Annotated in this window: 57 protein-coding genes (2 of these 57 only partly in view); 35 read left to right on the top strand and 22 right to left on the bottom strand. The window is 46.8% G+C overall.

Annotated elements, in window-relative coordinates:
• On the bottom strand, nt 1-344 hold the beginning of the coding sequence (locus MARGE09_RS16940; RefSeq protein ID WP_236983944.1) for a TRAP transporter large permease subunit. The gene continues 1,552 nt to the left of window position 1, outside the view; only the first 344 of its 1,896 coding nucleotides appear in the window; it begins with the start codon at nt 342-344; its stop codon lies beyond the left edge, outside the window.
• Nucleotides 341-1,399: a TRAP transporter substrate-binding protein gene (locus MARGE09_RS16935; protein ID WP_236983942.1), complete on the bottom strand. Its 1,059-nt coding sequence runs from the start codon at nt 1,397-1,399 to the stop codon at nt 341-343. The genes MARGE09_RS16940 and MARGE09_RS16935 overlap by 4 nt, the downstream gene beginning before the upstream one ends.
• A 148-nt stretch (nt 1,400-1,547) precedes the next feature.
• Between MARGE09_RS16935 and MARGE09_RS16930 the strand changes: the two genes are divergently transcribed.
• The 3 genes from MARGE09_RS16930 (at nt 1,548) to MARGE09_RS16920 (ending at nt 5,821) form a co-directional block, all read left to right on the top strand.
• Entirely contained in the window at nt 1,548-2,156 is a 609-nt protein-coding gene (locus tag MARGE09_RS16930) for an HAD family hydrolase (RefSeq protein WP_236983940.1), read from the top strand.
• A 334-nt stretch (nt 2,157-2,490) separates the two neighbouring features.
• On the top strand, nt 2,491-4,725 hold the full coding sequence (locus tag MARGE09_RS16925) for a cellulase N-terminal Ig-like domain-containing protein (protein WP_236983938.1): 2,235 nt from the start codon (nt 2,491-2,493) through the stop codon (nt 4,723-4,725).
• Between the two features lie 376 nt (nt 4,726-5,101).
• A complete protein-coding gene (locus tag MARGE09_RS16920) occupies nt 5,102-5,821 on the top strand; it encodes an outer membrane beta-barrel protein (protein WP_236983937.1) in 720 nt (239 codons plus the stop codon).
• Between the two features lie 59 nt (nt 5,822-5,880).
• Here MARGE09_RS16920 and MARGE09_RS16915 read toward each other — a convergent pair whose 3' ends face one another.
• Complete coding sequence (locus MARGE09_RS16915; protein WP_236983935.1) at nt 5,881-7,395, bottom strand: putative glycoside hydrolase; 1,515 nt, start codon at nt 7,393-7,395, stop codon at nt 5,881-5,883.
• A 376-nt stretch (nt 7,396-7,771) separates the two neighbouring features.
• Entirely contained in the window at nt 7,772-8,680 is a 909-nt protein-coding gene (locus MARGE09_RS16910; RefSeq protein ID WP_236983933.1) for a TraB/GumN family protein, read from the bottom strand.
• 132 nt (nt 8,681-8,812) lie between these two features.
• Between MARGE09_RS16910 and queE the strand changes: the two genes are divergently transcribed.
• The 7 genes from queE to MARGE09_RS16875 all read left to right on the top strand — a co-directional run bounded on the left by queE (nt 8,813) and on the right by MARGE09_RS16875 (nt 14,494).
• On the top strand, nt 8,813-9,463 hold the full coding sequence (queE, locus tag MARGE09_RS16905; protein ID WP_236983931.1) for a 7-carboxy-7-deazaguanine synthase QueE: 651 nt from the start codon (nt 8,813-8,815) through the stop codon (nt 9,461-9,463).
• 61 nt (nt 9,464-9,524) lie between these two features.
• Nucleotides 9,525-10,211 carry a 7-cyano-7-deazaguanine synthase QueC gene (queC, locus tag MARGE09_RS16900; RefSeq protein WP_236983929.1) on the top strand — a complete coding sequence of 229 codons (687 nt, stop codon included), beginning with the start codon at nt 9,525-9,527 and terminating at the stop codon, nt 10,209-10,211.
• A 214-nt stretch (nt 10,212-10,425) separates the two neighbouring features.
• Complete coding sequence (gene nfuA / locus MARGE09_RS16895) at nt 10,426-11,013, top strand: Fe-S biogenesis protein NfuA (protein ID WP_236987400.1); 588 nt, start codon at nt 10,426-10,428, stop codon at nt 11,011-11,013.
• 111 nt (nt 11,014-11,124) lie between these two features.
• Nucleotides 11,125-12,159: a FecCD family ABC transporter permease gene (locus tag MARGE09_RS16890; RefSeq protein WP_236983927.1), complete on the top strand. Its 1,035-nt coding sequence runs from the start codon at nt 11,125-11,127 to the stop codon at nt 12,157-12,159.
• On the top strand, nt 12,159-12,941 hold the full coding sequence (locus tag MARGE09_RS16885) for a heme ABC transporter ATP-binding protein (RefSeq protein WP_236983926.1): 783 nt from the start codon (nt 12,159-12,161) through the stop codon (nt 12,939-12,941). Before MARGE09_RS16890 ends, MARGE09_RS16885 begins: the two co-directional genes overlap by 1 nt.
• Before the next feature lie 63 nt (nt 12,942-13,004).
• Entirely contained in the window at nt 13,005-13,535 is a 531-nt protein-coding gene (gene cobU / locus MARGE09_RS16880) for a bifunctional adenosylcobinamide kinase/adenosylcobinamide-phosphate guanylyltransferase (RefSeq protein WP_236983924.1), read from the top strand.
• Nucleotides 13,535-14,494: a cobalamin-binding protein gene (locus MARGE09_RS16875; protein WP_236983922.1), complete on the top strand. Its 960-nt coding sequence runs from the start codon at nt 13,535-13,537 to the stop codon at nt 14,492-14,494. The genes cobU and MARGE09_RS16875 overlap by 1 nt, the downstream gene beginning before the upstream one ends.
• Nucleotides 14,495-14,514: 20 nt before the next feature.
• Here MARGE09_RS16875 and MARGE09_RS16870 read toward each other — a convergent pair whose 3' ends face one another.
• The 7 genes from MARGE09_RS16870 to MARGE09_RS16840 form a co-directional block, all read right to left on the bottom strand.
• Entirely contained in the window at nt 14,515-14,973 is a 459-nt protein-coding gene (locus MARGE09_RS16870; protein ID WP_236983920.1) for a hypothetical protein, read from the bottom strand.
• A 334-nt stretch (nt 14,974-15,307) separates the two neighbouring features.
• The gene (locus MARGE09_RS16865) at nt 15,308-16,378 is read right to left on the bottom strand and encodes a 3-deoxy-7-phosphoheptulonate synthase (protein WP_236983918.1); all 1,071 of its coding nucleotides are present in this window, start codon (nt 16,376-16,378) and stop codon (nt 15,308-15,310) included.
• Between the two features lie 422 nt (nt 16,379-16,800).
• Nucleotides 16,801-19,083: a HAMP domain-containing protein gene (locus MARGE09_RS16860; protein WP_236983916.1), complete on the bottom strand. Its 2,283-nt coding sequence runs from the start codon at nt 19,081-19,083 to the stop codon at nt 16,801-16,803.
• A 100-nt stretch (nt 19,084-19,183) separates the two neighbouring features.
• Nucleotides 19,184-20,707 carry an apolipoprotein N-acyltransferase gene (gene lnt / locus MARGE09_RS16855; RefSeq protein WP_236983914.1) on the bottom strand — a complete coding sequence of 508 codons (1,524 nt, stop codon included), beginning with the start codon at nt 20,705-20,707 and terminating at the stop codon, nt 19,184-19,186.
• Nucleotides 20,708-20,720: 13 nt separating this feature from the next.
• Nucleotides 20,721-21,578 (bottom strand): HlyC/CorC family transporter, encoded by an 858-nt coding sequence (locus tag MARGE09_RS16850; RefSeq protein ID WP_236983912.1) that lies wholly within the window; start codon nt 21,576-21,578, stop codon nt 20,721-20,723.
• Between the two features lie 61 nt (nt 21,579-21,639).
• The gene (gene ybeY / locus MARGE09_RS16845; RefSeq protein ID WP_236983910.1) at nt 21,640-22,125 is read right to left on the bottom strand and encodes an rRNA maturation RNase YbeY; all 486 of its coding nucleotides are present in this window, start codon (nt 22,123-22,125) and stop codon (nt 21,640-21,642) included.
• Nucleotides 22,115-23,236: a PhoH family protein gene (locus tag MARGE09_RS16840; RefSeq protein WP_236983903.1), complete on the bottom strand. Its 1,122-nt coding sequence runs from the start codon at nt 23,234-23,236 to the stop codon at nt 22,115-22,117. The genes ybeY and MARGE09_RS16840 overlap by 11 nt, the downstream gene beginning before the upstream one ends.
• A gap of 373 nt (nt 23,237-23,609) precedes the next feature.
• On the opposite strand from MARGE09_RS16840, the gene trmH reads away from it, so the two are divergent.
• The 4 genes from trmH (at nt 23,610) to MARGE09_RS16820 (ending at nt 27,036) form a co-directional block, all read left to right on the top strand.
• Nucleotides 23,610-24,317 (top strand): tRNA (guanosine(18)-2'-O)-methyltransferase TrmH, encoded by a 708-nt coding sequence (gene trmH / locus MARGE09_RS16835; RefSeq protein ID WP_236983901.1) that lies wholly within the window; start codon nt 23,610-23,612, stop codon nt 24,315-24,317.
• Nucleotides 24,314-25,015: a pseudouridine synthase gene (locus MARGE09_RS16830; protein ID WP_236983899.1), complete on the top strand. Its 702-nt coding sequence runs from the start codon at nt 24,314-24,316 to the stop codon at nt 25,013-25,015. The genes trmH and MARGE09_RS16830 overlap by 4 nt, the downstream gene beginning before the upstream one ends.
• A 74-nt stretch (nt 25,016-25,089) precedes the next feature.
• Entirely contained in the window at nt 25,090-26,583 is a 1,494-nt protein-coding gene (locus tag MARGE09_RS16825; protein ID WP_236983897.1) for an alpha/beta fold hydrolase, read from the top strand.
• Nucleotides 26,584-26,667: 84 nt separating this feature from the next.
• Nucleotides 26,668-27,036 (top strand): rhodanese-like domain-containing protein, encoded by a 369-nt coding sequence (locus tag MARGE09_RS16820; RefSeq protein WP_236983895.1) that lies wholly within the window; start codon nt 26,668-26,670, stop codon nt 27,034-27,036.
• A 63-nt stretch (nt 27,037-27,099) separates the two neighbouring features.
• On the opposite strand, the gene MARGE09_RS16815 is transcribed toward MARGE09_RS16820, so the two are convergent.
• Both MARGE09_RS16815 and MARGE09_RS16810 read right to left on the bottom strand, forming a co-directional pair.
• Nucleotides 27,100-27,765, bottom strand: a complete 666-nt coding sequence (locus tag MARGE09_RS16815; protein ID WP_236983893.1) for a ChrR family anti-sigma-E factor — start codon at nt 27,763-27,765, stop codon at nt 27,100-27,102.
• Entirely contained in the window at nt 27,762-28,379 is a 618-nt protein-coding gene (locus tag MARGE09_RS16810; protein ID WP_236983891.1) for a sigma-70 family RNA polymerase sigma factor, read from the bottom strand. The genes MARGE09_RS16815 and MARGE09_RS16810 overlap by 4 nt, the downstream gene beginning before the upstream one ends.
• 237 nt (nt 28,380-28,616) lie before the next feature.
• Here MARGE09_RS16810 and MARGE09_RS16805 point away from each other — a divergent pair, with 237 nt between their 5' ends.
• Genes MARGE09_RS16805 through MARGE09_RS16775 form a run of 7 tightly spaced genes read left to right on the top strand, consistent with a single transcriptional unit; the run spans nt 28,617 to nt 34,559 of the window.
• Nucleotides 28,617-29,132 (top strand): nuclear transport factor 2 family protein, encoded by a 516-nt coding sequence (locus MARGE09_RS16805; protein ID WP_236983889.1) that lies wholly within the window; start codon nt 28,617-28,619, stop codon nt 29,130-29,132.
• A complete protein-coding gene (locus MARGE09_RS16800; RefSeq protein WP_236983887.1) occupies nt 29,132-29,929 on the top strand; it encodes an SDR family NAD(P)-dependent oxidoreductase in 798 nt (265 codons plus the stop codon). The genes MARGE09_RS16805 and MARGE09_RS16800 overlap by 1 nt, the downstream gene beginning before the upstream one ends.
• Before the next feature lie 11 nt (nt 29,930-29,940).
• Complete coding sequence (locus MARGE09_RS16795) at nt 29,941-31,191, top strand: NAD(P)/FAD-dependent oxidoreductase (protein ID WP_236983881.1); 1,251 nt, start codon at nt 29,941-29,943, stop codon at nt 31,189-31,191.
• Nucleotides 31,188-31,997, top strand: a complete 810-nt coding sequence (locus MARGE09_RS16790; protein WP_236983871.1) for a DUF1365 domain-containing protein — start codon at nt 31,188-31,190, stop codon at nt 31,995-31,997. Before MARGE09_RS16795 ends, MARGE09_RS16790 begins: the two co-directional genes overlap by 4 nt.
• Before the next feature lie 20 nt (nt 31,998-32,017).
• Nucleotides 32,018-33,283, top strand: coding sequence for an SAM-dependent methyltransferase (locus MARGE09_RS16785; protein ID WP_236983869.1), 1,266 nt, complete (start codon nt 32,018-32,020; stop codon nt 33,281-33,283).
• Between the two features lie 2 nt (nt 33,284-33,285).
• On the top strand, nt 33,286-33,840 hold the full coding sequence (locus tag MARGE09_RS16780) for a DUF2878 domain-containing protein (protein WP_236983867.1): 555 nt from the start codon (nt 33,286-33,288) through the stop codon (nt 33,838-33,840).
• Nucleotides 33,834-34,559, top strand: a complete 726-nt coding sequence (locus tag MARGE09_RS16775; RefSeq protein ID WP_236983865.1) for a hypothetical protein — start codon at nt 33,834-33,836, stop codon at nt 34,557-34,559. Before MARGE09_RS16780 ends, MARGE09_RS16775 begins: the two co-directional genes overlap by 7 nt.
• 58 nt (nt 34,560-34,617) lie before the next feature.
• On the opposite strand, the gene MARGE09_RS16770 is transcribed toward MARGE09_RS16775, so the two are convergent.
• The gene (locus MARGE09_RS16770) at nt 34,618-35,178 is read right to left on the bottom strand and encodes a hypothetical protein (RefSeq protein WP_236983863.1); all 561 of its coding nucleotides are present in this window, start codon (nt 35,176-35,178) and stop codon (nt 34,618-34,620) included.
• Nucleotides 35,179-35,275: 97 nt separating this feature from the next.
• On the opposite strand from MARGE09_RS16770, the gene MARGE09_RS16765 reads away from it, so the two are divergent.
• Nucleotides 35,276-35,974 (top strand): class I SAM-dependent methyltransferase, encoded by a 699-nt coding sequence (locus MARGE09_RS16765; protein ID WP_236983861.1) that lies wholly within the window; start codon nt 35,276-35,278, stop codon nt 35,972-35,974.
• Between the two features lie 32 nt (nt 35,975-36,006).
• On the opposite strand, the gene MARGE09_RS16760 is transcribed toward MARGE09_RS16765, so the two are convergent.
• Together MARGE09_RS16760 and mobA are read right to left on the bottom strand one after the other, a co-directional pair.
• Complete coding sequence (locus MARGE09_RS16760; protein ID WP_236983859.1) at nt 36,007-36,900, bottom strand: RICIN domain-containing protein; 894 nt, start codon at nt 36,898-36,900, stop codon at nt 36,007-36,009.
• 198 nt (nt 36,901-37,098) lie between these two features.
• The gene (gene mobA / locus MARGE09_RS16755; protein WP_236983857.1) at nt 37,099-37,752 is read right to left on the bottom strand and encodes a molybdenum cofactor guanylyltransferase; all 654 of its coding nucleotides are present in this window, start codon (nt 37,750-37,752) and stop codon (nt 37,099-37,101) included.
• A gap of 99 nt (nt 37,753-37,851) precedes the next feature.
• On the opposite strand from mobA, the gene pdxH reads away from it, so the two are divergent.
• The 5 genes from pdxH (at nt 37,852) to MARGE09_RS16730 (ending at nt 45,000) form a co-directional block, all read left to right on the top strand.
• A complete protein-coding gene (gene pdxH / locus MARGE09_RS16750; protein WP_236983850.1) occupies nt 37,852-38,499 on the top strand; it encodes a pyridoxamine 5'-phosphate oxidase in 648 nt (215 codons plus the stop codon).
• Nucleotides 38,500-38,589: 90 nt separating this feature from the next.
• Nucleotides 38,590-40,383 (top strand): ABCB family ABC transporter ATP-binding protein/permease, encoded by a 1,794-nt coding sequence (locus MARGE09_RS16745; RefSeq protein ID WP_476703459.1) that lies wholly within the window; start codon nt 38,590-38,592, stop codon nt 40,381-40,383.
• 41 nt (nt 40,384-40,424) lie between these two features.
• Nucleotides 40,425-41,153, top strand: coding sequence for a tRNA (N6-threonylcarbamoyladenosine(37)-N6)-methyltransferase TrmO (gene tsaA / locus MARGE09_RS16740; protein ID WP_236983848.1), 729 nt, complete (start codon nt 40,425-40,427; stop codon nt 41,151-41,153).
• Between the two features lie 406 nt (nt 41,154-41,559).
• Entirely contained in the window at nt 41,560-44,550 is a 2,991-nt protein-coding gene (locus MARGE09_RS16735) for a glycoside hydrolase family 6 protein (RefSeq protein ID WP_236983846.1), read from the top strand.
• A 126-nt stretch (nt 44,551-44,676) separates the two neighbouring features.
• Nucleotides 44,677-45,000 carry a BolA family protein gene (locus MARGE09_RS16730; RefSeq protein ID WP_236983844.1) on the top strand — a complete coding sequence of 108 codons (324 nt, stop codon included), beginning with the start codon at nt 44,677-44,679 and terminating at the stop codon, nt 44,998-45,000.
• 7 nt (nt 45,001-45,007) lie between these two features.
• Here MARGE09_RS16730 and trmL read toward each other — a convergent pair whose 3' ends face one another.
• Entirely contained in the window at nt 45,008-45,472 is a 465-nt protein-coding gene (trmL, locus tag MARGE09_RS16725) for a tRNA (uridine(34)/cytosine(34)/5-carboxymethylaminomethyluridine(34)-2'-O)-methyltransferase TrmL (protein WP_236983843.1), read from the bottom strand.
• Nucleotides 45,473-45,637: 165 nt separating this feature from the next.
• Between trmL and MARGE09_RS16720 the strand changes: the two genes are divergently transcribed.
• The 7 genes from MARGE09_RS16720 to MARGE09_RS16690 are packed head-to-tail and all read left to right on the top strand — an operon-like array spanning nt 45,638 to nt 52,947.
• Complete coding sequence (locus tag MARGE09_RS16720; protein ID WP_236983841.1) at nt 45,638-46,579, top strand: MSHA biogenesis protein MshI; 942 nt, start codon at nt 45,638-45,640, stop codon at nt 46,577-46,579.
• Nucleotides 46,566-47,195 (top strand): hypothetical protein, encoded by a 630-nt coding sequence (locus tag MARGE09_RS16715; protein ID WP_236983839.1) that lies wholly within the window; start codon nt 46,566-46,568, stop codon nt 47,193-47,195. The genes MARGE09_RS16720 and MARGE09_RS16715 overlap by 14 nt, the downstream gene beginning before the upstream one ends.
• The gene (locus tag MARGE09_RS16710) at nt 47,192-47,926 is read left to right on the top strand and encodes a hypothetical protein (protein ID WP_236983837.1); all 735 of its coding nucleotides are present in this window, start codon (nt 47,192-47,194) and stop codon (nt 47,924-47,926) included. Before MARGE09_RS16715 ends, MARGE09_RS16710 begins: the two co-directional genes overlap by 4 nt.
• Nucleotide 47,927: 1 nt before the next feature.
• On the top strand, nt 47,928-48,248 hold the full coding sequence (locus MARGE09_RS16705) for a general secretion pathway protein GspB (RefSeq protein WP_236983835.1): 321 nt from the start codon (nt 47,928-47,930) through the stop codon (nt 48,246-48,248).
• Nucleotides 48,249-48,298: 50 nt separating this feature from the next.
• Complete coding sequence (gene mshL, locus MARGE09_RS16700; protein ID WP_236983833.1) at nt 48,299-49,900, top strand: pilus (MSHA type) biogenesis protein MshL; 1,602 nt, start codon at nt 48,299-48,301, stop codon at nt 49,898-49,900.
• Between the two features lie 60 nt (nt 49,901-49,960).
• Nucleotides 49,961-51,715 (top strand): GspE/PulE family protein, encoded by a 1,755-nt coding sequence (locus MARGE09_RS16695; protein WP_275068728.1) that lies wholly within the window; start codon nt 49,961-49,963, stop codon nt 51,713-51,715.
• 5 nt (nt 51,716-51,720) lie between these two features.
• Nucleotides 51,721-52,947: a type II secretion system F family protein gene (locus MARGE09_RS16690; RefSeq protein WP_236983831.1), complete on the top strand. Its 1,227-nt coding sequence runs from the start codon at nt 51,721-51,723 to the stop codon at nt 52,945-52,947.
• A 54-nt stretch (nt 52,948-53,001) separates the two neighbouring features.
• Here the strand turns inward: MARGE09_RS16690 and MARGE09_RS16685 are convergent, their stop codons facing one another.
• The 3 genes from MARGE09_RS16685 to MARGE09_RS16675 form a co-directional block, all read right to left on the bottom strand.
• Nucleotides 53,002-54,000, bottom strand: a complete 999-nt coding sequence (locus MARGE09_RS16685; RefSeq protein WP_236983829.1) for a WD40 repeat domain-containing protein — start codon at nt 53,998-54,000, stop codon at nt 53,002-53,004.
• An 83-nt stretch (nt 54,001-54,083) separates the two neighbouring features.
• On the bottom strand, nt 54,084-54,548 hold the full coding sequence (gene rsd / locus MARGE09_RS16680) for a sigma D regulator (RefSeq protein ID WP_236983827.1): 465 nt from the start codon (nt 54,546-54,548) through the stop codon (nt 54,084-54,086).
• Between the two features lie 230 nt (nt 54,549-54,778).
• A complete protein-coding gene (locus tag MARGE09_RS16675) occupies nt 54,779-55,288 on the bottom strand; it encodes a disulfide bond formation protein B (RefSeq protein WP_338040727.1) in 510 nt (169 codons plus the stop codon).
• A 182-nt stretch (nt 55,289-55,470) separates the two neighbouring features.
• On the opposite strand from MARGE09_RS16675, the gene MARGE09_RS16670 reads away from it, so the two are divergent.
• Nucleotides 55,471-55,920: a flagellar basal body-associated FliL family protein gene (locus MARGE09_RS16670; RefSeq protein ID WP_236983825.1), complete on the top strand. Its 450-nt coding sequence runs from the start codon at nt 55,471-55,473 to the stop codon at nt 55,918-55,920.
• Nucleotides 55,921-56,064: 144 nt separating this feature from the next.
• Here MARGE09_RS16670 and MARGE09_RS16665 read toward each other — a convergent pair whose 3' ends face one another.
• Together MARGE09_RS16665 and MARGE09_RS16660 are read right to left on the bottom strand one after the other, a co-directional pair.
• Nucleotides 56,065-56,376, bottom strand: coding sequence for an EscU/YscU/HrcU family type III secretion system export apparatus switch protein (locus tag MARGE09_RS16665; protein WP_236983823.1), 312 nt, complete (start codon nt 56,374-56,376; stop codon nt 56,065-56,067).
• Nucleotides 56,377-56,381: 5 nt separating this feature from the next.
• On the bottom strand, nt 56,382-56,917 hold the end of the coding sequence (locus MARGE09_RS16660; RefSeq protein WP_236983821.1) for a hypothetical protein. 1,027 nt of this gene lie beyond the right edge of the window; only the last 536 of its 1,563 coding nucleotides appear in the window; its start codon lies beyond the right edge, outside the window — the gene reads right to left on this strand; its stop codon occupies nt 56,382-56,384.

Raw genomic sequence — 56,917 nt, 5'->3', positions numbered from 1 at the left:
CAGCTATTAATGGCGCTGGGCAAGCTGGCGATAACCATAGCCGCTAAAAATAGCGCGGTTACTAAGCTAGCGAATAATTGCAACTTGGCCAACGCTTTTGGCTCTTGGGTAATTGGCAGCTGAATGGATATGTGCTTGTGGCGAATAAATACTTGAATGCCTCCGAGCAAATACCCTGCAGCAACTAGCGCAATAACGGTTTCGTGTACCCATAAGGTTGGCGCAGAAAAAATATGGCGGCAAATAATTTCCCAAACGCTGGCGGCAAAGGCGAGTAAAAATAAGCCACCGCTAAACTGGGTAAAATAATGTAAGGCCCGTTGGGTTAATGGTGTCTGTTTCATTGCGTGGCCTGGCTGGTAAGTAGGTTGCGAGAGCGCAAGTAATCCGTCACGGTGGTGAATACTTGTTGCGCCATTGGGCTGCGTTTTGCCCAGTTTTCCCACTGTGATTGCGCAATGGTGCGAAACGCTTTGCGCTCTTGCGGTGACCAGTTAATAACTTGGATATTGGCATCTTGTTGTGCTTGGGCCACGGCCTCGCGGTCTTTGTTTTCCAGTTCGTTTACCATATTGGTGGCTAACGATTTAACCGATTGAGACAATAAGCTTTGGTGCTCTAGCGAAAGTGAGTGCCACAGTTTTTTGTTAATTGAAACCTCTACCATGGGCATGGAGTGAAACCCTGGGTAAATGGGGTAGCGTGCAAAGCGGTGCATGCCCTGGCTATGATTGCTGGCAAACACGGTGTAATCGGCGGCATCAATTACGCCTTTTTCTAAAGCGGTATACACTTCTGAACCTGGCAGGTTTACCGGGCTTGCCCCTGCTGCGGCAAATACTTCTTGCACCATGCCCTCGGGTGCGCGCAGTTTTAAGCCTTTTAAATCGGCCACGCCGTTTAATGGTTTATTGCTTAAAAATGATTCTAGCCCGGTGGCGGATGCGCCTATAAATTGAAGCCCGTAAGGGTTAATTAGTGCGTTGTATAATTCGTAGCCGCCGCCGTTTTCGATAAAATCCAACATTTGAGACGGCGCGCTCCAGGCGCCGACTAAATTGCCTAGCATGGCAAAGGCAGGGTCTTTACCTGAAAAGTATGATGGGTCACCGATATGGCCATCGAGAATTCCGGCCCCCACAGCATCGAGGGTTTCGTTGTACTGCACCACTGCGCCTGCGGGTAGCAAATGGATGATAATGTCACCGTTGGAACGCTGGTGAACATCGTTGGCCCATTGTTGTTCAATGGCAAAAAAATCATCACCTGCGGCTGCCGATGTCTGAAAGGTCCATTCAAGTTGCGTCTGGGTGGCCGGCGGTGGTTTTAATAGCGCCATGGCAGCCACGGCTGTTATGGCTGTTAAAATAATGAAATTTGCAATGTGCTTTTTGAGCATACGAGTACTTAATCAAGTGAGGGGAGGCTGGGTCGTGATGAAACGCGTGGGGCCGGCCAAAGTGAAAGTTTCGCATATCACTCCAAAGTGATCGAGGGTTATCTTTCTTGGTTAAGTGATTACTGTGTAGGTTTATTGTGGGGTTGTTATGAAAAAGGTTGATGTCTTTTTATTTGATTTGGGTAGGGTGCTTGTAGAGCTGGATGGCCCGCCAATTAAAAGCGAGTGGTTAGCATCCCCGATTAGCGATGCTGAGAGTTGGCGCCGTTGGGCCGTCTCGCCCTATGTCAAAGCTTTTGAGAGTGGCGAAATATCAGCCGATGCGTTTACAGCCGGTATTCACCAAGAGCAGCGGCTGATCATATCGCCAGCAGCGTTTAAAGAGGCTTTCATCGCTTGGCCAAAAGGCTTGTATGAGGGTGTTGAGGCCTTGTTGGCGTCGCTTAAGGCGCACTATACATTGGCGTTTTATTCGAATACCAGTGAGCTGCATGTGCCGCGCCTAGTTGGGGAGATGGGGTTAGGGAGATACTTTGATTACACATTTGCATCGTGTGAAATCGGGCATTTTAAGCCTGCATTGGAGGGGTATCGTTTTATAGTTGAGTCGTTAAATGTGCCTGCTCAACGGATAGTCTTTATTGATGATAACAAACATAACGTTGAGGCCGCCCGTAGCGTGGGTATGCATGCCGAGCAAGCCGAAGGTTTTTTGGCTGTTGCAGCAGCTGTGGAGCGCTGGCGAGCAGAGCGTTAATGGTGTTATAAGAACGCGTTAACTACTGTGGCTTTTTAAAAGTACCTTGTTTGATTTGTATAACCTTTGCCCATTTTGCTTGGATTCACTGTTTTTGGTGAGGGTAATGTCGTTATTGCTGCTGTTATTAAGCCACGTGTGGTTATGAGTGAGTTCGCAGTTTCTCGCCACCTTAAATGCTAGTATCGCTGCGCTTTTAAACGGTAAATACCTGTGAGCACTCTGGCCTTGGCCGAGTTGTGAGGCTGGAACGTAGTGTTTAAAAGACGGCGCATCGATCTACTTGATGCCTATAAAACAATGAAAAGGTCTATTAAAGGTCATAGGTTAAAACATGAAGATCAAACAAGTGTTTACTCTAACAACGGCTGCGGTGTGTATTGTTTCAAACGCGGCTTGGGCTGTTGATGATGGCAGTCAAATGAATGATAAGTTTCGGATTAATTACGCAGGCTATCTGCCCCAAGCTAAAAAAATTGCATTGTATTTGAGCGATAATACCGGTCCTGTTAGCTGGTCTTTGTCTGGCGCTAATTGCAGTGGCACTGAAGATACTTTTGTAGCCAATGATAAAAGCTCGGGGGATAGCTTTTATCGCATCGATTTTTCCCAGTGTACTATGCCTGGAAATGCTTTACGTTTGGTTGTTAATGGGGAACAGTCAGCGGCATTTGATATATCCGCAGATCCCTACGGCAATATAAAGTACGAGTTCTTTGACTATTTTAAAGATCATGAAGCAACGGCTACCTTCAGTAATGCAAAAAATAATTGGCAAGATGGCCTGTCTTTAACATTTTCCTATGTGAAAGATGCTGGTGATAATGGTGCCTACCCAACCAATACCGCAGAAGCTTCCTGGGCTTTAATTAATATGCTAGAGACGTATCCGGCGATTAATACTTATTACCGCGACAATATGACTGGGGCCAAAACAGTTTATGAACAGCTATTGGTGTTAACCGACCAATTTCGCTATGTGCTTAATCATAATGGCCATTTAGCGATTCCTAAATTTCATACCAATGTTAATGCGACATGGGCCGCTTGTGCGCCACATACCACTGGCACTTGCATTGCCGAGCCAGAAACTAAGGCAACTTACGCTACCGCGCGTACGCTTGCAGCCATGGCTAGGCTGCATGTGGCCTATGGTTCGGCTCAAGATGCAAATACCGCTTACCAGCAGGCAGTAACAGCATTAAATAATGCGATGAATAACCCTGTGGTGTGTAATCAAGCGGATTCATTTGGTGGCGAAGGCGGTTTTTACCCTGACAACGATAATACCAGCTTGATCCGAGACCCTAAAACTAACAACGATAACTGTGTGGCGCACGAAGACAATACCGAAGACGATCAATTTACCGCTTTAGTTGAAGTGTTTTTGGCAGCAAAAAAACTGAATAAGTCGGCTGATATTCCTGTTTATAAAGCGCAGGTGGTAAATCATCGGCGTTTTAACGAGGCCTCGTCCTATTGGTGGGGTGCGGTTGTTATGGAAGGTGGGCTTTCGTTATTGAGTAATGAAACGTCGCACAGTATTAATCTAGATGTCTTTAAAAATAACCTACTACAAAAGGCGAATTCGATTATAAGTTTTCAGTCGTTAGGTTACCCAGGCGTTACTTGGGACCCGCACTCCACACGGTGGAACACCGGTGATCAAGATAATGTTGATAATAACGTGCGTTGGGGTTCTCATCGGATGGCGTTAAACGATGCAAGAATACTGATGGCTGCAGCCGAGCTAAAATCTTCTGTGGGTGATGCCGATACTGCGGCCTTGTATGCTCGTGCTGCTGTCAATGTGCTTGATCATATGGCGGGGCTTAATGCGATTAACTTGGCTATGTTTACTACGGAGGGTTATCCACAATTTGAACATTCCGTAACGCGAACACATGATGGCGCAAACCCCAGCGATAGTTGGCCTGGTAAACTCGTATTAGGACCTAATAATTGGACCAATGCCGGTGATAGTGCAATGCCTGAGTTTGGTTCACAGCCGGGCTTAAAAATGTTTGCCCTAATGGGTACTGGTTGGTCGTCGCGTGAAATATCAATTGATGCCAATGCTTCCTTAGTGCCCGTGGCTTACTTTACAACAGAGGTTGCCCCCGCTTTATTTGCGGCTTCCCCTATTGGTGATATGACTCCTGTTATGGTGGGTGTGCCGTTGGCACCGGCGAATGTTGGCGCAACCGTTATTGATGATTCCTCTATTTCATTGGCATGGTCAGATGGCGGTGATGCGAGTAATGCCGCAACTCGCTTTAATATTTATTACAGTGTTAATTCGCTAAGGCCGAGTAATCCGGCCATAACTTTAAGCGCTGCAAATAGTGAGTGGATAGCAAATGGTTTAATGGCTGATACGCAATACAGTTTTTGGATTGAGGCCGTAAACGACGCCGGAAATGCGCATAGCTCCCGCATTCAAGCGACAACACAGGCCAAGTCTTCGTCTTCTGGGCCCGCACGTATTGGCTTTTTCTCTTTGGGCTATTGCTGGTTGCTATTGGGGATGTTTGGGCTGAGTACTTACAGAGCTAAAAAATTGCTTTGATTAAACCCGTATTTCTATAGGTTTTGCGGGGCAGTTTTTATGGCGCCCCGTTTTTTTTCTCTCGGTTTTTTTTGTTGTATTTTTTTCAAATTTCTTGCGTATGCTACAAGGCGTTGTTGGCTAAATGGTAAGCAGCACCTTTTTTAAGCGTTTCCTTGTGCATTAAATCGATTCAATGTTTTTGTTTTGGCTGTTTTTTATTCGTGTTGTGCGTATCTCGATCTTAAATTCCCCCAAGAAATTAATTTCCAATTTTATTGTTGTTCTGGCATTTGCCTTGCTCTACTTATTGTGAATGGCACGTCACCTGTTGCTCAATGCCTAGAGCATTTTGGTGTGATGCATCAAAAGAAATAAAAGTTTGGAGATTAATAAAATGACTAAATCAAATGCAAAAAAATTACCTTTACAGGCTGCAATTGCAGCTTTGTTGATTCCTGCTGCGTCATTTGCGCATGAAGATTTAAGCTACAGTTATGTGCAGGGTGGTTATTTGGTTCAGGATGTTGATATCTACCAAGATAGCGACAATCTCAGTGAGTTTATCGAAGAGGTTGATGATGGAGGCGGTTATAAGCTTGAGGCTTCGATTGCTTTTACCGACAGTATGTTTGGTTTCACAAGTTATTCAGATACAGAAGCTGATTTTGCGTTTGTTGATAATAATGGGTCGGTAAGGCCCTCGCAAACAAACGTTAAAACATTGAAGCTTGGTGTGGGCTTTCATGCACCGTTAACACAGCGCATGGACTTTGTTGGTTCTGCTGCTTATGTTGATATGGATTTAGATGAATTCAGTTTTGGCCAAAACGATAATGACGTTATTGGTGGCGATGATAGCATTGGGGATGCTTACGACGATTTAAATGAGGACTCAAGTGATGGTTATGCCATTGATGCCGGCGTTCGAGCGCAGGTGGCTACTTGGCTGGAATTAGGCGGTGGTTTGCGTTATACCGATGTTGATGCCGGTGATGATGTATCGGCTTTTGGTAATGCCTTATTTGAAATAGACCCGAATATGGGGATTAATTTAGCGGCTACAGCGGGCGATAATTTATCAACCTATGAGCTGGGTTTTCGCTACTCGTTTTAAGGGTTAAATACTCGAAGAAAAAAGCCCTTAGCGCATTCGCTAAGGGCTTTTTTTAGGGCTTATAGTAGCTCAAGATGGACGTTGTGAAGTGTAATGGATATGCCATTGGGCTGGCTGTTGCGAAGCTTAATTTGGAACATGCGCGCGACATTATCAAGCTTTAACCCTCTAGAAACCATTTCCTTGACCGGTATTCTAAATTCTGAGGTGGCGCCTTCTTCTGTGCGCGGTAATGCAATTGTGGGGAATAAATTACAGCTCGGCCCGCAATAAGCATCAACAATAAATTCGCCTTCGGTATCGAAGCCCCATGAATTAACCGTGTAATTGATGACCAGATCGGCATGGAAATAATCGCTTAAGTCTCGGTATTGCAGATAAAAATTATCGGAGAAGTCGTCTTTTTCAATAAACTCGGAATACAACCATGAGTAACCGCCATTGGCATCGTAGTCGGCTTGAAGATCTCCTACTGGTTCTGATAATGCGATCCCCATGCCTGTTCCAACTTTGAGGTTATCACCCTGTGCTAAAAGGTCAATTGTGGGGGCTGATGCTGGGCGTGTGGGTTCTTCAATAATGGGGCGCGTGTAAGATTTGCTGAGTCGAATATTGTCAATTTGGTAGGTGTGAGCGTTTTGGTTCCACCATGGTTCGCGGAACATAAAGGCAACATCGAGCTGGGCAAGGTCTACGCCGCTTTCTACAAAATCAGCTAATGCAATTGTTACAGTTTGCCACTCAAAGGTGGTGGTAATCAGTTTGTGCTCGCTAGTGCATGGCCAGCCACACTCAAGCCCTAAACCGATAATGCCGCCTTCACCATCCATTTGGCGAACATCAAAACTAATAGAGCCATCTTTATAGGCTGACAAATCCGTACGTATTGATGATGGCGGCCCTAAGTCGTCTGGCGAGCCTATGCCAAACCAGCCATTAGTGTTTATTTCGTTTAATGGGTCGTTGGCGCCGTAATAGATTTGAATAACGGTGTTGTGCTCTGGCTCGCCAGTATCGACCATTTCCCAGTTGATATGGCGATCACCAAAACCGTTGAAATAAACGCCGTCAACAACGCCGTCGGGGTTGTCGCTTTCGGCCTCGTAGCTTCGTAAGGCGCCAAAGTTAGGGGCTACGCAATCTATAAACATGTCGTCTGGGCCTGCATCACAAGCATTGACGATTATGTCAATTGCGCCAGTGGTGATGGTGCCTGCGTTTTCATGTTCTACCTGAAAGGTTAGCTTTTCACCGTTTACAACATCCGAGGGGGTTAGTAAGTGAAGTGAAGCGCTATTCTCACCACCAATAATGGTGGCTGCTTGACCTGCAGTTTGTCGCCATTGAAAGCTGCCAACATCCACATTCAAAATATTTATTTCAACGTACTGGCTGTTAAGTACAGTAACGTCTGCTGCGTAATAGTCCACGCCGTTATTGGCTTGACTACTTGTCGTGTTAGTGTCGCTCGTTGTTCTATCGCCATTGCCGCCGCAGGCCAGTATCGCAGTTGCCGTTAATGTGCAAAGGATGGTTGTTGGTAGCGTGTCGGTGATCCATTTTTTATTTATCATAAAAACTGTACTCGTTTGTATCTTTTAAAAAAGCAGCTTTGTTACAGGCTGATGGTTATTGTTTGCAAGTCAATAACACCTAAGTAGGCGACCCCCTCCATATTTATTGTTCAATGAATAAATTTTTGGTGGGTACGAAGTTGAATGCGGGGGGTATTCTAAAACAGGAGGAGGGCGGTTTTGTGTGGCTGAATAAATAAGCCGACAAACGGCAGGTTTTGGTTAGAAAATAGTCGCTTGCTTTGGGGATTCTATATTAGCGTATGCGCTAAAAACTGAATTGAGAGGTTTGGCTACTGTGCGGCAGTGCTTTTTGTTGGCTGGCCCCGAAGTAGCCTGCGGGGCGTAACCAATGGAGTGCTTTAAGGTGTGGGTATTAACGCTTGTTTTCAGGCAATGCTTTTACTTTTTCAACTTTATAACCTTGCGCAATTAACAGGCTTTGTACGCTATCGGGTCCGGCTAGGTGTGCAGCGCCTACTAAAATAAATTCTTTTTCTGGTGTTCGGATGAGCTTGTCGATAGATTTAATCCAGTTGAAATTACGCTTTACCAATAAGTTGTTATACATTTGTGGGAAGCGGTCTTTCATCATAGTGGTCATTTTTTCATCGATAGTGGCCACGTCGCCGGCCTTCCATGCATTGATGAGGATTTGAAACTCAGCACTAAGGTTTTCGAAATCATCTAGCGAGCCGTTCACAAACTCATCCTCGTAGCCGTCGCCCATAGTCGCCAGTATGGCGATTTGCTCATCGAGGGTTTCTAAGCTTGCTATTGTTTTACTGTGTTTGGTTGCCAGCTTTGAAAAGTGGCTTTCTAGGCCGCTATTGGCGGTTATGTCGAGTTTTTGTAGCTCCAGCTGGGTGAGCGTAAGAATGACCATGGCAGGCTTGAACGACTGCATCATTTCGAGGGGTAGCCCGCATTGGGCAGAAAAGTCACTTAAGCGCTTATAGGTTTTTGGTTGCAGGATATCGGCGAGGGTTTTGCCCGGCGGCAAGCTCATTTGCATCATCATCTTTTGCTGAAAACCAAGATCGCTGGCGCCATTTACATCGGTTTCAAATACCACGGTGTCGCTATCGCCAAAGGCAATGTCATATTCCTGCTTTAGGGGGTAGTCGGATTCACGCAGCATGTGAATGGTGCCGCCTAAGTAAACTTCGCCGTGCTCGTTGCTGACCTTCCAAACCATGGCGTCGGCATTAGCAGAAGGGCTTAGAGGAATAAGGCTGCCGAGCAATGTGCCGGTGGCCAAGAATGACAGTGCGCGCTTAAGCATGCTGTTGCTCCATTAATAAGTTTGGTCTTCTGATGTGCATGTATAGACGCGGTTCAGACCGCTGGGCAAGCACGGGGTTCGAAAAACAGGTAAAATCGCGTTCCTTTTACAGTTTAGTGTGTTGTGGTTTGCATGTCTGACGCAAGTTTGCGTATTACCGAGATCTTTTACTCATTACAAGGCGAAGCCCGAACGATTGGCCTGCCAACCGTTTTTGTTCGCCTGACGGGTTGCCCACTGCGTTGCGGTTACTGCGATTCGGAGTATGCCTTTTACGGCGGCGAGCGCATGCTGTTAACAGATATCTTGGCGGCAGTGGCAAATTTCAACCCTCGTTATATTTGTGTTACAGGCGGTGAACCCTTGGCGCAACCCAATTGCCTGCCATTGCTGAGTGCTTTGTGTGATGCCGGTTATAGCGTTTCACTGGAAACCAGTGGCGCCATGGATATTGCTGGCGTGGATGCGCGGGTGAGCACGGTGATGGATTTAAAGTCGCCTAGTTCTGGCGAGGTAAGTAAAAACCGTTACGAAAACATCCCGCTTTTGGCGAAAAAAGATCAGTTGAAGTTTGTTTTAGGAAGTCGCGAAGACTACGACTGGGCCAAGTTTAAGTTGGATGAATTCGGTTTGGCGCAGCAAGTTGGTGATGTTTTATTTTCGCCAGTGCATGGCGAGCTTGCCGAGCGAGACCTTGCCGATTGGATTGTAGAAGATAACTTGCCGGTGCGTTTTCAAATGCAATTACACAAATTGCTGTGGGGCGATAAGCCTGGCGTTTAGCCGCTAAGGCATTAGCTGTGCGCTTGGGTGTACAAAAATACGTTGTAGGTAGGGGAGTGGTATGAATAAAAAAGCGGTTGTTTTGGTGTCGGGTGGTTTGGACTCCACGACTGTTTTGGCGATGGCGCAAGCGCAAGGTTATAGCTGTTATACAATTAGCTTTGATTATGGTCAGCGTCACCGTGCGGAGCTGGTCGCCGCTGAAAGCACGGCAAAAGCGCTTGGTGTTGTGGAGCACAAGGTGGTTACCTTGGATTTGCGCTCTATTGGTGGCTCGGCATTAACAGATGATGCCATTGATGTGCCCGAAGATGACCCAGGTGGCATTCCTGTCACCTATGTGCCTGCGCGCAATACGGTGTTTTTATCAATAGCGTTAGGTTGGGCTGAAGTGCTCGGTGCAGAGGCAATATGGATTGGGGTGAATGCGGTTGATTATTCGGGCTACCCCGATTGTCGTGCAGAGTATATCCAAGCGTTTCAGGCGATGGCTAACTTGGCCACCAAAGCGGGTGTAGAAGGGCGATCGTTAGAAATCAAAACGCCTTTATTGCACTTAAGTAAGGCCAATATTATCCGTGAGGGCATGGCGTTAGGGGTCGATTACGGCTTAACTGTTTCGTGTTATCAGGCTAATAGTAATGGTGAAGCATGCGGCCTGTGCGATTCTTGCCGGCTGCGAAAGGCAGGCTTTGACGAGGCTGGCGTGCCAGACCCTACTCAGTATGCGGCTAAACCTGTTGCGTAGCAGGTAATAGCGGGTCTTTTAAGTGCTTGTATTGCGGTTTGAGTGCTTTGCGGTAGAATACCCGAGTAATTTACTAAGGTATGTTTTAGGGCTAAGGCGGCTTGCTTGCCTTGCCCCACAGAGAATTTTCATGTCACAAGATCAGTCTACAGATACAGTTAACGATGATGCTACAGCAACGGTTGATACGCCAGTAACAGCGGGTGCTGCCGGCTTGCCTAACGTCAATATTACCGAGTCGGCGCAGGAGTACTTGGCGGGCTTGCTGGAAAAGCAAAATTGCGAGGGTATCGCGATTCGTATGTTTGTGTCTTCGCCAGGCACCCCGCAAGCCGAAACTTGCATAGCTTATAGTCGCCCAGGTGAAGAAAAAGACGGCGATGTCAAAATGCAGTTAAACGGTTTTGATGCATGGTTCGAGGGCCGTAGTGTTCCGTACTTGGATGATGCTAAGGTTGATTATTCGCCGGATCGCATGGGTGGGCAATTGACGATACGTGCGCCTAACTCAAAAATGCCAAAGATTAACGATGATAGCCCCATCGAAGATATTATTAATTATGTCTTGGTGAACGAGGTAAATCCTGGTTTGGCATCGCATGGTGGCAATGTAAGTTTGGTCGAGGTGACCAGTGATAACTTTGCAGTGTTAAAATTTGGCGGCGGCTGCCAAGGTTGTAGCGCTGTTGATATGACACTTAAAGGCGGCGTAGAAAAAACGCTAATGGAAAAAGTGCCGGGCCTTCAAGGTGTGAAAGATATTACTGATCATACCGATAGCTCGCAGGCGTACTACTCTTAATTATTTCGTTTTTTAGCGTACCCTTTTAAGCCTAGACGTTAGCCGTCTGGGCTTTTTTGTAGCCGTAAATTTGGTTGCGTTATGTTTAATTCTCTTTAGGTGGCGTAGGTTATGTTAAGCCCTGTCTCCGTGCGTCGGTATTGGCCGCTTTTGCTGGCTAGCTGTTTGCTGCTGTTGGCTGTGCTTGTGCTACTGGCGTTAGCTATTGGTGCGGTACCCATTGCGCCCTACAAATTATTGTTGTGGCTGCAAGGCGAGGCCGACCTGCAAACAAAACTCATTGTTGAATCGTTGCGATTACCGCGTGCTTTATTGGCTATTTGCCTTGGTGCTTTGTTGGCGGTGTGCGGCGCTGCGGCGCAAGGTTTATTTCGAAACCCACTGGCAGACCCTTCTTTAATCGGTGTTAGCGGCGGCGCCTCTGCCGGTGCCAGCATTGTTATTGTACTGCTTAATTTTTCGCAGTGGGGTTGGCTGGGGTTGTCGCTAGTTTCGCTTGGTGCTTTTACCGGTGCGGTGCTGGTTGTTTTGTGTGTGTACCGTTTAGCCACAAATGCTATGGGGACGTCGGTGGCTACAATGCTGTTAGCTGGGGTGGCTTTTTCTTACCTTGCTGGCGGGCTTGCTAACGGCTTGGAATTTGTTGCGGATAACCACAAGCTTCGCCAAATTAGTTTATGGCAAATGGGTGGCTTAGAAAGCGCTGATGCAATCCAGGTTGTTTTGGCCTTCAGTGTTTTTTGTGTTGTTTTTTATATTTTGTACCGATTGCGCAGCGCATTAAATGCATTGTTGCTGGGTGAGTCGGAAGCGCGCCACTTGGGTGTAGATGTGGCACGGGTTAAGCGCCGAGTTATTGTATGCATCGCTGCGGGTGTTGGTGTTTCGGTAGCGCTTGCGGGTGTTATTTCTTTTATTGGCTTAATCGTGCCGCACATTGTACGAATGGTATTAGGGCCGAATCATCGCTATTTATTACCCGTGAGCGCTTGCGTGGGAGCGATGTTGTTGGTTGTGGCTGATTTGTGCGCTCGTACGTTTATTGCGCCTACCGAATTGCCGATTGGGTTATTAACGACGGCTTTGGGGGCTCCCGTTTTTATTATGTTGCTTCGCAGCCGCTTTCGTTATGGGGAGGCGGTGTAATGCTTAAGGTCAATAATGTAGCCTTTAACCATAAAGGGGCGTCAATATTAGACGGCATTACGTTTGCCTTAAGCGCTGGCGAAATATTAGCGGTTGTAGGCCCTAATGGTGCAGGTAAAACCAGTGTTGTCAAAGCGTTGCTTGGCGATATTCCGGTTAGTGGTGATATTGTTTTTGATGGCGTGAAATTAAGGCAGCTGTCTCAGGGGCAGCAGGCGAAACATATTGCGGTGCTGCCGCAGCAAAGCCTTTTGAATTTCCCGTATACCGTGGACGAAGTGGTTATGTTGGGCCGAACACCGCATAGCTCTGGTTTAAAAGTTGACGCCAGCATTGTGCGTGAAGCTATGGCGGCAATGGATATTGGTTATTTAGCCGGGCGCGTTTATACAGAGTTATCCGGTGGTGAAAAGCAAAGGACTCAGCTAGCGCGAGTTATGGCGCAAATATGGCGCACTGAAGATGCTAGCCCGCGCCTGTTAATTCTAGACGAGCCTACCAGCTCTTTGGATTTAGGTCATAAGCAACAGTTAATGGCGCAGGTTAAAGCCTTTGCAAGCCAAGGTGTTGCAGTGTTGCTGGTGGAGCACGATTTAAATGTTGTCGCTAATTATGCCGATGCCATATTGGCGCTGCAGTGTGGTCGTATTAAATGTTATGGGGCGATTGCTGAGTGTTTAAATGAACGCTTGGTGAGCCAGCTATTTGATGCCGATGTTTCTGTGGTGAATCAAGGCGGCTGTATTACGGTATTGAATCGGCCTGTTTCGGGCCATGCCTAAAAGTGTGCTTTTCGGCGATAGAAAAAATATCGTTTTAATTATTAATAAGAGTCGTTGTAACACATGAAATCACTTGTGCTTGGTGGTGCGCGAAGCGGGAAAAGTCGTTTAGCTGAACAGCGTGTATTAGCTTATGAAGGGGAGCGGCCTATTTATATTGCTACTGCGTGGGGCGGAAATGGCATGGATGGCGATGCAGAAATGCAACAGCGCATAAAAAAACACCAGCAAGAGCGCTCTTCGCGTTTTAGTGTGGTGGAAGAGCAACTGCATTTGGCCGAAACCTTGACGAAGTACGATGGTATTGGCGTGGTGTTTTTAGTTGATTGTTTAACTTTATGGTTGAATAACTGCTTGCATCACAAAGTGTGGCAGCAAGAAAAAAGCGCATTATTAGAATTGCTGCCGCAATTAAAGGGGCACATCGTTTTTGTGAGTAACGAAGTGGGCTCTGGTATTGTTCCGATGGGGGAGCTAAACCGGCAATTTGCGGATGAGGCAGGCTGGTTAAATCAGGCCTTGGCAAAACTGTGTGATCAGGTGGATTTGGTTGTCGCCGGTTGTGTATTGAACTTAAAAAAAGGTGTTTTGTAATGTTGTTGGCGATACCAAAAATAACGCGGCTGCGAACAATGGTGCGCGTGTTTTTTGTACTGTGTGCACTGTTTGTTGGCGACTCTATGGCCGATGAAAAACTTCCGGTGCAAGCCTTTAGTGGTGTGAGCGGCGGGGTGTCCGTTAACGATTATCGTGGCCGAGAGGTTCGTTTGGCTGCGCCAGCGCAGCGTGTTGTGGCTTTGGCGCCACATATTGTGGAAAATATTTTTTCCGCTGGCGGCGGTGAAGCTTTGGTGGGGGTGGTGGATTATTGTGATTTTCCTGCGGCCGCAAAAGACATTAAAAATGTTGGCAGAATAAGCTCTGCTAGTTTAGAGGCAATAGCGGCGGTTAACCCTGATTTAGTCGTCGTGTGGGAGTCGGCAGGAGCAGCAAAAATACTGAGTAAGTTGGAATCTCTTGGTTTGCCTGTTTATGTTAGCGACCCCAAAAACCTAGAGGATGTGGCGCGCTCTATTCGTGATTTTGGCGTTTTATTGGGTAGCTCTGGGGTCGCGGAAAAAGCGGCTATCGCTCACGAGGTTGCGTTGCAGCAGCTGCGCAAACAATACTCACAGCGCAAAGCTGTAAGCGTGTTGTACCAAGTGTGGTACGAGCCGCTACAGACATTAAACGATGAGCACATTATTAGCGATGTTATTCGCTTGTGCGGCGGGAATAACGCGTTTGGAGATGCGGTTACCCTAGCGCCCAAAATCAGCTTAGAGGCTGTTTTATCTCGGGACCCTGATGTAATTATTGCTAGCGGGATGGGGGAGGCTAGGCCCGACTGGCTAGACAACTGGAGCGCATGGCCTAGTTTGTCTGCGGTCAAAAGTGGCAATTTATTTTTTATACCGCCGGATATTATCCAGCGCCATACTCGCCGGATTTTAGATGGAGCTGCCATGATGTGCGAACAGTTGGAACTGGCCCGGCAAAAAGCCGAACCCTAGTCTATTTATCTAACGCTTATTTAGTGTTCAAGCTGTGTTACAAGCGCGGAACTGTACTGGAACATAGACTCGATGAATTCATGGTATTTCGAATTTTGGGGAATGCTTTCTAGGTGGCTATGGCTAATGCCGCCGGCGCTCCATTCAACAATAGTCTTTCCGTATTGCCAGTCTTCGTTGGGTTTGTCGCTGCGGCAAATCAGTTGTAGCCGGCTAGGTTCAATATCAAAGGCGCCGCTAAGCTCTGTTACAAAGCGCGCGATGGTGTAGTTGCCGCCAAATGCTTGGTAAACGAAGTTGGGGATAAAAACATAATCGGTGCCAGACATTGGCGTTATGCGTATCTCCTGCCAAAAGCTGAGGGGGTTTTTTAGCTCATCATGGAGTTCGGCCATGGCTTGATGAGAGTGGCCCGCAGAGGAGTGTGCGCTGGATGAGTGAGAGTATGCAGAAGTATCTGTGGAGTGATGTGACGTCATTGCATGAACCTCTTTGTTATTGTGATGGCGTATCGCCGTCGTCCGCTTTGTTATTTTTTAATATCTTAAGACGACAACTTAAGTGTACACCCCTACAAAATTTGATCTAGGTGACTTTATAAGCCCTTGTGAGAAAGAGTACGCAAAAATAGCGTTTTTTAAACTGTTGGTGTGATGCGCGATAGCAGCAAGCGATAAGTGGTAATAGTGGGCGAGCTGTTTATTGTTAAAAGAGATAAGAGACTCAGGTGTTTACTCGAGAGGGTATAAGCGAACAACTTACGCTTATAAAAAAGGCGGCCGTGTGGCCGCCTTGTAGGAATGCACTAGGGGGTTAGCCGCGCTTAGCGAGCGCGTCTTTGAGTTGATTGTGCATGGACAAAAGCACATCTTCAGTGGTTTCCCAGTCGATACAGGCATCAGTAATGGATACGCCGTACTCTAGCTCTTCTAAATTAGCTGGGATTTTCTGGTTGCCAGCGTTAATGTGGCTTTCAACCATAATGCCCATGATCGACGTGTTTCCTTCGAGTATCTGATGGGTCACATTTTCCATAACGAGAGTTTGCAGCTCGTGATTCTTATTTGAATTCGCGTGGCTGCAGTCCACCATAATGTTGGTGGGTACTTTCGCTTCTGCCAGTGCTTTTTCGCACAAAGCAACACTCACTGAGTCGTAGTTGGGTTTGCCATTGCCGCCGCGAAGTACAACATGCCCGTAAGGGTTGCCGCGAGTGTGAATGATAGAGACTTGGCCGTTGCCATTAATGCCCAAAAACCTATGGGGGCTGCTAACAGACTGAAGCGCATTGATGGCCACCGTCAGGCCGCCATCGGTACCGTTTTTGAAGCCAACCGGTGAAGATAGCCCGCTTGCCATTTCACGGTGAGTTTGCGACTCGGTCGTTCGAGCACCAATAGCAGACCAAGAAATTAAATCTTGAAGGTATTGGGGGGATATCGGGTCTAGGGCTTCAGTCGCGGTAGGCAGGCCTAGCTCGGCAATATCGAGGAGTAGTTTACGGCCGACATGAAGACCTTCCTCGATTTTGAATGAATCGTTGATGTATGGGTCGTTGATAAGACCTTTCCAGCCGGTTGTAGTGCGAGGCTTTTCGAAATACACGCGCATAATGATGAAAAGCGTATCAGAAACCTTATCGGCTAAGACTTTTAGGCGGTGTGCATAATCCATGGCCGCTTTAGTGTCGTGAATAGAGCAGGGGCCAACAACGACCATGAGGCGATTATCTTGGCGGTCAAGGATATTGCGTACAGTAGCGCGCCCCTTGGTGACAACGCTTTCTGCGCTTTCTGATAGGGGAAGTTCTGCTTTTAGTTCATCAGGCGATATTAATATCTCCTGAGAAACCAAGTTAAGGTCATCAATATTTGAGTTCGTCATATCTCGTTATGCGCTTGGAAATGAAAATAGTGTGCCATTGTACTGAGGTAATACGCGTAAAGTCTATGTCTGATAGTAGAATTGACGGCACCTGTTGTTGTGTTGTAGCGGGTTAATAAAGCAAGGTGGGAGCTGAATTTGCGCTTTTAGTAGTACAAAATTAGTGCTACAAAAAGAGAATGCACGCGGCAATCAATAGGTTGTAGTTAATTGCTTGGTGTCATTCGGGCTTTTTGATCGCAGTGATTAACAAAAGTAATGCTGACTTGGGTTTGTGTTTCTCATAAATGCGAGCCATTGGGCGCCGCTTATAAGTGCTGATAAGGTAAGCGCTGATAAGGCTAGTCTGTATGTCTTTCTGAGTACGTTAACCTAGCGTGCATGCTTAATCATTGTTGTCATTGTTTTGAGTCGTCATTGCTTTATGCGACCTTATCAGCATCTATTTCACACAGTTGGTTGGCAAGGGTAACTTTTAATTTAAATGCGGCAAAGTCGTCGGTTGATAGTGCGCTTTCGTCAAGTATGATTTCGATATCACAGCCTGCGTTTTGCAGGTACGTTTTTACCGCGTCCATGCCCACTCCGCGACCAGATATCGCAGTGACCTGCTCGGCAGTTGATACGCCAGACATAAATAAACAATCGGCAATTGAGGAGGCAGATCTGATAGCGTCTGGGTTTAGGTGCCCAGCCTTGATGGCTTTCTCTTTTAGTCGTTTTAAATTAAGGCCTCGGCCATCATCCCATAGTAATAATGTATTGCTGTGTGCTTGTACATCTGCGTGCAAATGAATAGTGCCGGCAGCTGGTTTTTGTTGCGCGAGGCGTTCTTCGGCCGATTCTATGCCGTGATCTATGGCATTGCGCAGCAGGTGGGTAAACACATTATTTATTAATTCGTTGTAGCCTTTATGTAGCAACAGGCCGCGCAATTGCAAGTCAAGTTTGGGGGCGGGTTTGTCTAGTTGTGCAGCCACCGAAGGCAAAGAACCTAGTAAATCTCCGAGTGCTTCTTGCAGGGTTAGGGTATCTAGCCGTCGCAGTAGTCGGGTGACGGCAGACACATCATTGTTGCCGGATTGCTTGAGTAGTGTTTGGTAATCTTGTTGGCTAAGTATTACGCTGTCTTCGGGTATTTCATTGGCATTACTGGCGGCTAGTTTTTCGCTGCGCACGCGATCATAAAGCTCGATAGCTTGACGTACGGTTTCTAGCTCTTCTAATAGACGTTTTGGGTCCCATGCTTGAGCGGGGTCTTTTCGCAATTGATCGTATGTGGTTTCGGCCTCGTGTACGACATCGGTAATAGCGCTAAATTGGTAGGTTCGGGCATTGCCTTTGATTGTATGCATGTTGACAAATAAGTTGGCAATAACGCCGGCATTTTTTTCGTTGGTGGCAGCAATAATGCTTTTGTTTTTGTCGAGTAGGGATCGGGCGTTACTGATAAAACCCGTAAATTTCGCCGGTACAAGGCGGATTATTTGGCCGACAATTTCCAGCTCTTTTTTCTGCTCTTCGGCTTCGGCCTGCATGGCTCTTAGTTCAGTAACATCGCGTACGGTAACCATAATTTTACTGATATAGCCGTCGGTAATAATTGGATCCCAATCGAGTTCAATAATTTGTGCAGGTGCATCCTCTTTTTTAATAACATACTCATTGATCAGTAAGTGCTGATTGAATGCAAACATCATCTCGTCGGCGCCTAGCAAGCTAGATACGGCTGTTTTTATTTGATCCATTTGATCACTACCAATATTGGCTTTGCTAAACAGCAGTGTGCTGTAGGGCTGATCCGCGACTTCGGTAGTGGAGAATATTTGTTCGATATAACTGGAGTATTCTTTGTGAATGGTTTCGTGTTCGGTAATGGTAAATAAGCCTTGGTGCATGTTGTGCATCATGCTCATTAAATCGTTGGTGCGCTCGCGCAATTTATCCATTAACTCGTTAAAGCTTTGGGTAAGCCTGCCAATTTCATCGCGTGAGGTGACTGGGATGTTTTGTGCAATATCGCCACTTTGGGCAATGTGGTGTAACGATTTAGAAACGCTGACAATACTGCCTAGAATGAGACGTGCGATAGTGTAAACCGTAAGTGTAAGCACCAAGATACTGGATACCCAAATGACAAAGCCCGAGGTGAGCATCAGCTCTGAGTTGTGGTTGGCATTATCAATGTTGCCCGAAAAGTTGCTGTGAGAGTATGCTCGAAAAGTTTCTAGCTGGGTTACTAGCAACTCTAGGTAGGCTTCTTTGTTTTTAACACGGGCCCCGATGGTGCTAAAGTCGGCTTCGCCCGTTGCCATTTCTTCGGCAATTGCTTTTGCTGCATTAAAGTAGTTTTCGAAATTTTCTTGGATGTCGGTGATGCTTTTTTTCTTGGTGGGCTCTAATGCCAGTATTGTTTCGAAGTCTTCGCGCATGGTGTCGGCTGTGGCTTCGGCTGATTTTAAATACTCCAGCTCGCCGGTGAGCACAGCGGTATTAAATAGCTCGGACATTCGCTCTAAGCGAACCCCGTTAGAGGTGGATTTTTCTAGAATAGGGAAGTAGGTATCCCTAACGCTGGTCAGTAAAGCGGTGTTTTGAGTATTGATCCAAACATTAAATGCCAAGTAACCACCAAAGCCAATAATGCTGACAATGGCAATAAAATAAATCTTCCACCTAACCGAGATGCCGCTAAATATCTTCACGCATAGACTCCAAGAAAATCCCTTTAAGGAGTATAGCCAAGGCTTATGACTACGCTAGCGGAGCGCTATTGGGCCACCATTTATCCGATAATTGGTTAATTTATTCATCGAACTTGTTATATCGTTGGTGAACAACGCAACAAAAAATAATAAAAAAGCAGGTAAGAGCCATTGGCCATGATTGCCAAACCATAAATGGGGTGGTGCCTTTCATGCGTTGCACTTCGCCGACAATGGCCTCGCGGGTAAATCGCCCACCGTGCTTGATGACATCGCCTTTGGGTGAAATAAAGCCGCTTACCCCATTATTGGTTGCCCGAATAACATAGCGTCCGGTTTCAATCGCGCGCATACGGGCCATTTCAAAGTGCTGTAAAGGGCCGTTGGAATAGCCAAACCATGCGTCGTTACTAATAGTAAGGATGACATCCTTATCGCGAGAGATTTCGGCAATTAAGTCGGGGTAAACAATTTCGTAACATATTGCTGCAGCTATAAGTACACCATTGGCATTCAAGCCGGCTTTATTGAAAGGGCCAATATGAATAATCGAAGTAGGGAGGTTAAAAAACGCAATAATGCCCCTGAGTTGCTCTTCAAAAGGTACATATTCGCCAAAGGGGACTAACCGTTGTTTGAAATACTCACCACTACCTGCGCCGCGGGCAATAATGGCGTTGTAGTATTTGTAGGCCTCGTAGTCGTCATAAATGATGCCCGTAATAAATACGGTACCTAGCGTTTTACTGTATTGATCGATTTGATCGAGCAGGGGGGCGGCTTGATGGTAAGGGTATGGGATAGCCGCTTCAGGCCAGATAACCCAGTCTAGTTCCCACAATGGCTCGCTGAGTTCACTAAAGGTATCGAGCGTTTGGCTGTAATAGCTGGGTTCCCATTTATGTTCTTGTGGGATGTTGGGTTGCATCAAACCAATGCTAATTTTGTGTGGTTTGGCTTGTGTCCATGAAACTTGGGCCAATGCTAGGCCCGCGCCATATAGCAAGATAATGCCGCCGAGTGCTAGCGCGGGAGCGCCATGGCTTGTGTGCGTGCGGTAGTGCTCGCGCAACCATAAAATGCTAGCGGCTATTAGGCAGGTGGCTAGCGATACGCCAAATATGCCGAATATTGGGGCGAAATTGCTTAGCGGTGTATTGATTTGGCCATAGCCGACATAAAGCCACGGGAACCCCGTGAATAACCAACTGCGCAGCCATTCACCAGCGACCCATAAGGCGGCAAAGCCAAGAGTTTGGCCAAATAAGCTTCGGCTTAAATAGCGGCCATAAAGGTAAAACGGCGCTGCGAAAACGGCTGCCAAACCGGTTATGAATAATGCTGTTAAGGTGAGTGCAATGGATTGCGAGCTATTGCCGAATTGCGCAATAGCCACGTGAACCCAGGATACTCCAACACCAAAAAGCGCCAGGCCCGCAGCAAATGCTAAGAAAAGTGCGCGCTTTGGTGTGCTGTTGCGCAAAGCGATGGCGATAAAAAATAAGCCGATTATACCGGCCGGCCAAAGGCTGTAAGGCGCCATAGATAAGGGCACTAATGCGCCGCCTAAGGTGGCGGCGATTAGGCATATCCAAGGCCTCCATCGCGCGAAGAGCAAATCCATAAATAAGCGCTTTTTAGAGTCTGGTCAGGCGAATTAAGTGAATTTGGCGGTTATCGGCGTACAGAATGCGAAAGCGAAAGCCTTTAAGCTCGACAACTTCATTGCGCGCAGGCATATGGCCAAACGCTTGCGTCACAATGCCGCCGATGGTGTCGAAATCGGCATCATCAAAGTCGCAATCAAAGTGGTCATTAAAGTCATCGATTGGGGTTAAGGCTTTGACGATATAGTCTTCATCAGACACTCGTCGAATAAAGTCGTCATCGTCATCGTCAGTTTCGTCTTCGATTTCGCCGACAATTTCTTCGAGAATATCTTCGATCGTTACCAGCCCTGAGATACCACCATATTCATCAATAATGATGGCCATGTGATAGCGCTTTTCTCGAAACTCTTTGAGCAATACATTAAGGCGCTTGCTTTCAGGGATGATATTGGCCGGCCTGAGCATATCTTCAAGTGCAAAGGGCTGGTCGCGATTTAACAGCAGTGAAAGCAAGTCTTTGGCGAGCAGAATGCCGCGAATATCATCGATGCTTTCTCCAATCACGGGGAAGCGAGAGTGGCAGGACTCAATAATTTTAGGTAAGAACTCTTCGGGTGTTTCGTCGTGTTTTATAACGACCATTTGCGAGCGCGGGATCATTATTTCCCGCACTTGCAAGTTGCTAACGCTCAGTGCCCCTTCAATAATCTCAAGCGCCTCATCGTCCAACAATTTATTGCTGGCGGCGTCTTTGATAATGGTGAGCAGTTCTTCACGAGACTGTGGCTCGTTGTTGGAGAAGCTATGTATCAACTTGTCGATCCAAGATCGTTCTTGTGTACGTTCTTTGATCGCAGGTTGGCTACTCGGCGGTTCTTCAGACATGATGTGATTTCTTAATTTGCAAACATTGAGTCAAATTGACAGTGTAATGGGGGGCTAAAACTTAAGCCCCAGCATTCTCGTAGGGGTTAGGATACCCCAAGCCGGCTAAAATGTGCGTTTCCAGTGCTTCCATTTCTTCCGCTTCGTCGTCCTCTATATGGTCATACCCTTGTAAATGCAAGGTGCCGTGGATCAGCATGTGCGCCCAGTGGGCTTCACAGGCTTTATTTTGGGCTTCGGCCTCTTGCTGCACGATGTCGGCGCAGATGACCAAGTCGCCCAATAACGGCTCGTCAATGTAATCGGGCAGGTCGCTAGGGAAAGACAACACATTAGTGGGTTTGTCTTTGCTGCGGTATTGCGCGTTAAGTGTCTGGCTTTCGTCGGTTGTCACGATGCGCACACTCAATTCGCTGTTTTGTTTACCTTCTGTTAAAGCCGCGGCTACCCATGCGGTAATTTGTTGCTCGCTGGGTAGTCCGTGGTTTGTACAGGCAACTTGCACGTCGACATAGGGCCCAGTTGAAGGGCTAGTTTCAGTTGTCATCAGATGGCTCGTCGGTAGAGATGCCGGCGTTAACCATAGCTTGCGCGCGCAGTTTTTCATCTTGCTCACGGCGGCGTTTTTCAATGGCGTGCCGTTCTGCTTCGCTGGCTTCATAAGCCTCAACAATGCGCTGCACCAATGGGTGGCGAACAACATCTTTGGCTGTGAATAAGGTAAAGCTAATGCCCTCTACACCTTTTAAAACGCTGACGGCGTGCTGTAAGCCCGATGCGCTGCCGCGCGGCAAATCGATTTGGCTTGGGTCGCCGGTAATGACCGCCGTGGAGCCAAAACCAATACGCGTTAAAAACATTTTCATTTGCTCGCGAGTGGTATTTTGGCTTTCATCAAGAATCACAAAAGAGTTATTTAGCGTGCGGCCACGCATGTAGGCCAACGGTGCAATTTCGATGACTTGCTTTTCAATAAGCTTGCCAACGGTTTCAAAGCCGAGCATTTCATAAAGTGCGTCGTAGAGTGGGCGCAGGTAAGGGTCCACTTTTTGGCTGAGGTCGCCAGGTAAAAAGCCCAGCTTTTCGCCGGCTTCAACGGCGGGCCTAACCAGCAAAATGCGCTCGCATTCATCGCGTAGTAAGGCTTCAACGGCACATGCTACAGCAAGGTAGGTTTTACCTGTGCCGGCAGGGCCGATACCAAAGTTAATGTCGTTGCGCCTAACGGCCGTGACATAGCCTTGCTGGTTCAGGCCGCGTGGCTTTATAGAGCATTTTTTGGTGCGAATTACAGGCGCTTCGTAAGGTTGCTTGGTGCTGCCTATGGCGACAAAGGCATCAGCGCCGGCTTCTTGCAGTGCAAGGTGGACTTCTTCTGCGCTGACATCGCCATCAGATTCTGTCAGTGCGTAAATGTCTTCAAGAACCAATTTGGCAATATCGATGCGCTCTTGGGTGCCGTGAATAACAAACGCTCCACCGCGGTTGTGAATTTGAACATCAAGCCGGCTTTCTATTTGTTTTAGGTTGCCATCTAAGTTGCCACTTAAACTGGCTAAGCGTCGTGAGTCAGCTGGTTCAAAGTTAACTTCAGTAGAAAGGGTTGGTGATTCATTTGAGCTAGGCTCGGACGGTGAGGAGGGTTGATCACTGGACAATGGGGAGGTTTCTCAATAACGAATGAGTTCATAGACTAACCCATTTTGGTGAAACAGAGAAACGCTTTTGTGTTATGAGAATGTGCATTATTAGGCGCTAAGATTCCAGCAAATAGGCATCAAAGAATATTGACATTCGCCGCCAGTGGGAGTTTTCCGTAGAATGCAGCAAGCGGTCAAGCTGGCTGGTTAAAAAATAACCAGTTCGGCGCAAGCCCTTCTAAATGGAAGTCTTGAGAGTATGGCCGATGACTTTACACACAGTTATCAACAGATTTTGTGGGTAACTTTCTAGCGCAGGATTGGCGCTTGCTTCAACATGGCGGGCTTTGGTGTGTAAAACATCAATATTGCTTGCAATACAGGGGGACTTATGACGCCAGAACGTCATGCGAAAATTAGTGCTGTGCTGGCTGCGCGGCAGCCAGATTTAACCTTGGTGGCAGACGAGGTACATAAAGGACGCAATATGGCGGCCATGGTACGTACTTGCGACGCTGTTGGCGTGGCTAAAATGTATGCTGTTGTGCCCTCTAAAGGGTATAACCCTTATCGGGGTACAGCTTTGGGGGCCAATAAATGGGTTGATGTTGAACACTGTGAGAACTTATTGGCCCCATTGAGCGCATTAAAGCAGCAAGGTTTTCAGGTGATTAGTACCGCGCTGGATGAGTCAGCTTGCGATTACCGCGATGTGGATTACACCAAACCAACGGCGCTTGTGATGGGCAATGAAAAAACAGGAATTAGCGATACCGCACGCAGCCTAACAGACCAATGCGTAACGATTCCTATGGTGGGAATGGTCGAATCACTCAATGTGTCGGTAGCGGCGGCAGTTATTCTTAATGAGGCGCAGTATCAGCGTCGTAAAGCGGGTTTTTATGATCGCGTTCGCCTGCCTCAATCGGACTATGACCGGTTGTTTTTTCAATGGGCACATCCGCAGGTCACCGCGTTTTGTGATGAGCGAAATCTGGCTTACCCGCCGCTGCGCGAAGATGGTGAAATAGAAAACCCTCCGGCATGGTATGCCTGTGTGCGTGAAGGTTCGGCTAAATTGGCAGGCGCACCCGAATGATCGACATTGTATTAGATCACGCCGACTTTGTTGTGGTACATAAGCCGGCAGGTATGGCCGTTCATGCCCACGAAGGCGCCACATTGCTGGAGGCAGTAAGGCGACATTTTAATAATAACGACATTCATCCCGTACACCGTTTAGACCTTGGGACTTCAGGCTTAGTGATTCTGGCCAAGACTACGGCGGCGAATAAGGCTTTTTGCCAGATGTTTGCTGAAGGGCAAGTGCAAAAAATGTATCTGGCTTTAAGCGATGGCCCCGCTAAAAAGAAGCAGGGTTGGGTGAAAGGGGATATGGCTAAAGCGCGCGGCGGTAGTTACAAACTATTAAGAAGCATGCTAAACCCAGCCGTGACTTACGGCATGAGCTTTGGCGAGGCGGGCCAGCCTCGGTTGTGGTGGTTGCGGCCTAAAACGGGCAAAACCCATCAGTTGCGGGTGGCTTTAAAGGCGTTGGGGGCTTCGATTATGGGGGATACCCGCTACGGCGGTTCGCAAGCTAAGCGTTTGTACTTACATGCCTGGGGTTTGCGTTTTAACTATGCTGGCGAGCGTTACGATATTCATGCATGGCCAAATACCGGTGAGTATTTCGAGGATTTAATAACGAATAAACGCATAGAGCCAAACCAAAACCCTTGGAATTTAGCTTGGCCTAAATCGTTCGATGTAACTGCTGGCGTGCAGCCGCAGTGAGACTTTTTTGGCTAGCTTGTTTAGGGGGCATTTTGTGTTGCATGGGGTGTAGCCCTGAGCCCTCGGTGACTTTCGTGCCAGATCCTTTGCGCACGCAACCTTGCCCAGGGCAAGATCATGCTTTTGTTCAAGGCTATTGTGGCCGCTATTACCCTGATGCCGAACAGCCTGCGGTTTATATTCCCTTTGCTGTATTAACGCCGCAACCACAAAAGGTTAAAGCACACGGCGCTAAAACAATGAGCTTATCGCCTGTTGTTTACTTTAGTGGCGGCCCAGGTGAGGGCGGTAATACGTTGGCCGCTAAGCTAGACCATTGGCGCTATTGGATGCTAGATGCCGGTATTAAAAGGCCATTAATTTTGTGGGATAGCCGTGGCAATGAAGGGGCTTGGGGTTATTTTCAATGTGAAGGCTACCGCTTGTGGGCGTTGAATCAATTGCGCTATGCCGAGCATGCGCAAGGTGATGAGCTATCAAAGGTCAAGGCGTGCTTAAAGCAGTGGCGTACACAGCTAGGCAATACGGGCTTTGAGCAATTTAATGCGCAGCGAAGTGCTCAGGATATTGTCGCTTTGTTGTTGCAGTTGGGGCATGAGCATTGGCACATGATGGCGACATCCTACGGTAGCCGTGTTGCACAAGCTGTTGTGGCGCTTGAGCCAGCACGAGCGCAAAGCTTATTGCTGGATTCGCCCTATAGCTGGGCGGTGAATAGTCGCTTGGCGCATAGCCTGCGTTGGGTGGCAGGTTTTCAGCGTATATTGGCCTGGTGTCAGGCGCGGCAAAGTTGTCATCAAGGAGAGTCGGTGGAGCCGCTCTTTTGGCAAGCCATTGCTGCCTTGGAGACCAAAAGCGCTACTGTGAAATTTCGCCTCGAAGGTTACCACCATCAAGCCAAAGTAGATGCCAACCTATTTGCGCACCTGTTGTTCAGTACATTTTATTATCCGCAAAGCTTAAGCCAAGAAGCGTTTGCCGAAGCGCGATACACGCAGTTGGTACCATTATTAAAGCAGGTCGTTAAGGGGGATTGGGCGCATTTACAGCTTATGGCTGGGCCTTTGCTAAGCCAGAGCTATTCTTCGGCGGCGAATACGTGGTTATATTGGGCAGCAGAGTGTAACGATAACCAAGTGCTTTCAGAGCGCGAATATCAACAAGGTGTAGCTAAGCTTGGGGTGTGGGCGCGCTTTTTTGCACCTGATATGTCGCTACTGATCTGTGCGCAACTAAATGGGCTTGTGGCCAGCCAAGCGCCATCGTCTTTGCAGGCTCCTCGTACTGTGCCAGCCTTAGTTTTAACGGGGGAGCTTGATCCGGTGGTAAGCCTGAAGGATGTTAAGCAGTTGCTTGAGTCTTTATCTACACACATGGTTGTGAGTGCTGTTGCCCATGGCCATGGTGTGCTGGCTGAGGATACTTGCTCGAGCGCTTGGCTGCCTGAATATTGGGCTTCGCCCAAGGCCTTTATTGAAAATTGGATCGCCAAAGCGGATGCGTCGCATGGTACTGTGCCGTTTCCTAATACAGGCCAAAAAGCATCGTCTTGCCGGCTTGAATACTGACGGCAAGCTTAAAAAATCCGGTGCGCTGGCATTGTTCGGCGGCGCGTTGTTTAATAAGACTTTGTTTATCTATGGAGGTACAGCATGACTGACCGAAAACAAGTGTCGCACACTCGTGGGGTGGTTCGGCGCGCTATTTTTGTGGCTGCCTTGTTCGCAAGCCTCTTTTCAATTTTTTCAATTAAAGCTTTTGCAGGAGAACCTATGACTTACTGGATTGATGTGCGGACTCAAGAAGAATTTAATAGCGGCCATATCGAAGGCTCTGCGTTAATTCCTTACGAGGTTATTGCAGACCATATTGCCTCTATAACTGAAGATAAAAATGCCGATATTCGAGTGTATTGCCGTTCTGGCCGTCGCTCTGAAGTGGCTAAAGATGTCTTGAAGGCAATGGGCTACGCCAATGTAATTAATGAAGGTGGTTACGAAGAAATTATTTCCCGCAAATAATATTGTTTATAAAAAAAGCCCTGCTAGCAAACTAGCAGGGCTTTTTTGTGCGTGTTTGAAAACTTACGCGGGGCGGATAGACAAGAAAGGGTTAATCACTTTGCCTAGCCAGCCCGTTACTGCAACGGGCGCTTCGCATACAGACAGACATAAACAATCTTGGTCCAGTGTGGCTGTTGGGCGGTGGGTTTGACCGGGTTCGCGAACGATAAAATCACCGCGCTGATAAACCCCGCCATCATCGGAAAAGCTCCCTTCCAATACAAGGGTAACTTCTAGACCTTTGTGGTCGTGTTCTACCACTTTGCCGCCTTTACTGATTTTGTGAAATGCCACCTCGTATTGCTCTTGGCCTGTGGTTAAACGAGCCATTTTGAGCGCACTAGAAACCCTTCGCCATTGCAAGTTATCGGGCAGTAGCTTTTGAACAACCTTTGGTAACTGCTTGGTTTGTAAGTCTTTTGATTGCGGTACTTTTACAGCGCTTTTTTGGGCGGTGTTTTTGCTTGACTCAATGCGTCCCATTAAGCGGGCAAACGAGTCTTCTTCTACGTTTTCGCTGGGTGCATCGTCTAAGCATGCGCCGCCAAGCATGCTTAGTTGTTGGTGTTTGGCGCGGCATTGTGAGCACAGTTGCATGTGAGCCGATACGCTAATACTCAAAGCCCAAGGCAGGCTCCCGCTGGCATATTCAACAAGCATGTTGGCGTCTGGGTGGTGGTTAATCATGATTGTGTCCTCGCTGCTTTAGCGCCCAAATAAGCTTCAATTTTTTGTAGGCCCATGCGTACTCTCGACTTTACAGTGCCTAGCGGTAAGCCGGTTTCAATGGCCACCTCACTGTGGGATTTTCCTTTCATATAAACTTCTGTCAGGGCTTGTCTTTGCTCGCTCGGTAAAACGGTAAAAGATTCCTTGATTACTTCTTGGTCACGCAATTTCTGAAACTGAATCACAGGGCCAGTTTCGCTATCGTCATCCCACAGGTCGTCGACATCAACGGGATCTGAATCTGTTTGGTGGCGCTTGTTTCGCCGGATTAAATCTATTCGTGCATTGCGCATCACCGTATATATCCACGTTGAAGCCGCTGCTTTGCTTGGATCGTAGCTAGGCGCTTTTTGCCAAACTTTTAGCATCACTTCTTGTACGATTTCTTCTGCACAGTCGCTGCCAAAACCTTGATTTGTATTGTTCAAACAAAAGCCTTTAATCAAGGGGGCAAAGTGATCGAACAGTGCTTTGAAGGCTTGTTGGTCTTGTTGCTTTCCTACGCGACCTAGCAAATCACTCCAAGCATCAGTGCGTTTTTCGCCTATTTGGTGTGTTGTCGATATCGACATGTGATGTCCTGCGCTAAAGGTGTTAGTGAATAACTGCCAGCTATAAATACTGCAATTTCTAAAAATATGTTAGTTGTAACCCTATACGTACACTAAATCTATTTGGATGAGTGGGTTTGCGTTTGCGGTTGTAAGTTGCTTATACGCTGGCCGTGCCGTTATTGCGTGATTCATCCACTATATTAGTTGTTACGTATTGGTCTGTAGTTGAATTGTAAATGCTGGAAGAGGTGGTAGATGAAGCAGTCCCTAACAGATGACTTTGTGAGTTTTTATCAGGCGTTCTCTGTCGATAGTATCGCTAACTTGGGCCATCTTTACGTGGAATCGGTAACTTTTGTTGACCCTGTGCACAAGGTTAATGGCTTGGAGCCCTTGAAACAGTATTTTCATCACCTTTGTGGCGGCGAGGGCACAAGCCATTTCGCGATTACTGATGTTATAGCAGCCAATAAAGAGCTTGTACTCGAGGACGCAGAGGCACAAGCCTCGGCTTTTTTTAGATGGCAGATGACATACAACCACCCGTCGTTATCTTCTGGTAAGCCTTTAATATTGGTCGGTGGCAGCATGATCCGCTTTAGCAACCGCATTACCTATCAAGAAGACTTTTATGACCTTGGGCAAATGGTGTATCAGCACATTCCTGTCTTGGGGTGGGCTGTTAAAAAAGTGAAGGCGCGGCTGGCCGGTTGTGAAGCCATAGCGCCTTCACCTAATAACACAGCAACAATTTTAAGTGAGCCAAACTGATGGCTGGGCATGTACAAAAGTCGCTGCAAGGTGCTTGCGTATGGGTAACGGGCGCTTCTTCGGGTATAGGAAAAGCGCTTGTTGGCCAGCTAGTGGCGGCAGGCAATTTCGTGATTGTGAGTGGTCGCAACAAGGATGCGCTGTGCAAGTTAGCCACACAGTTTGGCGGCAAGGTTAAGCCTTTGGTTTTTGATGTCAGTTGTGCGGATTCAATGACATCAGTGGCTAGCCAGCTGGCCAATATTACAGATTATCTAGATTGTGTGATTGCGTGTGCGGGTGTTTGTGAATATGTCGATGATTTAGATTTCGATAGCAAGCTTTATGAACGCGTATTTGAAACTAACTTTTTAGGTGTCATTCGCACACTAGAGCTAGCAAAGCCCTTGTTAGATAAAAGCAAAACTGCGCCGCAATTTGTGGCGGTAGGTAGTTTGTCTAGCGTATTGCCTTTTCCCCGCGCGCAAGCCTATGGCGCGGCAAAGGCTGCTTTGGAGTATTTTGTAAAAGTGGCGCGTATCGATTTAAGCCATCAGCGCTTAGACGTCTCGTTAGTTAGGCCTGGTTTTGTCGCGACAGCGCTAACGTCGAATAATGATTTTTCTATGCCATTTTTATTAACCCCAGATGCGGCGGCAAAGCGCATTATTGATGGGGTGCGCAAACGAAAGGCGATTATTGATTTCCCCCGCCGTTTAAGTTGGCCGTTAAGGTTTTTAGGGCTTTTTGATGGCCTGTGGGTGCGTTTTGTAGGGCCACATTTAACACGTATGAAAACGAACACTAAGTCTGTGTAATAAGGATAATAATGAAAGTAGCAATTATTGGTTCGGGTGTGTCTGGTCTGACGGCTGCACATTTACTTTATCAGCATCATGACATTACTGTTTTTGAGAAAAATAACCGGTTGGGTGGCCATACAGCGACTAAAACGGTTAATTATGACGGTGTTGATTATGCTGTCGATACGGGTTTTATTGTTTATAACGATTGGACCTATCCCAATTTTATTAAGTTGTTAGAGCGCCTAGAAGTAAAAACACAAGCAACCAACATGGGGTTTAGTGTTAGCCATCGCGAATCAGATTATGAATATGCGGGCGAAAACCTTAATACGCTTTTTTGCCAGCGTTCAAACCTTGTCAGCTTTAAACATTGGCAGATGATTAGGGATATTCTGCGTTTTAATAAGTCTGCAGTGGCCGACTATAAAGCCGGTGCTCTTTCTGCAGAGGATACCCTTGGGCAGTACTTGAAGGCTGGTAATTACAGTGAGGCTTTTCGAGACTTTTACTTGTTGCCTATGGGAGCCGCCATCTGGTCTTCTTCGCTTGGCGATATGCTAGATTTCCCTTTGTTATTTTTTGTCCGTTTTTGCCATAACCATGGCCTGTTAAGTGTTAATGATCGGCCAACTTGGCGAGTTATTCAAGGCGGCTCGGCAAGCTATATAAAGCCGCTTATTCGCGGTTTTGAAGAGCGCATTAGACTTTCGTCGAATATACAAAAAATCACCCGAACTGAGCGCGGCGTTGAGATTTTAGTTAATGATGAAGTGGAAGTGTTTGATAATGTTGTATTTGCTTGCCACAGTGATGAAGCTTTGGCGTTATTAAGAGATGCCTCTGCGCAAGAACAATCGGTGCTAGGCAATATTAAATACCGTGATAATTCGGTGGTTCTTCATACTGATATTGCTTTATTGCCCAAACGTAAATTGGCGTGGAGTAGTTGGAACTACAATCTCAGTGGCGATAAAAGCAGTGCGCCTGTCTTGACTTATAGCATGAATATTCTGCAGGGGATAAAAGCGCCGGTAGAGTTCTGCGTAACGCTTAATGCTCGTGAAAAAATCGATAGCTCTAAGGTGCTGGGCGAGTTCAGCTATGCCCACCCAGTTTTTACACAAGAGGCGATAAATGCGCAAGAGTGCTGGCCTTCTATTAATGGTGTGAATAAAACATGGTTTTGCGGGGCCTATTGGTTTAATGGCTTTCACGAGGATGGTGTAAAAAGCGCACTGCGCGTTGCTGAGCATTTAGGCGGCGATGCATTGTGAATGATCAACTGGCAAGTCGAGTTTACGAGGGGTGGGTGCGGCATCGACGTTACCTACCTAGGCAGCATGTGTTCAAGTACAAAGTTTTTATGATGTATTTGGATTTGTCTGAGATTGACGCCGTCGTGAATTTGTCGAGGTTTTGGACCCGTAATAAATTGGGCTTGGCGCGGTTCAGCCGCAAAGACTTTATGGGGGATCCCGCTACCCCACTTGATAATTGCGTCAGAGATTTAGTGGAAGCTAAACTGGGTTTCAGGCCTTCGGGCCCGATAAGAGTGCTGGCAAATTTACGCTATTTTGGTTATTGCACAAACCCGCTAACAACGTATTACTGTTTTGATGTAACAGGGGAAAGGTTAGAGGCCATTGTTGCTGAGGTGACTAATACCCCTTGGAATGAGCGGCATGCCTATGTGCTACATGTTGATTCGAGTGATAAATTTCGTTGTAGTTTCAAAAAACAATTCCATGTGTCGCCTTTTAACCCATTAGCAATGGAGTATCGCTGGTTTAGTAATGTGCCGGCCGAGCATCTATCCATTCATTTAGAAAATTGGCAAAGCGCTGCGCCGCTATTGCCAGCTAACCAAGAGCAAATACTTGCCATAGAGCAAGATAGGGTTATGGATGCGACCATTCAGTTAACAGCAAGTGAGATATCGGGTAAAAAATTAAATCGATTATTGATCGCTTATCCACTGATGACCGTAAAAGTCATTAGTGCCATCTATTGGCAGGCCTTAAAGCTTGCGCTCAAAAGAGTGCCTTTTTATAGCCACCCCAACATTAAAGCCTGCGATTAAAAAATAAGCTGGAGAAGAAAATGAAGTCTATTAGTGCGGTTGACAAAAAAACAGGTAGTGAGCTTAAGGTGAATTTTTTAGATGGTCTTGCGAAGAAAGTTGTGCTCGGTGCCCTTAAAGGAATTTGTCGCGGCCATTTGACCATTGAAGATAATGGTGAGGTCTACGTTTTTGGTGAGTCGGCAAAAGACGCTGAGACCATTGCGCATATTTCTGTAAATCACCCATCGGCATACCGTCAAGTTATGCTAAATGGCACCATCGGCTCAGGAGAGTCTTATATGCAAGGGGCATGGGTGTCGCCTGATTTGGTACAAGTTATTCGTATTTTTGTGATGAATATGGAGGTCGTTTCTGGCATGGACTCAAAGTGGAATTTTGCGTTCCAGTGGGTTGGTAATCTTATTCATCGTTTAAATGCGAATTCAAAAGATAAAGCAAAAGAAAACATTTCGGCACACTACGATTTAGGGAATGACTTTTTTAAGCTCTTTCTCGACCCTACAATGTTGTACTCCTCTGCGATATACCCAAATGCGGCATCATCGCTGCATGATGCTTCTGTTTACAAGATGGATCATATCTGTCGACGTTTAGGTCTAGGCTCTAACGACCATTTGCTGGAAATTGGCACTGGCTGGGGTGGAATGGCAATACATGCAGCAAAAACAACGGGCTGCAAAGTCACTACAGTAACTATTTCTAAGGAGCAGTATGTGCACGCGAAAGCTTGGGTTGAGCGTGAAGGGTTGCAGCACTTAGTGGACGTTCAGCTTAAAGATTACCGTGATGTTACAGGGCAGTTTGATAAATTGCTGTCGATTGAAATGATTGAGGCGGTGGGTTATCAATATTACAGCGAATATTTTAGTCAGTGCTCTCGGTTATTAAAAAGAAATGGCAAGATGCTGATTCAGGCCATAACCATTGCAGATCAGCGCTACCACGAAGAGCGTGATAATGTTGATTTTATCCAACGTTATATTTTCCCAGGGGGGTGTTTACCTTCTAACGAGGTGATTGCGCAGCATCTTCGCAAAGATACCGACATGCAAATTATAGGCTTGGACGATATTACGCTGCACTACGCCAAAACGTTAGCGGCGTGGAAGCAGGCATTTTATGCAAATTTAGATAAAGTTAGATCGCAAGGTTTTGATGATGTCTTTATTCGCATGTGGGATTTCTATTTAAGTTATTGCGAAGGTGGTTTTAGAGAGCGGGTGATAAGCACAGCGCAAATATTGATAGCCAAACCTGATTGTCGCGACTTGCCAAGGCTTTAGTGGTGAGCAAGCTTGCATTGCCTTTATGGTTTTTGATCGTCAATGCTGTGATTTTTCAAGCCATTTGGTTTTTGGCGATATTGTTTGGTGACTCTTTAGTGTTACTGGTTGTGCCTTTTTTGCTGGCTCTGAATTTCTATTGCTTGCTCCGTATTTACGGACAACAGGTATACCTGCGGAATGAGTTGTTATTGGTTGCGCTGTGCCTACTTATTGGCTTTTTCGTTGAGTTGATAAAGCTGCAGCTTGGTGTCTGGAGCGCGGTAGTTCTGAATAATGTGCCACCATTTTGGCTGATGGCTATATGGGCCGGCTTTGGTATTACCTTGCATAGCAGTTTAAGTTTTTTACAGGGCAAAGTTGTTTTGCCTGCGGTGCTGGGGTTGATATTAGCGCCAGCAAGTTATTTCGCTGGTGCAAAGTTAAGCGCTAGTCACGAACTGGCTGGATTTCAAAGCTTGTTTATTATTGCTGCTTTATGGTTTTTCGTAATGCCGTTATTGGCATACATCGCAAAACAACTTCCCGTGCAAAAAACAGAGGGCTCACAATGCTAAAAAATATGATGCTTTTTGTTGGCTGCGTACTGATGCCTATGTTGGTCATTGCCGAGCCATTGTGTCGCGATGATAATGCCGGCATTGTAGGGGCCGCTTTAGACGAAAAAACGCAAGAGTTTCTTTACTGCGAACGATATTATCAACTTGATGAAAGCCTCTGGCGTGTAGATTATCACGATGGCAACAAGCTTATTGTTCAGAAGACGCTGGATTACTCTCTTGGTTTAGCATCTCCAATGGTTGTGCAAGAAGACTTGCGAAGCGGTGAGTTAAGAGTGGTTGCTGTGAGTGATGACCTTACGCATTGGCGGGTGAAGTACCGCGCGAATACCGATGAAGAGAAAGAAGTGGCAGATGTTAGCAGAGGCAGTGATCAGGTAGTTGATGCTGGCTTCGACGCTTTTGTACGGCAAAAATGGGACGATGTAATTGCAGATGGCGCAATTGTTTTTAATTTTTTGTCCATCCCCCATCTGCGCAGCATTCCTTTGCGCGCTAAGCGAGTCGATATAGCCGGGTGCGATATTTTAAATGTTCAAATTCAAGATGGTATTTGCATTCGCGTGGAAGCCAACAATAGGCTGCTGCGTTTTTTTGTCGATCGCCTAACCTTATTGTACGATTCTAAAAAACGGCTGCGCGCTTTTAATGGCCTGGTGAATATTCAAAGTGATGCGGCCAAAACGCAAAAGGCAACCATAGTGTATCAATATTAGGTTGATTGAGCGCGATCTTCTTGATGGTTGTTTAATGCTTTGCTTGGTACTTTAAGGTTTAGTGGTTTAAGGCTATGTGTTGAATCATAACCGTTCCTAAGAACAGCACAATAAATGGCAGGAATTCTCTTAAAATAATGGATTTCGTGCTGTTAATGATTACCAAGGTTAGTAGTGCGCACAATAAGTAAAAGCCAAAAAGTCGCCATGCGTGGTGCTTCCAGTGTTCTTTGCTTTTCGCAAGCTTGGCTTGCTGCTGTGTTATGCCTAAGCTCCACCTTGGGCAAATTGCATTGCCAATGGCCACAACGGCGAGAATCCAAAGCATCATTCCAGCACCTTCCAGCGTGCCATAAAGCCGGTTTATGCTGTCCCAATGTGCCGCTAAGGCAACCCAGCCGAAAACAAAATAGATGTTAATACCGACAAAGATTGGCGAGTAATTTTGCTTGCGCAGCATAACAGCAGCGCTTACCAGTAATGCCAGTGTACTTGCAATAGCGTAAGGTTGGGTCCAGTCGTACATGTTACTGGGGCGGTCGAACCTAAGCTGCAAAAGGAAGTAAGAAAGTGGTATTGCTTGAATTAACCGGTAGCCCGTGCTTGAAATTATGAGCATGTTGTCTATGATCTCGCCTTAAATAAAATAGCCCCATATAAAGCAGGCTTATCTCATTGAGGGTTGCGGGGAGCAAAAATAGCCGTGAGGTGTTTGGTTGAGCAGTATAAAGGAAGAGTGGGTGCATGAAACCCAGTTTGGTAAGTGGTTCTTGCGCACAGGCGTTTGGGTTAAGTATGTTTTGGATCTTGCTATTGTGCGTTTGTGCAAACTTGCAGGAGACGATGTTAAGCAAAATGCGCGAGTGTTGGATGTGGGGTGTGGTTTTGGCCAGTCGTTGGCGATTATTGAGCGTCACTTAAAGCCTAAGCAGCTGATTGCTGTGGATGTTGACCCGCAAGTATTACCCGCAGCTGCCCGGTGCGCAGCGCAGCTTGAATGCCCAGCTGAAGTGGGGCGGGCGGATGCTAAAAACCTACCGTTTGCAGATAAAAGCTTCGATATTATTTTGTGTCACCAGCTGGTTCATCATGTTGGTGATCAGGCTGCATTACTGGCTGAGCTTCGCCGGGTGCTGTGTGTGGGCGGGCTTGTTTTGGTGAGCGAGTCCTGTGAAAGCTTTATTCGAACCTTTCCGGTGCGTTGGTTTTTTCGGCATCCGATGCATGCTCAAAAAACCGCAGATCAATACATTGCACTGTTTCGCGAAGCGGGGTTCACTGTTGATGCGCAGCAAATAGAAAAAGACACTCCGTGGTGGAGTCTTTTGGATTGGGGGCTGTTTAAGCGCTGGGGTTGGCGTAAAAGTGATTACCCAACCACAGAGCTATATTTGGTAGCCAAAAGGGCGGCTTAAATTTTTAGGTGGCGGCAGGGGCGGCGGCGCGACTAAAAGCTGATTTCGGCTGTGCCTTCGTCAGATAAGCGAATCAGCTGCCATTGTTGGTTCTTTCCACCCCAGTAAGTCCACAAGCGAACTTGCGCATTGTTGTGTGTATTCATGCCAAACAAATCGAGTGCTTTGCCGCTGAAACGAGAGGCTATCGACAAGTAGCCAGCATCAGCATCTTCTATGCTCCATTGCTGGTTTAAGCTTTCTGAAGGGGGGGTGCTAGCTATTTTCGCGCCATCGCTGGTGGACCAATCTTCAACTTCTAACGACTGCCCAGCGGCGTTTGCGATGGTGAAATAGCCATCTTCACGCTTCACTAGGGAAAAGTGTTGTGAAGGTTTGCCGGTATAGGGTGTTTGATGAAACGTGCCTTTAGCGTCTAATTCTAGAGCCTTACCACTGTGGCGAGAGATGATGGCGTAATCACCGGTAGAAAGGTCGGCGGCTAAGGTTTTAGGCGCAGCAGGGGCAGAGGCTTTGGTAGTGGCAACAGAGCAATTTGCAGCGCTAGGGGATGATGGTGCGCGATTGAATGTGCGCTCGCTACATAAAAACGATCCATTAATAACGCGATAGGCATAGTCGCCATGGCTACCAAAGGCGACTAGGCTCGGTTTGGTTACTGCGCAACTGCTGCCGTATGTGCATATGCTTAAATAGCCTTTGGGGGCGTGGCGGGCATCGTTAGCAAGGCGCTCGCCTACAGAGCTTACGCTGGCGCCACTATTTGCCAGCGCAAAAGCAGGCAGCGTAGCGCAGGCAAGTGCGGTAGAAAGATATGCTATTGTTTTGACCAAAGTGACCAAGTTAAATCTCCAGCGACAATACCTAAAGGCATGGTGCTTAATCTCTTGAGGCCTAAATGCCGGCAGCAGCTTGGCACTTATCATTGTAGGCTCTCAGCTCTATCATTGCTTTTATACGGTGCTATGGCGTTGAGCGCAAGTGCTGCCAGCCAGCTTGTTACGCTTTTAAGGCAACTATTGGCCAAAAGCGATTTAACATGCCAAATATACAACATTGCTCGAGATTGAAAGCTCTCAAGAAGTCAGAATGGGCATTTGCGCACTTTTTGATGGCGTCAATTGTTACTTTGGTTGCGTTTTGCTGGTGATGCAAGCCAAATTTTGTTGAACGGTAGTTAAATCCGCCAAGCTGTTAATGTTAAAAAAACTGTTTGTAGGGCACGCGTTGCTTAAGTCTACCGGTGTTGCGTTAAGCTTTTGTAACACTCGGTGAATAGAGTATTGGTGCTGCTCGAATGCTCTCTCAATAGTTGGTATCGCAAAAACAGGCCACAGGGCGTGCGCGAAGTGATCTCGCTGGTTGTGTCGTGCGTAAACAGGGGCTTGCTGGTTTACTGTATTTAGCCCTTCGATCATTGCCGGGATCCATTGCTGGCGCAAATTAGGGGTGTCGCAAGGGCTCGAAAGTAGCCATTGGTAGTGGCTATTGTCGCGCAGCCAATGCAGCCCCGCTAAAATTCCTGCGAGCGGGCCTTGTTCGCCATTGTCGGCGATTTGTATTGCATTCGAGTGTGAATAGCGATGGTTGCCGCAGCTAATAAGTATGGGTTGAAGGTGGTATGCGGTAGTGCTATAGCAGTGATCAAGCAGTGTTGTACCTTCAAGTGTTAGTAACGCTTTATTTTGCCCGCCCATGCGTGTACTTTTGCCGCCAGCAAGAATAAGGCCTGCAATGTTCTTAGCCGTAAGCGGCGAGTTTTTGGCGTGGTTATTCATAAGCGGCTGTAGGGCATGTTCATTGGTATAGCACCAATAGTACTGGCAGAGCCTTTAGGCTACACCTATTTTTAGTAATTCCAGATAAAAAGTATTGTTATGGATCTAGATATGATTCGCCGCGAGTACCTACAAGGTGGCTTGCGGCGTAACGATTTACACGAAAACCCCATGTCGCAGTTTGAACATTGGATGTCGCAGGCGCTAGAGGCGAAGATTCCAGACCCTACCGCAATGACGCTGGCAACGGTTAGTGCCGATGGCGAGCCGACACAAAGGATTGTGCTGCTTAAGCATGCAGATTCAAAGGGCTTTGTCTTTTATACCAATTATGCTAGTCGGAAAGCTACCGATATTGCCCATAACGCCAAGGTGAGTTTGCACTTTCCTTGGCACTTTATGGAGCGCCAAGTGAAAATTAATGGTATTGCAAGCAAAGTGTCACCGGCTGAATCGTTGGCATATTTTATGTCGCGACCACATGAAAGTCAGGTGGCCGCTTGGGCGAGTGAACAAAGCCATTCGATTAGTTCAAGGCAAATGCTAGAAACCCAATTTGCGCGCATGAAAGAAAAGTTCTTGCAGGGTAAAGTGCCGCTGCCTGATTTTTGGGGGGGCTTTCGTATTACGCCTTACCGTTATGAATATTGGCAAGGTGGCGCAATGCGCTTGCACGACCGCTTTGAATACACTCAGCCGCAAGAGGCGACTGATGATGGCTGGGTTATTCGTCGACTGGCTCCTTAATGGCTTAATGAAAACTTGTCGAGCTCAAATGTGTCCTGCTAAGTGCTAAAGGATGCTGCTGTATTTTATTGATTAAGGTTGATTCTATTTATGCGCCACATGAAAGCTGGGATGCCAGAGGGGCCTGAGGTTAAGCCTAATTGGCAGGTGGTATATCGGGTACTGCCATATTTGGCGGAATATAAGTACCGTGTTATTGCTGCATTGGCCTTGCTGGTTTGCGCAAAGGTTGTGAATGTTGCTGTGCCAGTGGCATTAAAGCACGTAGTGGATGCCTTAGATGTTTCGCCAGCGATGGCGTTATTAACAGTGCCTTTGTGGTTGTTGCTTGGTTATGGCTGCCTACGTTTTTTATCGGTTTTTTTGGGTGAGTTACGCGATGCTATTTTTGCCCGGGTGGCCGAGCGTGCGATGCGGCGAGCATCGCTAGAGGTTTTTGAGCATCTGCATAAACTCGATTTGAATTACCACTTGTCTCGGCGCACCGGCGCATTGGCGCGCGATATTGAGCGCGGTACCAGCGGCATGAGTTTCCTGCTGCGTTTCTTGGTTTTCAATATTGTGCCCACGTTGTTTGAAATTGCCCTGGTGGCTGGCGTGCTGTGGCAGCAATTTAGCTTTTCTTATGTTTTGGCTGTGGTGGTGGCTATTGCGCTATACGTGGGTTTTTCTGTTGTTGTGACAGAGTGGCGAACGCGCTTTGTTCGTGAAGCCAATGAGCAGGATAATCGCTCCAATAGTCGTGCGATGGACAGCTTGCTCAATTTTGAAACGGTCAAGTATTTCACCGCTGAAAATACCGAAGCGAAAGAATATGACCAGCACCTGGCCAGTTGGGAGCGCTCGCGGTTAAAAAATCGACTGTCTCTGGCTTTCTTAAATAGCGGTCAGGCACTAATTATTGCGGCGTCGGTAACGCTTGTTATGTATATGGCCGCAAAAGAGGTCGCCTCGGGTGCAATTACCTTGGGTGATTTTGTGATGATAAACGCTTTTATGGTGCAATTATTCATCCCGCTTAATTTTTTAGGTTTTGTGTATCGCGAAATACGCCAAGCGTTAATTAATATCGAAAAAATGCTGGGTCTGCTTCGTGAAAAGGCTGCTGTAGTTGATGCTGATAATGCCGCCCCTTTAATGCTAAAAGATGGAGCCGTTAGTTTTGATAATGTGCATTTTTCGTATCACACGCAGCGGCCTATTTTAAAAGGTGTAAGCTTCACAGTTCCAGCGGGTAAAAAAGTGGCGGTTGTTGGAAGTAGCGGAGCTGGTAAGTCGACGCTATCTAAATTGCTGTTTCGTTTTTATGATGCGGCCGGCGGCAGTATTTTAATTGATGGGCAGGATGTTCGGCAGGTTACTCAGCGTAGCTTGCGTGAAGCTATTGGCGTGGTGCCGCAAGATACAGTGCTATTTAATGACTCGTTACAATATAACGTGGCTTATGGCAATCCAGCGGCTAGCCAGGCTGAAATAGACGAAGCTTTAAGTCTGGCCAATTTACAGGAGTTTATTGCATCGCTACCCGACGGTATAAATACCCAAGTTGGCGAGCGAGGCTTGAAAGTATCTGGTGGTGAAAAGCAGCGCATTGCCATTGCGAGGGTGCTGCTTAAAAAGCCGAAAATACTGATTTTTGATGAAGCGACAAGCGCCTTAGACTCGCACAGCGAAAGTGCCATAATGGAGGCGATTAATCGCGTTGCTAAAAATAGAACCACTTTAATTATTGCCCACCGCTTGTCGACTATTCGTGATGCAGACCATATTGTGGTGCTGGATAATGGCGTGGTTGTGGAGCAGGGCAGTCATGGTGCATTGTTGGCGTATCAAGGTTTGTATTCCGCGTTATGGAAAGTGCAGCAGCAAAAAAATGATGCTTAGTTCCGTTAAAAATATTATCTGTTTTTGCTGTGGGCGTTCGCGTGGATAAATTAACGCTAACGCCAATTGCCATTATTCATTCGTGCTTTACCGAGAAATTTGGTATTCCACGCCAACCTGGCGTGGTGAGCCATGCGAAGGCTGCGATTGAATTGCTGCCACCCTACAACGACCCTGCCACCATTGAGGGGCTTGAGGGTGTCAGTCATATTTGGGTGCAATTTTTATTTCACGCCAACCGTATCGATGGTTGGAAAGCTAAAGTTAAGCCGCCGCGTTTGGGGGGGAATAAAAGTATGGGGGTATTTGCTACCCGCTCTCCTGTGCGACCCAATCCGTTAGGCTTATCGGTAGTGACGCTGGATTCTGTTGTTGTGAACGAGAAAAAGGGTTGTGCTAGCGTTGTATTAAATATTTCTGGCCATGATTTTTTAAATGGCACACCGGTTGTTGATATTAAGCCTTATGTACCTTACGCAGACTGCTTGCCGGAGGCTGTGAATGCATTTGCTACTGCGCCCCCGGAAAAAATGGATGTGCAACTATTGCCTGCTGTACAAAGCTTTTGCCAGCAGCCTGCCGCGCTAGCGCTAAATCTTCAGCCGCTTATAGAGCAAATACTGGCACAAAACCCCCGCCCCGCTTATCAGAAAAATGATCCGCAGCGTTATTACGGTATGCGTATTCACCAGTGGAATGTTCGCTGGCGCTATAAATTATGCCCAGACTCTGGTCGTGAATTTATTGTGGTTGAATCAATTGGCGCTTAGTTGTGTCAATAGTAAATGGCTTGTGAATTTGTGATGGCGGTGTCATTTTTGATGTGCACGATCCTCTTCGCGGCTAAAATAAAATTTTAGGTATAAAATAATTGCTCGGAATTTTAATATATTTTATTTAAATAGTGAGATATGTCACGTTTAATGTTTTTCGTTTGTTGACCTTTTCGTACTTTTTTAAAATTAAAATACCGCGCCGTGTTTTATTTGTTAGCTTGGTTCTGATGTTTTCTGCTCAGTGCCCGAACGTCGCTTGAAAATGTGGTGAGGGTTTTTCAAGCTTTTTTGGTTTTACTTTTATGCGCACAAAGTAAAACCGGTAAGGTGTTTTCTGCCTGTCTTTCGGTGTCTTGAGTGGTTTGCTAACCATGACCTCTGTTTTCGAGTGAGACACAATATGATTAAGCGTCCTAATAAAAAATATAATTTACCTAACACCGGAGTGAGGCGGCCCCTTTTTAAGGCCGTTGCATTAAGTTTTTTGGCCGGCTCTTTGGCAGCTTGTGGGGGCGGTGCGTCATCGTCAAGCGGTGATGCGGGCTCATCTATTCGCTCTATAGTGCCAAGTTCATCATTAATGGCCAGCTCTAGTTTGGCAGCCAGCAGTTCTGTTGCTGTTACATCGAGTGTTGGTGCAATGTCCTCCTCTTTGGCGAATCCGCCAAGTTCTGCGGCGGCGGGTGCGCCGGTGGCTGATGTGTCGGGTACTGGGCCCATTGTGGCGTTGGCAACAACAGAAATTATTTTTAAATCGGATCGCTCGACAGATGCCGATGGTGTGATTGCTGGTGTTGTATGGGATTTTGGTGATGGTCATCAATCTACCGCTATCAACCCCCGTCATACCTATGCGGCACCCGGAACTTATAATGTTCAGCTTACGGTATCGGATAACGACGGTTTAACGGATACCGCGATTGTGCCTATAACCATGCTTGATGCTGTGGGTGAAGGGCTAGCCCCGACGGCACAGATAAGCGTGTCTGCCGAGCGCGGTGAAGTGCCGTTAGCGGTTACTTTTGATGGGCGCGGCTCCAACGCCAGTGGCAACATTGTGAGTTATGAGTGGGACTTTGGTGGGGGCAATTATGCCTATGGCTCTACGGTTGATCACGTTTTTCACGATGCCTTGACGCATCAAGTTTTTTTAACTGTAACAGATGATAAAGGTCTGTCGCATGAGGTGCATGCCGAGGTCAATGCGATTCTTGCTGTGCCTAAAGGTACGCCAGGGGAGGCGTTGCAAACGCAGGGCAATCCATTTGCTGACTCTGCATTTTACGTAAGCCCAGATATTGAAACACTGCAAAATCAGTCGCTAGAAAAAGTGGACCCGGTTGCTGATGAGCAGCTTTATAAAGACATTAAATTTGTTCAGCAAATGCCTTCTGCGGTTTGGCTGGATCGTACTATTGCGATTTATGGCGGGAGCGATAATGGCGGCCGCCGTCCACTTTCAAAAGATTATGCCACACCGGGTAATACATTCTTGGGGCATTTTGATGAGGCTGTTGCGCAGCAGCAAGCGTTAGCTGACTCGCAAGGTAATTTACCGCCGATGACAGTGGTTATTATCGTTTATAACTTGCCGGATCGCGATTGCGCGGCTTTGGCATCTAATGGTTTACTAAATGAAACTAACGACGCTGACGGTGACGGCATGCCGGATGGGACGGGCATGCAAATTTATAAAGAAGATTACATCGATGTGATTGCCGAAATTTTTTCTAAATATCCAACTTTGCGTATTGTTGCGATGTTAGAGCCGGATGGTTTTCCTAACATGATTACCAATGTTGGCAAGATGTTCCCTAAGTGTGATGCGGTTTCGGCGGCGAAGGTTTACGAAAAAGCGCTTCAGTACGCCATTGGCAAATTTGCACCGATGGAAAACGTGTATACCTATATGGATATCGGGCATTCGGGTTGGCTTGGGTGGGCGGATAACTTAAGTGGTGCGGTTACCGGCTTTACCCGGTTGGTTGCTGGTGCTACGGATTCTGGCCGGCTGGATGTTATTAAAGGTTTTGCTTCCAATACCTCGGGCTATACGCCGTTGCGTGAACCATATATTAGCAATGCCTTTGAAGACCGCATGGCGTTAGCAAGTTTTTATGAGTGGAATCAGCAGGTCGATGAGCTGAGCTTTATCGATACGCTATATGACGCCTTTACGGCTAAGGGGTTTCCTGACGATGTGGGCTTTATTATTGATACCGCTCGCAATGGCTGGGGCGGACCAAACCGGCCAACAGGGGAGGGTGCGCCTGGCTCTAAAGATGACCCGAATTACCGTATCGATCTGAGAACGCACCGCGGACACTGGTGCAATATCAATGAGGCGGGAATTGGTGAAATACCGCAAGCGAACCCTGATGCCAGCCGCCCGTACCTTGATGCCTATTACTGGATGAAGCCGCCGGGTGAGTCCGATGGTATATCGACACCAACCGATGGTGTGAATGACGAAGGGAAGTCCTATGATCCGATGTGCGGTGGTGAGTCTAGCAACAGTACTGGGGTTACGGCCGATGTGTTGCAGAATGCGCCTCATGCCGGCTCTTGGTTTCACGAGCAATTCATTATGTTAATTGAGAATGCTTTCCCGCCATTGGGTTCTAAAGCGCCGGATGCAAGCACAGGTGGTGCAAAGCCTGCAATTGTTGAAGATTTTGAAGATTATGCCGTGGGAGCCGAGCCAAATAATACGTGGGACATCGTTAAAGATGGTGAGGCAATTATCGCCGTTTCCGATGAGATGTTTTATGGCTTGCGCGGGAAATCGCTGAAAATGACCGCCAGTGAAGAAACCCAGCACAATGATGCTATTGCTATGTTGAGTTTAACATCCGATCAGCTTGGCGGCGCTGCCAGCCACATGTTTGGTCGGGCTAGGGTTTACATTGAAGATAATGGTCCTGAGGTGGGTATGAAATGGACCATGGTTACCGCCACTGGCAATCGTGGCCAAGACCGGGATGTGCAATACCGGTTTGGTGGCGCTGATGGTAATTTTGCTGCTGCTTTAGACTCTAATGGGCGCGGTGCCTCGTGCGACTTGGCATCAAGCATGGCGATTCCGAAAGGGGCTTGGGCATGCCTTGAGTGGGAGATGAATCCCGCAAGCGGCGAGCTTAACTTTTGGCTTGATGGTGAGCAGATTAATGATCTAGCTATTCGAGGCGACGCCTCTGGTTGCGCGTCGCGCAGCTGGGCTGATGGTCCAAGTAGCTTCCTTGAGGTTAACCTAGGCATTGGTCGCTACAAGCCTAGCGGGCAGCAGCCGCAAGGCCAACCAGAAACGCCAGCCAAGCCAGATGTAGCAATGTATGTTGATGATATTGCGTTATCGTCAGGCCGCTTAGGTTGCGGTAAAGTCCGCAAGTAAGTGCTTTTTGGTTAAAGGCCTCTATTATAGGGGCCTTTTTTTGCTTATTTAAAACAGCTTACGCTAGGGGGATGGGCACATATGCATTAAAATCCCAATTGGTATTTTTAAGCGGAGATTTGATTAATGGATAGCGGACCAATACAGCGCGATATACAAACAAAATTGATAGCAGAGCTAGCGCCCAAGCGCTTAGAGGTCGTCAATGAAAGCCATATGCACAGTGTGCCGCCGAATTCTGAAACCCACTTTAAAGTGACGTTAGTATCCGAAAGCTTTGACGGGTTGCGACCTGTGCAGCGGCATCAGCGGGTCTATCAAATATTGGCAGCAGAGTTAGCCGGTGAAGTTCACGCCTTAGCTTTGCATCTTTATACGCCTGCTCAATGGCAAGCGCTCAACGAGGTTTCCCCTGAGTCGCCACCTTGTTTGGGTGGCTCAAAGGTTTAGCCCTTTTTTATATTGCGCCATCAAAGCCGAGTTGGCGCCAAGCTTCATAGGCGATAACCGCAGTTGCATTCGAAAGGTTCATGCTGCGGCTATCGGCGCGCATGGGAATGCGCAGCACGCCGTTAACCACAGTAGACTCGCGCACTTGCGGCGGTAGCCCGCGGGTTTCTGGCCCCATCAGTAAAAAATCATCAACCTCAAACGCCTGTTCACTAAACCAGTGAGTTCCTTTGGTGCTTATCGCAAAAATGCGTTTATCGCCGTGGGCTTCTACAAATGCATCCCAGCTAGCATAACGTTTAACGTTCGCCCATTCGGCATAGTCTAAGCCCGCGCGGCGTAGGCGTTTGTCGTCGAGTTCAAACCCCAATGGTTCTATCAAATGCAGTTGAAAGCCCATGTTGGCGCATAGGCGAATGATGTTGCCGGTGTTCGGCGGAATTTCGGGTTCGTACAAAACAATATTTAACATAGGTCTCTGCTGCTAAGTGAAAACGAGCGTCTATACTCAAACTAGCTTGGTGTAATTCCGTTAATCGTGAAATCACGATGGCGCATAAAATTATACCCGTTTGTGTTGGATTTGGTGCGTGTCGAAGGATTGCGCATAGTGTGGAGCTAAGTTGGATCTGTCAACGTGATTAAGTGGCCTAGAAAGAAATTAGCGAATGAACATGTCGGCTTGGAGCTGCGCGACGACGGCGTGGCGGTGGTGCATCGCCAAGCTGCAGACTATGGGAACTTGCTCAAGCGCGTTGACTTTTTAGCTGCCGATATCAACTCCTCTCGCGAAAAAATGCTGGGGGATTACGTGAAAGAGCAAGGTTTACAGCGTATGCCTTGCAATGTGGTGCTCCCCCAAGGCCAATACCAACTTTTGCTGGTGGACGCGCCAGATGTTCCCGATGACGAAATGCGCAGCGCTTTGCGTTGGAAAATTAAAGACCTCGTCAGTATTTCGCTGGATGATGCGGCTATCGAGTTTTTTAAGCTTCCAGAGGATGGCGCTCATTCACGCAAAAAAATGGTGTACGTCGTTATTGCGGAAATGGAGCGCTTGCGTTCGATAGTGGCGCTATTGAAAAGCGTCGATTTGTTATTGGAATCCATTGATATCAACGAGCTGGTAATGCGCAACTTAGCGTCTAGCTTAATTGACCCTCAGTTTGATGGGCGCGGGGTTGCGATTGCAAGGCTGCGCCAAGGCCGCGGCAGTGTAAGCCTGTTTAAAAAGGGAAGTTTGTATTTGTCGCGCCAGTTTGACTTGGATTATCAGGCAGGCCTGCTCGAAGATTTACCCAGCGATATTCTTGCGTTAGAGCTTCAGCGCTCGCTCGATTATTACGAGCGGCAAATGGGGCAAGCTGCGCCGGGCGTTGTGTATATCTGTGGTGATGGCGTCACCGAAGACAAAATAACCGATGGTTTAAGGGCCAGCTTGGCGTCGTCTATTCAATATATGGATGTAAGTGCGGTGTTTGGTATGCCAGAGGATATTGATGCGCTGGTATTACAGCAATGTTTGGGCGCAATTGGTGGGTCTTTGCGAACAGAGCAGGTAAACCATGCAGCAAATTAACTTATATGTTAGCGAGCTACGCCCTAAAAAAGATTGGTTTAGCGCTAAGTATCTGTCATCGGTGTTGGTGGGGGTTGTTGTAGTTTTAATGCTCATTCACTTTGTTAAAGCGCGTGAAGCGAGCCGCTTAGAAGAGCTGTTAGATGAAAAGCGCTTAGTATTAAGTGCGCTTGAAATCGAGCTAGATAAATCAAAAACTATGCAGCAGCCAAGTTCTCGCAAGGATATTGAAGCTAGCATTAATACTCTGAATCAGAAAATCTCCTCGCGAGAACGTTTGGCAGACCTGATTAAAGGCCAGACGCTAGACGAAAACTTTAGTTTTCACAGCGCAATGACGGCAATGGCTATTAACGCTTCTTCCCGCGTTTCGCTTGAGCACTTTACTTTTTCGCGGGGCGGAAAGCTTATTGAAATGTCTGGCGAGGGTATTCGTTCTTACGATGTGCCGGAGTACTTAAGTGCGCTCCGGAGAGAAGATGTTTTTGCAGCTTCGCAATTTGGGTTAATTAATATTGGCAATGTAAAAGAGTCGGGGAACGTTGAGTTTTCAATGGGCTATGACGGTACACCCTCTTTTAGCCGATTATTTTTGCCGAAGAAGGGGGATAAGTGAAAATCCTTCAGCGATGGTTAGATTTGTGTGAGCGGTTCGATTCGCTTGTAGTACGCGAACGTATGCTGTTGTTTGGCTCTTGCGTTGCGGGTATTTATTTGCTTTTTGATACAGCGCTGATTATGCCAGCGGGCAAAGAAGTTCTTCGCTTGAAAGAAGAGATCGAGGTTGTAGAGAAGAAGGCCAATCAGTTAGCAACAGAGAAACAGGTATTTGATCGCGTCGCAGCAAGGGACCCAGATGCTAACTTAAAAAGAGAGCGCTTAAAATTGCAGGGTAAATTATTGCAGTTAGAAAACAATCTCGATGAGCTGTCTTTGCGTTTAGTGCCTAGCGATAAATTGCCTGAAATTTTACGCACGGTATCTGAGCAAGCCGAAAAGGTTAAATTGAAATCGCTGCAAACAATGCCCCCAGAAGAAATTGATTTGGGCGGAAAGTCTATCAGGCTAAAGTCCATGGCCGAGGTTACGACAAATTATGTTAGTGGTGATGGCAAAAGTAATGCGGTTGTCAATTTACCTGCAGAAAGCGTGTACCGACACGCCATTAGAGTGCAGCTAGAAGGTAATTACTTCGAGGTGGTGAGCTTCTTAAAAGAGCTTGAGTCCTTAAGTTGGCGCTTCTATTGGGAGGGGTTGGATTATCGAGTGGCTAAATTTCCGAAAGCTTTGGTCGATATAGAGTTATATACACTATCGACAGGAGAGGGGATGTTGGGTGGTCGTTAATATGTTCGCTTGGCATTGCAAGATTAAAGCCGCGTTGTTTGTTGTGTTGGCAGCGTGGTGTTTTGGAGTGCAGGCAAAAGAATTACGGGACCCGACAACGCCGCTGCACCAGGCGCCTAGGGCCGAGTCACATGTGGATCTGGTGTTATCAGCTATTGCCGATGTGGGTGATAGGCGTTTTGCCATTGTGAATGACCGCAGGGTATATCAAGGCGATGCGGTTGGCGGTGCAGTAATTGAAAAAATTAATGAGGGTAGTGTGGTTTATTCCCACAAAGGGAAGAGATACACATTAAAAATGCGACTTTCACTCATAGAGTAATAAGGCGTTTCACGTCATAGGGTGTAGACGTGTTAGGAGAAGGCTGTCGAATGAATATACAAATTATAATAATACGCAGTTTGGTTGTAGCCGGTGTTGCGTTAATGCTATCGAGCTGTGCGCGTATTAATGGCGAACTGATTGCTGAACGGGAAATGGAGAATGTTGTTGAATCTCGACAGGCTCCTAAGTCGCAAGCACTTGGGCCTGCGAATATTGAGAACAAATTAGCCCATGTTAAAAAAGAACAGCTTAAGCGCTTTAATATATCGGTGACGAATTTACCTGCGAAAACATTCTTTTTGAGCTTGGTATCTGATGCCGGCGTTAATGTGGTTGCCGATCCTGAGGTGAATGGCTCTATTAGCCTAGAGCTTAAAAATGTCACGGTTAATGAGGTGCTTAAAATTACTCGAGACGTGTATGGCTACGAGTTTTCTTATGATGAGGGCACCTATATTATTTATCCTAGAAAGCTTAGAACGCAAATTTTTGATGTCGATTATCTCAATATTATGCGCGATGGGTCGACGGAAACGTCGGTAGCGATTAGCGCTATATCCGCTAGTGGAGGCGGTGACGACGCGGCTGCCGCGCAATCAAATGCCGGCGGTGGACAAAATACTTCAGGCACTAAAATAGTGACCACCAGTGCAACGGACTATTGGGCGAATTTGGAAACTACATTAAATGCGATTGTAGGATCAAGTGATGGCCGTTCTGTGATCGTAAACCCGCATGCCAGTATTATTGTCGTAAAAGCGCTGCCCAAGGAGCTTAACCAAGTGCGGCGATTTTTGGATCGGGCGCAAATAAATGTGACGCGCCAAATTATTCTTGAAACCAAGATTCTCGAAGTCACACTAAGTGATGATTACGAGGCTGGTATCAATTGGGAGCAGTTAGGTAATCAACATAGTTATGCTAAAAATGTTTCCTCTTTTGATTCTACGCCGAATATCCAGGGTGTGGTAGAAAATGGGGAGTTGTTTTCTTCTGTTGTGGTTGTAAATGATATTTTTAGATTACTGGCATTTTTAGAAACGCAAGGTTCTGTGCAAGTACTATCAAGCCCTCGAGTAAGCACTGTGAATAACCAAAAAGCGATGATTCGTGTTGGTACTGATGAATTTTTTGTGACTGGGGTTAAAAGTAATACCACAGCTAGCGCGGCGACAACAACGACTTCGCCAGAAATTGAATTAACGTCCTTTTTCAGTGGTATTTCCTTAGATGTTACACCACAAATCAGCGCAGATGGTGCAGTAGTTTTACATGTGCATCCATTAGTTAGCACCGTTGAGGATCAGCAAAAAGTATTTACTATTGGCAGTGATGAGTATGACCTACCATTGGCACTGCGTGAGATTAGAGAAAGCGACAGTATTGTGCGTGCACACAGCGGAGAGGTTGTTGTGCTGGGTGGCCTGATGCAAGAAACCACGGTGCAAAGTGATGGCAAGCGGCCTTTGTTGGGTGATATTCCAGTATTGAATATGTTTTTTCGGACAAAAAATGATCGCAAAACAAAAAAAGAATTGGTGATATTAATGCGCCCTGTGGTGGTCGATGATAGTACGTGGAAAAACGATATTGAAGGCAGTCAGCGGCGTTTTCAAAAAATTGGTCACGAGTTCCGTTTGCAGGAATAGCGAACGTAAACATTGGGGTAGTAGGCGGTTGAGGGTTATTGTTTTGGGAGCGAAGGTTATATGATCAGTCAGCAGCGTATTAGGATTGGTGATTTACTGGTCGCCCAGCAGATTATTACACCTGCTCAGCTGGATAATGCCCTTCTAGAGCAGAAAAAAACGGGCCATAAATTGGGCCGTCAGTTGATTGAAATGGAGTATGTTGAAGAAAACACGCTCTTAACATTACTGTCTAAACAACTGAATTATCCTTTTATTGAGCTCAAACAGTTTCGCTTCGAAAAAGAACTTGTTCAGCTTTTGCCGGAAACTATTTCTCGACGTTATCGTGTGGTCGTACTTAAAAAAGAGCATGACGGCTTGTTGCTCGGCATGTCTGATCCAACAGATATTTTTGGTCTGGACGAAGTTCAAAAAGTTTTAAAAGGTAATATTAAGCCTGCGGTTGTACGTGAGTCTGAGCTCATGGATATTATCGATGGTGCTTATAGTCGCGCCAGTGAGATTGCCTCGCTGGCTGAGCAGCTTGACGAAGAGCTTGGTGGTGATGCGCTTAATCTAGCTGAATTACTCTCGTCAGTAGAAGATACTGACGCGCCAGTGGTCAAATTGCTACAAAAAATATTCGAAGAGGCAATAAAGACTCGCGCATCTGATATTCATATTGAACCAGACGAAACAGTATTGCGTATTCGGCAGCGAATTGATGGTGTTTTAATCGAGACGGTGATGAACGAAAAACGCATTGCTGGTGCACTTGTTGTTCGTTTAAAGCTTATGTCGAGTTTAGATATATCGGAAAAACGTCTGCCTCAGGATGGTCGTTTTCAATTAACGGTTAATAAACGCAATATTGATGTGCGCTTATCGACCATGCCTGTTCAGTTTGGCGAATCGGTCGTTATGCGGTTACTTGATCATTCACAAGGCCTGCGCAAGCTGGATGAGGTTGGTATGCCGCCAGACTATGCCAAGCGCTTCCGTCATATTATTACCCGTCCGCATGGCTTAGTGTTGGTGACTGGGCCTACCGGCAGCGGTAAAACCACGACGTTGTATGGTGGTTTGTCGGAATTAAATACGCCCGAGAAAAAAATCATTACCGTAGAGGATCCTGTCGAATTTCGTTTGCCCCGTATTAGTCAGGTGCAAGTTCATGAGAAAATCGGTTTGGACTTTGCGCGTGTTTTGCGCGCAACGTTAAGGCAAGATCCAGATATTTTATTGGTCGGGGAAATTCGCGATGCAAGCTCGGCGGAAATAGCGCTGCGAGCGGCGATGACGGGGCATATGGTGCTATCTACTTTACACACTAATGATGCCATAGCATCGGCGTTGCGTTTGGTAGATATGGGTGTAGATGCTTATTTGGTGGCTTCGAGTCTAAAGGCGATTGTAGCTCAGCGTTTAGTGCGAAAAATATGCGAAAGCTGTAAAGAGCCCGCGGCCATTTCTGTCGATGAGCACATGCTACTCAAAACCCTAAAGGCGCCGCAGCATACGCAATTTTATCGCGGTGCAGGCTGTTCACTTTGTTTTAATACTGGTTACCACGGCCGCATTGGGGTTTTTGAATTACTCGAGTTGAATCACGCGATGGCGAATGCGCTGCGCGATAACGATGTGCGCACATTTAATGAGGTCGCACATAAACATCCTCATTACCGGCCCTTGAGTTTGGGGGCATTGGAGTATGCTATTGCCGGTGAAACAACATTGGAAGAAGTACTTAAAGTGACGGCTCAGGTTGAAGATGAGTCTATCGAACCTGTTGATCCTCTGGCAGATGAACTTCAGCCCGATGAGGCGGATTAGTCACCATGCCGGCGTTTAAGTTTTTTGGTCGAACGGCCCAGGGGCAAGCTATTTCCGGTAGTTTAGATGCGGCCACTGCCGACGCGGTTGCAGCGCAGTTGCAGGCGAGAGGGGTTATTCCCGTTAATATTACTGAAGTAACTATTGTTGCTTCAGCTGGCCGGCAGCTCAATGCGTTATTTGGCGAAAATAAAGTTAAGACTGTCGAACTTATAATGTTTTGTCGCCAAATGTACACTATTACAAAATCGGGCATTCCTTTGGTGCGTGGTCTGCGTGGCTTGGCGGCCAGTATTCGGCATGAAGTCTTTAGAGATGTGCTGAACGATGTCGCAGACCGTTTAGAAAGTGGTATGTCGCTTTCTGCGAGCTTAGCAAAGCACGATAAGGTATTTAATCATTTATTTGTTAGTATGATTAATGTTGGTGAAAGCAGTGGTAATTTAGAGGCTATATTTAAGCAGCTCGCGTTTTATTTAGCGAGAGATGAAGAAACGCGTAAGAGTATTAAGGCCGCTGTGCGTTACCCTAGCTTTGTTGTGGCGGCATTAGTGGTTGCAATTACAGTTGTAAATGTTTTTGTTATTCCTAAGTTCGCTTTTATGTTCGAAAAGTACGATGCCGATTTGCCACTAGTGACCCAAATTTTAATGGGAATGTCGCATGTCTTTATTCATTATTGGTGGGCACTATTGCTGGGCGTTGTCGCTATTGCTGGCGGAATTTACACGTTTTTAAATCACCCTAAGGGTGCCCTTATTTGGGGTGAACGCAAACTTAAATTACCGCTAGTAGGGGAAACAATTTCGCGCGCAATGATGGCTCGGTATTCTAGAAGTTTTGCCTTGATGTTAAAGGCGGGCGTCCCTGTGAATCAGGCGCTAACCTTGTGTTCTCGTGCCATTGATAATCCTTTTTTGGAAAAGAAAATTGACAGCATTAGGCGAGGCGTTGAGCGTGGTGATAGCTTAATTCGAACCCATGTTGCGACTAACTTATTTTCACCGTTGGTGTTACAAATGATTGCCGTCGGAGAGGAAAGCGGCCAAGTTGAGCAATTGTTAGAAGAAGTGGCAGATTTTTATGAGCGCGAAGTCGATTATGACTTGAAAACCCTCAGTGCCAAAATTGAGCCTATTTTAATTGTTGTAATGGCCGTTTTTGTCACCATACTGGCCTTGGGAATATTCTTGCCTATGTGGGACATGCACGCTGTGCAACAAAGTGGCTAGGTAAGGTGGGTGACTCGAATGAAGAAAGCGGAAAAATGAATGTAACCGGCAGCCTTAAAGGTCACCTAAATTGTATAATTTTGCGTCGGTCATAATCGCGTGCCAACTATTGGCAAATTTACCAATGCCAATAGGGCGAGTGTTATCTTTTGCGAGAATAGTCTTTTTTCCTGCGCGCCATTGTTTTAATGCTTGCTGGCTTTTTAGATTCCGGTATTCAATTGTGTTATCGCTAAAAGCAACAACAAAATGCTGATTGTCGGTAAATGCTATGTCGATTGCGCGGCGGCCAGCTTTGAGCGCCATGGCTTTTCCATTTAGCTGATAAATATTGGTATAAGGCGTTTTAGTTTTCCACCCCTTGATGGTGTCGTATCGGCTGGCGCTAAAGGCAAATGTTGCACCGGGGGCGAAACGCACTAACGTTACGGCGTCAAGGTGCTCTTGGGTAAACAGTGGTGTATCCATACCGATTTTCCATAACTGAGCTTTGTTGGCTTCCTCGCCAGTAATTACCATGCTTTCGTTGTAAATTGCAACGGCCAGAACGGGGCTTGAATGTGGTAGTGTTTGAATAATGCCACCGCGTTTTAAGTTGATAATGGTCGCGGTACGATTGCTCAGGCCAAGAACTGCCCGTGTCCCACTATCGTTAATCGCCAAGGCGTTGATGATGGCGGGGGCGCTTAAATAATGTTCTGCTGCTCCTGTTGTTGTATTCCAGATGGTTAGGGTGCTACCAGAAGTCGTAATTGCGGTATTTGAGTCTTTGCTGATCGCAACGGCGCTAATGCTTTGCTCGCTGTCGTTGGGTTGGCGCCAGATATAGCTGGCTTGCAGGGTGTCCTTGGTGTGTGCAAAGGCGCCGTTTTCAAGGGTGCCTAAAATAATACCGTTTGGATTTATAGTCGCTACACTAATGCTGTGCTCGCTGATTTTATCAAAACTTTTTAGGGGCGTTGCTTGATCGCATCCAGTAAGGAAAATACTGGACGCAAGGATGGTTGCATATAAATGAGAGTAAGAGGGTAAAGCAGATAAAAAGCGCTTCATGATTCGACTGGCCCACAAGTTATGTTCCCTTAGTGTAGTCCAGCTAACCCAAAGCGCGTATGGGGATTAAAAGAATGGCTGTCTTATGCCACTTGATCTTTGTGCGCAACATGAAGCACTTCAATCATGCTGTCTTCGGCTTCAAAGCGAGTCGCGAGCCACTCACCCACTTTAGATAAGTCGGCATTCAATGTTTCAAGGTCGTCAGTTTCTTGATATTTGTCGTTAAAGTCCAAAATATCTTCGGTGGTGCCGTCAATAGTTTTGTAAAACCCACTGGCAGCACGAAGCCCTTCGGTGTCATCAAATTCTTTGGCTTCTTGCATTAACTGCTCATACACCTCGAAGTGACCTGCAGAAACGTAGTCGACCATAATTTGGCACAGTTTTCTAAGTTTTGTCCCGCACTCTGAATCTTGCGGTTCGGTCAGTGCGCTGCTGAGTGCGCAGTAGTCAACTAGCAACTCTTGACGTTCCTGTAGCCAGCGATCAATGATTTCACTGACGCCGCCCCAACGTTCTTGCGCAGATTTGCAGTCTTCTAACATAGTTTCACTTTCCTGAACTGGGTTTGTTGTTTTTGCCCCAAATGTTGGAGGCTTTTGTCGACTCAGGTCGAGTTACTTGGCTGAGGGTTAGGCCTTCTTTAATTACGAAGCCGGCTGGATGCCTTTAACCAATGTCTGTGATTCAAGATAGGCGATTGTTTCAAGGAGAGCAAGAGGCTTTTGCGTATAAAAACCCCTTGATCTCTATCGATCAGTTATGTATGAGTGGCTTACTTTTGTTGTGGTAGGCGAATGAATTGCCAAAGGTTAAAGATAACTAAACCGGCAAAGGCGACAAGTGTCCAGCCGGGAATTGAAATGCCTAAGAATGTCCAGGCAACCTCAGCGCAATTACCATCGCCGCGCAAAAGCAGAGAGAGTGCATCCATGAGTGGGAAGTTTTCAAACATGTAGCTAATGTCAGGGCCGCATGCGGGGACTTGGTCTGCTGGCAGGCCTTGTAAATATATTTGCCGAGATGAAAAACTGCCACCTGCAACGGCAAAAATAACACCTAGGCCAGAGTAAATTTTTTGACCGTAGCCCGTTGGGGCGTGCAAAAAGCCAATAAATGCCATTAGCCCGACAGCGATAATAAATATGCGCTGGGTAATGCAAAGGGCGCAGGGGATAAGTTCCATCACATACTGCATGTATAGGCCGACTAATATTAAGCCAAGGCAGCCTGCGGCAATAATTGCGAAGGTTTGGCGAGGGGAAGGTAAGGGCATATTAAGCATGCTGTATCTCCGAAGATGCTCTGTGCATTTGGGCAGGTAGAAGTTGTGTTGCAATAAAGACGGGGTACGGTAAGTAAAGTTCCTAGTAAACACAAGCCTTAGGCTACACTTGTTGTAAGTGCATTTATTTAAATTGCGGGGAATATTACAAGCATCCTCCTTGAGTATCTTTGGGTTGTGTCATGAAAATTATGTTTAAACAGATTTTGTTGGCTTTAAAGCAGAGTGTCGTGTGTTGTGGCTGCGTTGCTGCACTGATAATGCCAATAGATGCATTGGCCCAAGAAGATGGCGAGGCCGCCGTTGCTGCGCAACCTATTTATCTTCCTATAAAACCTTCCTTTGTGGTTAATTATGGTGGTGAAGGTCGTTTGCGCTACATTAAAGCGGACTTAACTGTGCGGCTAACAACCAGTGCTGCAGCGAGTGGGGTTCGTCATCATTTACCCTATATTCGCAATAATCTTGTCCGCCTATTTGCCAGTCAAACGGACGAAACCATTGAGTCGCAAGATGGTAAAGAAGCTTTGCGTATGGATGCCTTAAAAGAAATCCAGAAAATCGTCATGGATGAAGAAGGTATTGATGGCGTCGAGGATGTTCTATTTACATCACTCATTATTCAGAAGTAAAAAATACTACATGTCTGTGAGTGTGGGTAGAGAAACGCATTGGTGCTGGGCGTACTTGTTGGTGCCGCACGAATAGGTCCAGAGCATCTACCAATCCAAAACAACTAGCAATCCAGAACAACTACCATGATGGTCGCAGGTCCATTACAAACGTGGTATTTGAGGATCATCGTTGTTATTTGGCCGAAGTTGGTAGGCAAACGCAATGATATGGGCAATGGCCAAGTAAAGCTCTTTAGGGATGTGGTCGCCTATTTCCAGAAGTGTGAGCAGGTCTGCCAGTGCGGGGTTGTTACAAATTGGAATGTCGTGTTCAAGTGCTAGCGCTAAAATAGCTTCGGCGGTTTCGTCTTCTCCTTTAGCGATAACCTTTGGAGCCTCTTGGCCGTCGTAAAATAGGGCTACAGCTTTGGATAGCTCCTGTGGGGTGGGTTCTTGCGTGTTTATGCTTGCCATAATCGTTATGTCTTAAGGTCTATACGCGTTTGCGATACCGCAGTGCGCTTGTTTGGGGCTTGCCCATTATGAATAGCTAAAGAATCTACCGTTAACCCTGATGCGGTGAGGTCTTCTTTTAAGTCTGCCGTTTTTGCTTGTACTTCCTTTTGTAGTGCGGGGTCTGAACACCAAAATTCGATGCTGATCGCTTCTTGGGCAAGTGCCATTTCTACGCTTAGTTCGCTTTTGCTTAACTGCTGATGAGGTGACGGGGGGATTTCAAAGGTGAGAAATACTGCCCAGCGCTTGGTTATTTCTTTGCTGGCTTTGCTTGTGTGGCCTTTGTGTTCGGGCTCTTGTTTTTCTTCGATCCTTAGCTGCGCCGTTGTAAATTCATCGCCAAGCTTAAGTGGGATTTCTTGTTGATGCTGGAAGGCGTCGTTACGCTCAATAAAGTGTGAGGCGTTGGCGACCTGCTGGCGAGCTAATCGGGTCAGTTGGCCGTTGAGCTCTTGGTTTAGCCATTGGGCAATAGCTGCGCGACTTTCTTGTACCTGCT

Origin of the sequence: Marinagarivorans cellulosilyticus, assembly GCF_021655555.1 — a bacterium.
GTDB classification, from domain to species: Bacteria; Pseudomonadota; Gammaproteobacteria; order Pseudomonadales; family Cellvibrionaceae; genus Marinagarivorans; species Marinagarivorans cellulosilyticus.
This window is presented reverse-complemented; position numbering and strand designations above follow the sequence as displayed.

Coding starts and splice junctions, on each gene's coding strand:
- MARGE09_RS16935 (WP_236983942.1), bottom strand. CDS start 1,399: ATGCTCAAAAAGCACATTGCAAATTTCATTATTTTAACAGCCATAACA.
- MARGE09_RS16930 (WP_236983940.1), top strand. CDS start 1,548: ATGAAAAAGGTTGATGTCTTTTTATTTGATTTGGGTAGGGTGCTTGTA.
- MARGE09_RS16925 (WP_236983938.1), top strand. CDS start 2,491: ATGAAGATCAAACAAGTGTTTACTCTAACAACGGCTGCGGTGTGTATT.
- MARGE09_RS16920 (WP_236983937.1), top strand. CDS start 5,102: ATGACTAAATCAAATGCAAAAAAATTACCTTTACAGGCTGCAATTGCA.
- MARGE09_RS16915 (WP_236983935.1), bottom strand. CDS start 7,395: ATGATAAATAAAAAATGGATCACCGACACGCTACCAACAACCATCCTT.
- MARGE09_RS16910 (WP_236983933.1), bottom strand. CDS start 8,680: ATGCTTAAGCGCGCACTGTCATTCTTGGCCACCGGCACATTGCTCGGC.
- queE (WP_236983931.1), top strand. CDS start 8,813: ATGTCTGACGCAAGTTTGCGTATTACCGAGATCTTTTACTCATTACAA.
- queC (WP_236983929.1), top strand. CDS start 9,525: ATGAATAAAAAAGCGGTTGTTTTGGTGTCGGGTGGTTTGGACTCCACG.
- MARGE09_RS16890 (WP_236983927.1), top strand. CDS start 11,125: ATGTTAAGCCCTGTCTCCGTGCGTCGGTATTGGCCGCTTTTGCTGGCT.
- MARGE09_RS16885 (WP_236983926.1), top strand. CDS start 12,159: ATGCTTAAGGTCAATAATGTAGCCTTTAACCATAAAGGGGCGTCAATA.
- cobU (WP_236983924.1), top strand. CDS start 13,005: ATGAAATCACTTGTGCTTGGTGGTGCGCGAAGCGGGAAAAGTCGTTTA.
- MARGE09_RS16875 (WP_236983922.1), top strand. CDS start 13,535: ATGTTGTTGGCGATACCAAAAATAACGCGGCTGCGAACAATGGTGCGC.
- MARGE09_RS16870 (WP_236983920.1), bottom strand. CDS start 14,973: ATGACGTCACATCACTCCACAGATACTTCTGCATACTCTCACTCATCC.
- MARGE09_RS16865 (WP_236983918.1), bottom strand. CDS start 16,378: ATGACGAACTCAAATATTGATGACCTTAACTTGGTTTCTCAGGAGATA.
- lnt (WP_236983914.1), bottom strand. CDS start 20,707: ATGGATTTGCTCTTCGCGCGATGGAGGCCTTGGATATGCCTAATCGCC.
- MARGE09_RS16850 (WP_236983912.1), bottom strand. CDS start 21,578: ATGTCTGAAGAACCGCCGAGTAGCCAACCTGCGATCAAAGAACGTACA.
- ybeY (WP_236983910.1), bottom strand. CDS start 22,125: ATGACAACTGAAACTAGCCCTTCAACTGGGCCCTATGTCGACGTGCAA.
- trmH (WP_236983901.1), top strand. CDS start 23,610: ATGACGCCAGAACGTCATGCGAAAATTAGTGCTGTGCTGGCTGCGCGG.
- MARGE09_RS16830 (WP_236983899.1), top strand. CDS start 24,314: ATGATCGACATTGTATTAGATCACGCCGACTTTGTTGTGGTACATAAG.
- MARGE09_RS16820 (WP_236983895.1), top strand. CDS start 26,668: ATGACTGACCGAAAACAAGTGTCGCACACTCGTGGGGTGGTTCGGCGC.
- MARGE09_RS16815 (WP_236983893.1), bottom strand. CDS start 27,765: ATGATTAACCACCACCCAGACGCCAACATGCTTGTTGAATATGCCAGC.
- MARGE09_RS16810 (WP_236983891.1), bottom strand. CDS start 28,379: ATGTCGATATCGACAACACACCAAATAGGCGAAAAACGCACTGATGCT.
- MARGE09_RS16805 (WP_236983889.1), top strand. CDS start 28,617: ATGAAGCAGTCCCTAACAGATGACTTTGTGAGTTTTTATCAGGCGTTC.
- MARGE09_RS16800 (WP_236983887.1), top strand. CDS start 29,132: ATGGCTGGGCATGTACAAAAGTCGCTGCAAGGTGCTTGCGTATGGGTA.
- MARGE09_RS16795 (WP_236983881.1), top strand. CDS start 29,941: ATGAAAGTAGCAATTATTGGTTCGGGTGTGTCTGGTCTGACGGCTGCA.
- MARGE09_RS16785 (WP_236983869.1), top strand. CDS start 32,018: ATGAAGTCTATTAGTGCGGTTGACAAAAAAACAGGTAGTGAGCTTAAG.
- MARGE09_RS16775 (WP_236983865.1), top strand. CDS start 33,834: ATGCTAAAAAATATGATGCTTTTTGTTGGCTGCGTACTGATGCCTATG.
- MARGE09_RS16770 (WP_236983863.1), bottom strand. CDS start 35,178: ATGCTCATAATTTCAAGCACGGGCTACCGGTTAATTCAAGCAATACCA.
- MARGE09_RS16760 (WP_236983859.1), bottom strand. CDS start 36,900: ATGATAAGTGCCAAGCTGCTGCCGGCATTTAGGCCTCAAGAGATTAAG.
- mobA (WP_236983857.1), bottom strand. CDS start 37,752: ATGAATAACCACGCCAAAAACTCGCCGCTTACGGCTAAGAACATTGCA.
- pdxH (WP_236983850.1), top strand. CDS start 37,852: ATGGATCTAGATATGATTCGCCGCGAGTACCTACAAGGTGGCTTGCGG.
- MARGE09_RS16745 (WP_476703459.1), top strand. CDS start 38,590: ATGCGCCACATGAAAGCTGGGATGCCAGAGGGGCCTGAGGTTAAGCCT.
- MARGE09_RS16735 (WP_236983846.1), top strand. CDS start 41,560: ATGATTAAGCGTCCTAATAAAAAATATAATTTACCTAACACCGGAGTG.
- MARGE09_RS16730 (WP_236983844.1), top strand. CDS start 44,677: ATGGATAGCGGACCAATACAGCGCGATATACAAACAAAATTGATAGCA.
- trmL (WP_236983843.1), bottom strand. CDS start 45,472: ATGTTAAATATTGTTTTGTACGAACCCGAAATTCCGCCGAACACCGGC.
- MARGE09_RS16715 (WP_236983839.1), top strand. CDS start 46,566: ATGCAGCAAATTAACTTATATGTTAGCGAGCTACGCCCTAAAAAAGAT.
- MARGE09_RS16705 (WP_236983835.1), top strand. CDS start 47,928: ATGTTCGCTTGGCATTGCAAGATTAAAGCCGCGTTGTTTGTTGTGTTG.
- mshL (WP_236983833.1), top strand. CDS start 48,299: ATGAATATACAAATTATAATAATACGCAGTTTGGTTGTAGCCGGTGTT.
- MARGE09_RS16695 (WP_275068728.1), top strand. CDS start 49,961: ATGATCAGTCAGCAGCGTATTAGGATTGGTGATTTACTGGTCGCCCAG.
- MARGE09_RS16690 (WP_236983831.1), top strand. CDS start 51,721: ATGCCGGCGTTTAAGTTTTTTGGTCGAACGGCCCAGGGGCAAGCTATT.
- MARGE09_RS16685 (WP_236983829.1), bottom strand. CDS start 54,000: ATGAAGCGCTTTTTATCTGCTTTACCCTCTTACTCTCATTTATATGCA.
- rsd (WP_236983827.1), bottom strand. CDS start 54,548: ATGTTAGAAGACTGCAAATCTGCGCAAGAACGTTGGGGCGGCGTCAGT.
- MARGE09_RS16675 (WP_338040727.1), bottom strand. CDS start 55,288: ATGCTTAATATGCCCTTACCTTCCCCTCGCCAAACCTTCGCAATTATT.
- MARGE09_RS16670 (WP_236983825.1), top strand. CDS start 55,471: ATGAAAATTATGTTTAAACAGATTTTGTTGGCTTTAAAGCAGAGTGTC.
- MARGE09_RS16665 (WP_236983823.1), bottom strand. CDS start 56,376: ATGGCAAGCATAAACACGCAAGAACCCACCCCACAGGAGCTATCCAAA.